Origin of the sequence: Pseudaquidulcibacter saccharophilus (assembly GCF_019455445.1) — a bacterium.
Taxonomy (GTDB): domain Bacteria; phylum Pseudomonadota; class Alphaproteobacteria; order Caulobacterales; family Aquidulcibacteraceae; genus Pseudaquidulcibacter; species Pseudaquidulcibacter saccharophilus.
In genome coordinates, this window is record NZ_JAHWUS010000002.1 from 346029 (window position 1) to 403699 (window position 57671).

The following is a 57671-nucleotide window of genomic DNA, read 5'->3' on the forward strand; positions in this document are numbered from 1 at the left end:
TGCGGCTGATTCCCGTTCCTCTGGGTTTACTGAGCTCAAGGCAAGTGTTGACAAAGGTACAAAGAATAACGGCATACCAAGGCCAAGGAATAGAATCGGGATTGATACGTTCCAATATGTCATGTTTGTTGCACCAAAAGAACGAACAATCGCAATAAAACCAAGCCAACAAACGCCAACAAATACTAATAAACGCGGGTCAAAACGTTTGCCATGTATCCCAACAAGTGGTGACATAACAACTGCAAGCACCCCACTCCAGGCGGTAGCCATGCCGGACCATGTGGATGTGTAGCCCATATATCCTTGAAGCCAGAGCGGATTTAATACGTTAATCCCAAAGAATGCTCCAAATGCAATCACCAGGGTTGTAACCGATGAAGTATATCCGGGATGTCTAAATACTTTTAAATCAACAATTGGATGCGGTTCAGTCATTTCCCATATCAAGAATGCAAAGAAGCCAACAATTGCAACAACAAATAAAATTCTAATTTCATCTGATGCAAACCAATCGTGCTGTTTGCCTTCATCGAGCATAATTTGAAGCGCACCAACCCAAAGTATCAGCAAGCCAAGCCCAATAAAATCAACCGACTTTTTAACCAGTGGCATTTCATAACGCTTAATTAAATTAAAAATGATTGGCGCACAAATCAACGCAATTGGTACGTTAATAAGAAACGCATAAGACCAATGGAAGTTATCGCACAACCATCCGCCAAGAATTGGACCTGCAACCGGTGCTGTAACGGTTGTCATTGCCCATAGTCCCATTGCTGCACCAACTTTTTCCCGAGGGAAGATACGCATAAGCAAAGTTTGCGCAAGCGGCATCATTGGCCCGCCGCTTAGACCTTGTAAAATACGCCCCAAAAGTAGCATTTCAAACGAAGTTGAAAGACCGCAAAACAAGCTGGTTAGACCAAATGCCAGCATCGCAAAGGTAAATACCCTTACTGAGCCAAAACGCATTGCAAGCCAACCTGTCAAAGGAACGGAAATCGCCTCTGCTACTGCATAGGATGTGATAATCCATGTACCTTGTGAGGTGGTTATACCAAGGCTGCCGGCAATTGTTGGAACGGCAACGTTGGTAATTGTCATATCAAGAACGGCTACAAAGTTTCCGATTGATAAAAGCACCGCTACTAGCCAAAGCATGCCGCCGCTTAGCTTTTTTTGTCCATTCTCTAAATATTCTGTGCCCATTATTTCTGCCTTAGATGCAGTTATTTGCTGGATTTGTCATTTGTTTTTGTATCGATTTTAACATCCATCGAAAGACCTATTTTCAACGGGTGCGCTTTTAGATCTTCTGGATTTATATCAATGCGAACTGGGAGGCGTTGCACAACTTTAATCCAGTTACCACTAGCGTTTTGTGGTGGGATAACTGAAAATGCTGCCCCGGTTCCACCTGCTATACCTGTTACTTTGCCATGGTATTTAACTTTATCGCCATAAAGATCCGATGTAACTTCAACGTTCTGGCCAATTTTAACGTTCTTAAGCTGGCTTTCTTTAAAGTTTGCGTCAATGTGAATTGTATCTACCGGTACAATTTCCATCAAAGCCATTCCTGCTTGTACTTTTTGACCGATTTGAACAGAACGTTTGGCAACAACACCTGAAATTGGTGCACGAATTTCTGTATCGTGCAAATCTTTTTCTGCTTGTTCAACCCTAGTTTTCGCAAGCATTACTTCAGGGTTATCATCAACACCGGCGTTGGCAAAGCTTGCGGCATTTGAAATTCTTGAACCTTCTGCGGCAACCTTATTTGCTTTTGCTTGTTCAATTTGTGCTTTGGCAAGGTTAAGGTTGGCAAGGGCGTTATCATATGCCGCTTTGGCATTTGTAAGCTCATCACCAGAAACCGCACCAGAACCAACAAGGTTTTGACGTCTTTGATATTCAATTTTTGCTTTTTCGAAGTCGTTATTGGCTTGTTCAAGACGTGCAGAGCTAGTTCTAATGTCTGCATCTCTTGCAAGAATTTGTGCGCCGAACTGTTTATCAGATGCCATTGCACCCGTGATTTTACGAACCGCCATGCCAAATTGTGCTTGTGCTTCACGAAGTGCAAGCATTTGGTCCGATGAACCAAGTGTAGCGATTAGGTCACCTTTATTTACATATTGGGTATCTTTTACCAACAATTGTTCAATGGTGCCGTTAATCACAGGCGTTATTTGTGCCGTTTCCGCAGCGGCATAAGCATTATCAGTCTCAACATAGCGAGAACCGAATAATTTTTCATAGCTAATAAAGCCGATTATGCCGGCGCCAACTATCAAGGCAAGAATCGCAAATCCTTTTGCCCTCGCCTTTGTGTTTGGTTTTTCTTCTTCTGCAATTTCTGCATTATTTGGATTTGGGTTGTTTTGTTGTTCGCTCATATTTTTATTCTCATTGTGAAGTATATTGATAACCGCCGCCCAAAGCTTTAATCAATGCGATTTCAAGATTTAGGTTAGCATCCATAAGATTGTTCAAATTAATGGTATTATTAATGATTTGGGTTTTAAGGTTCAGAACCTCTAATTTAGTGCCAATTCCGCCTTTATAGCGTTTTTGCGCAACTTCATAAGCCGTATTAAGGCTTGCGATTTGCGCTTTTGAATTGTTGATTTGGGTATCGAGTGCTGCAAAGTTTACGGCAACCCTGTCCACCTCACCCATGGCATCAAGAACTTTTTGATTATAATTTGCTACTGAAAGATTATAATCTGCTTGTGCACCATAATATTGTGAATCGAGTGCGGCCTGCGCAAATAGAGGTAAGCTTATTGCCGGGCCAACCTGTCCAATCAATGAACCATTATCAAATAACTTGCTTAGGCTAAATGATTGTAGGCCCACACTGCCACTAAGTGAAATGTTTGGATAATATTGCGCCTTTTGGGTTTTGATATTTTCGGCCTTTGCCTCAACATCAAGCCTTGCCGCAACGATATCTGCACGATGGCCAATAATGTCAAGCGTAAGGTTAGCAGGTATTTTATAACCGAACATTGGTGTTATTGATGGGCGTTTAATTTCACTTGCTACCTGCTGCCCTACCCCAACTAGTGCCGCAATCGCACTTTTTTCAAGAGCGATATTTTCATCTAATTTGTTTATTTGCAATTTAATAGCATGGATATTGGCATCGGCTTGCGCCGCAGTCCCTTTGTTATCCAAGCCATTTTTATATCTTAATTCCATCAATGATGAATATTCACTGGTGGTAGCCAATAATTGCTCAGCCAAATCTCTTTGATTGTATAGGTTTTGTAATTTTGCATATTCAGCCAAAATTGCACTTGCAAGGTTTACCTTTGCATATTCTTTTTCTGCGCCAGCCGCATCAAGTTGCAACACGGCAGAATTAAACATTGCCTTGTTTTTTCCCCACAAATCGAGATCTTTTTTAATACCAACGGTCATCTGCCCATAGTCTTTGAAACCACGTGGTGCAAAGTCGCCCATGATATAATTGTACGATTGTTTTTGAAAAAATGCTGTGCCGTCCGCAGAGCCATTTAATCCCGCAATTGCGTCAACCGCCTTGGCGTATTGTAATGCTTGTTCAATCCGCGCTTCAGCAACTTCCAAAGATGGTGATTTAGCAAGTGCGCGATAAATTAAACTCTGTAATTGTTGGTCGGGATATTTTGACCACCAATATTCCTTTGGCCACGATGCCGCAATCTGTGCATTTTTTGTATTAATCGCCATTTGGGAGGAATCAATTGGCGATCTTGTGATTTTTGTTTTTGGAACTGATGCGCAAGAAACCACCCCCAATGATATAATTGGAAGCAGAATATATTTTAATGCCATTCTCATGTTGTTGTCTTTATTGTAAAAATTTTGTGCCATTGACATATGGAGTATTTTTCTATATCTAAACTGTACCGTTTGGTTTATCTATATTTATATCAAACAAGTTTGTCAAGCATAACTAAACCAATTGGTACATTTTAATCAGGAGCTGCGAATTGCGCATTAAAAGTGAGGAAAGAAAACAAAAAATTCTTGAGGTTGCGGCAAAGATATTTGCCAAACATGGCTTCGATAATACTTCTATTTCCGATATCACGGCAAAAGTCGGTGGCTCTAAGGCAACTATATATAACTATTTCCGTTCAAAAGAAGAAATATTTGTATGTGCGACTGAAAAATTTGCGGATGAGCATAAGCTAAATATTTGTAATTCCCTCAAAGATTCCGATAAACCGATTGAAGAAAGTCTGTTTGATTTTTCTTCAACTTTGCTGCGCTTTTTGATAAGAAAAGAAATCATCGCCGCAAAACGCATGATCTATTCGCCGACGACACCAAAAGACGTTGCAAATTTCTTTTATAATGAAGGCCCGCGCAATACACGCCTATTGCTTACAGGCTATTTTGATAACCAAGTCAAAAAAGGCGTTCTAAAGCAGTGTGATACAGAAGTATTGGCAAGGCAGCTTACGGCACTTTTGGTTTATCCATTTCACGAAAAACTTATGCTGCAAGTTGATTTAAATCCAAGCGATAGTGAAATTGACAATCACATAAAAGATACAATCGATCTTTTATTATGCTTTTACAAAGCATAATTATTTCAAAGCACTGTTAAGAATTGCTGCAAGTCTAACGCCGGCTTTTTGTAGTTGTTGTTCGGCAACCGGGTCTGCTGCCTTGTCATAATCTTTGGCAAGTTCAATAGGCGTATTTTTATTTTCAGTGGCACAAGTTGGAAGTTTATCTACATTAAGTTTGTAGCCAACATCTTTTGCCAATTTGAAACTTTCTGCGGCCCAATCTCTGGTATAGCCTTTTACCCATTCAGCGTAATTTGTATGTTCTGTACGTTTTGCAAGAATATAGCCGTAATCTTCGGGGCGTAGAGTGTTTTCAAGGTTCCTGACCAATTGTCCGTCCCAATAAGAATGAAGTGTAGTTGGGAATGATGAATGGTCGGATTTAACCCATACACAATTACCGCCATGATCGTTGTCGTCAACAGCATGGAATGGTTGGTGCATATCGCCAACAAAATGGACTATAAATTTAAGCGCAAATACTTTTTCTTCTTTTGTTGTATCTGGATTTTTTAGTTCATTAGTGAATTGTTCAATTTTATTCACAACACAATCATTTGCTGGTGCGCCAACGCTTGCTACACCATCTAATTTAGGGGCGTATGGGCATATCTTTGCCTCGGCATCAAGAATGGCTTCATCCGTTTCTGTGGTGGCAAGTGGTGTATCAATAAAATGCCATTCACGTGTGCCTTTATATGCCGCGCCATCAGGACGACCAGCATCACGATACTTGTCCGCCCATGGTGCGATATCAACGAAATTATTATCTGTTAGAGTATCCTTGTTATTCTCAAGTATTGCTTTTGCCTGTGCCTTTGCCGCCGGCGTCATAAAGTTCCACGCTATAGTGGCAACGATTTTGTGACCGTCATCGCCCCATGCAAGTGCTTGAGAAGATTGAAATACTAGCGGAAGGATAAAAAGAGGCAGAATTTTTTTCATAACCCACTAATAGCGGGCATGTTATGATATTTCAAACCAAAATATGATTAAAAATATGCAAGAAACAGATGCTTATCTGTTTTATATAAATTGCAAATTATATGAGAGTGAAGTGGCAGTCCCTACGGGAGTCGAACCCGTCTTTCCTGATTGAAAATCAGATGTCCTAACCGATAGACGAAGGGACCGCATCAATTTTGCGAGGTGTCTCGCGTGTCGAGGTGCGCTCTATAAACAACAGATTTTAAAAGCGCAAGCACTTAATCTGCAACAAATCCACTTATTGCATCAATTATTTCAGTATCAACTGAATTTTGCCCCCTCCATTCGTCTTTTTTTACCTTTATGATTAGGCTGCAATTGCGTTGCTGTTCAATAATATCGCCCAATAATGTGCCATGCGCACCGAAACATACGGACTTTTGCACCTTACCTGCGCCATCTGTAAAAAATACACGCAAATGACCGCCATTCATCAACTGACTAGATGTAATTTTTGCATTTGGCACACAAAAAATGGGTTCTTCCCATCCCTGCCCAAAAGGTGCAAGGCGTTCAAGAGCATTTATGGTATCCATATTTATAGAATCGGTTGCGATTAACGCATCAATGCGATGGTTTTTATCCATTTCATCAATATTTGAAAAATCACTGATTCTATTCTCTAAATATTCTTGCAAGATTTGGATTTTGTGGCCTTCAATAGCAAGGCCAGCCGCCATTTTATGCCCACCACCTGAAATCAAGATGCCGTCATCAACCGCGGCCTTGATGATTCCACCAAGATTAATGCCAGAAACCGAGCGCCCAGAACCTTTTAATATTATATCGCCTTCATTAGCAGTGCCAAGAATTATCACAGGCTTATTAAAGCGTTCTTTTAATCTCCCCGCGACAATACCAATTATACCAGGGTGCCATCCTTCTTTGCCGACCACAATTATTGGGGCATTTTGCAGGCTGTTTGACTTTTCAACCATTTGTACGGCTTCATCAATAATTGCCTGTTCAATGGCTCTTCGCTCGGAGTTTAATAAATCAAGTTCTTGGGCGATTCTTTTGGCTTTGTTTTCATCGGTTGCATTGAGAAGTGAAACCGCAAGCGTAGAATCACCAATACGACCGCCGGCATTAAGGCGTGGCCCTAAGACCCAAGCAGCTGCATAGACATTTCCAGATTTTTTTAGTCCCGCAACATCTGATAAAATTTTTAGTCCAATTCGGCGCTTTTGCCCAAGGATTTTTTGACCCTGTGCAACAAATACACGATTCAAATCGGTTAAAGGTGCAACATCACAAATTGTTCCCAATGCCACCAAATCTAGTAGTTCTAATGCTGCAAAGTTGCTTTGTCCCCCATCCTCTTTCCACGCGCGATTAAGGGCAATAACCGCCATAAAGCAGACCCCCGCAGCAGTAAGATTGCCAAGCCCAGAATTATCACCCTCTTGGTTTGGGTTTACAATCGCGATTGCTGGTGGTGCTTCGCCAAGCATAAGGTGGTGGTCAAAAACCACAACATCAAGCCCAATTGCTTGTGCCTCTTTGAGTGCATCATGTGCCGCAGCACCACAATCGAGCGTCAATAATAATTCGGTTCCTGTTTCCTTAATGGAACGCATTAATTGTGGGCTTGGTCCATAGCCATCCTTGATGCGATCGGGAATGAATATATTGGTTGAATAGCTAATTGCATCGAACCACGCGCTGATAATTGCCGCCGATGTTGCACCATCAACATCGTAATCGGCGAAAATTGTAATTCGCTTCTTTGCTTTTATGGCGCTTGTGATTGCCATAACTGCAATATCCATATTCTTTAGAACTAAAGGATCCGGAAGTTGCGTTTTTACACGTGGTTCAAGCAAATTGGGAACTTGCGCAGGCGTAATACCGCGCTGTGCCACAATGCGTGCCTCAAGTGCGTTAAGACCAGTACGCATTAAATCACTAAATAGCGCCTCATCTGGCTCAGAGATAATCCATTTTCGATTCTTTGCGCTTAATGGAAATTCTTTTGCCAAATTTACCTCTTATTTTGGATAGCGCAGGCTTTTTACGATACGCGTGATTTTACGTTCTGAATTAAGACTAAGAGTTTTTGTTACAATAGCGCCACCAACGTGACGAATACCATTTAGCAAAAGCCCGTGTGTAACACCGCACGCGGCAAATACTACGTCATCCCTTACCAAATCTTCGGTATGATAAATTTTATCGATTTCTGCCAAATCAGAAGATTTTGCTTTTAAAATATCATCCTGATTACGTACAAGAAACTTACCCATAAACTGTCCGCCGACGCAATGTAGTGCCGCAGCAGCCAGAACGCCCTCTGGTGCACCGCCAACCCCCATATAAAGGTCAATATCGGTTTCAGGATCGGTCGTGAATAAGACGCCCGCCACATCGCCATCGGAAATAAGGAAAACTTTTGCACCGACTTCGCGTAGTGCAGAAATTAAATTTGCATGACGCGGGCGGTCAAGCACGCAAACGCCAACCTGATTGGGGTGAACACCTTTGTGTTCAGCTATTGCCAGAACATTTTCTTGGGGCGTTTTATCAAAGCCAACGATATTTTTTGGATAATTTGGACCAATAGCAATTTTATCCATATAAACATCTGGCGCTTTGAACAGACCGCCTTTGGGTGAAATAGCAATAACCGAAAGCGCATTATGTTGCGCCTTTGCGGCAAGTGCGGTTCCTTCTAGGGCATCAAGCGCAACATCATATTCTTTGCCACCATTTGCCCCAATATTCTCACCGTTATATAGCATTTCAGCTTCAAATTCATCGCCTTCGCCAACGACGATTTGCCCACGAAACGCCATGCCAGATAAAACTTCGTGCATTGCCGAAATGGCAACTTTATCTGCACTTAGTTCATCACCAGAACCGACATAATTTGATGCCGCAATCGCGGCATGTTCAACGGCGCCAATAATGCCAGATTCAACCTCAAAAGAAAATTTATATGGCATATTATTACTCAAAAATTGGCATAATTAATGGTTTTTCGACAAATTCACTAAAATTAGAGAGTTCATCGAGCGCGGCATGTAGTGTTGATTCATCACATTTTTGTGTAGTCAAAATGATTGCAACACTTGCATTTGGACGCGGCGGTTTTTGCAAGAAGCTTTCGATAGAGACTTGATGACGAGCCAATGTATCAGAAATTTTCGCAATAACGCCCGGCTTGTCTTCAACGCTGAAACGAACATAAAATTTAGAGCTTAGACCCAAATCCGTTGCAAATCTTACTTCTTCACCTGTTGCAGAAGAGCCGGTAAATACCGGACGCTTAGCTTCAAAATATAAATCAAGCAAATCAGATGCAACAGCAGATGCGGTTGGTCCCGCCCCTGCACCAGAACCAATAAAGGTCAAAGTTCCAACAGGGTCAGCCTCAATTAAAACGGCATTGGTTGCGCCGTCAACTTGTGCTATTGGGTTGGAATGCGCAACTAAGCTAGGACGAACTGATTGGCGAACAACGCCATTTTCATAAATTGAACTTGCAATCAATTTTACCGCATATCCAAGGAATTTTGCGCTTTCAAGATCTACTGGTTCAATTTCCTCAATGCCTTCGAGAGTAATATTTTTAAAATCGGGCGCACCACTATATGCTATGGCAGATAAAATCACCAATTTATGACCGGCATCACCGCCATTGATGTCAAGTGTGGGGTCTGCTTCTGCAAGGCCAAGCCGTTGCGCATCTTTTAAAACATCCGCAAATTGACGACCTGTTTTATCCATTTCAGTTAGGATATAATTAGAAGTGCCGTTCATAACACCCATGATTTTTTTGATTTTATTGGCCGCCAACCCTTCACGAAGTGCTTTTACAACTGGAATACCACCGGCAACCGCAGCCTCATAACGGATTTCCGCATTATTATCGGCAGCAAGTTTTGCCAGCGCTACACCATTTTCGGCAAGCATCGCTTTGTTTGCGGTTACCACATGCTTGCCAGCTTTTAATGCGGTTTCAACAGCAACTTTTGCGGGGCCATCTGCGCCCCCCATAAGTTCAACCAAAACATCCAAGTCACTTAGTTTAGCAAGCTCAACTGGGTCATCAAACCAAGGAATATTGGAAATATCAACTGGGCGCTTACGGCTTTTATTGCGCGCACTTACACCAACAATTTCAACAGCTTTTGACAAAGGGCCGTTTCCGAATGCTATCTCAAGCAAACCTGCACCAACGGTTCCCAAACCAACTACACCTATCTTCAACGGTTTCATGATTAACCTATTCACTAAATAATTTTTTTATAGAACGTGCGGCTTGTCTTATCCGCTGCTCATTTTCAACTAATGCAATACGCACATATTCATCGCCATATTCGCCGAAACCTGCGCCTGGGGCAACTGCAATCGCCGCTTTTTCCAACAATAATTTAGAAAATTCAACAGAACGCATAGCGCGGTATTTTTCTGGGATTTTTGTCCATGCAAACATTGATGCCTCTGGTTTTTCAATATCCCATCCTGCGTTAGCAAAAGATTCAATCAAAACATCACGGCGTTTTTTATAAATATTGCGCATTTCGGTAACGCACTCTTGTGGCCCATTAAGTGCCGCCGTTGCCGCCACCTGAATTGGCGTATATGCACCATAATCAAGGTATGATTTTACGCGTGCCAAAGCCGCCAAAATCTTTTCATTTCCCAAAGCAAAACCAACACGGAAGCCCGCCATTGAGTAAGTTTTAGAGAGCGTGGTGATTTCAACCGTATTATCCATCGCCCCTTCAACTTGAAGAATTGAAGGGGTTGGCTTGTTTTCGTCAAAATAAATTTCAGAATAAGCCATGTCAGAAATGATTATTAAATCATGTTTCTTGCCAATACGAAGCGCTTCTTTATAGAAATCCAAATCAACAACTTGTGCAGTTGGGTTTGATGGATAGCATAAAATCATGGCAATTGGCGGCGGTACGCTATGGCGTACAGCACGTTCAATGCCAGCAAGATATTGTTCTGGAGTATGTGCTTCGATATGGCGAATGACGCCACCAGCCATAATAAAGCCAAATGCATGAATTGGGTAAGATGGGTTTGGTGCAATTACAACATCACCGGGGGCACAAATTGCTTGTGCAAGGTTTGCGAAGCCCTCTTTTGAACCTAGTGTCGATACAACTTGTGTATCTGGATTCAATTTGACGCCAAAACGACGGTCATAATAACCAGCAATTGCTTTACGAAGCCCTGGAATACCTTTTGATGCCGAATAACGATTGGTTCTTGGCTTGTTTGCATTTTCACATAATTTATCAATGATATGTTGTGGAACCGGTAGATCCGGATTTCCCATACCAAAGTCAATAATATCAACCCCTTCATTACGAAGTTTAGCTTTAACTTTGTTTACTTCTTCAAAAACATAAGGTGGAAGACGTTTAATTTTATAAAATTCCTCACGCATTTTGCGTGTATCCTTTCGAATATGATTAATTTAAAGATTCATGATTATTTAGTAGGTGAATTTGTCATTGCCCGCAGACGGGCCGCCCATGCGTTAACATCTTCCTGTGGTGCAGGGCTTGTTTTCGGGTTGTTATTCATCTGATCAAGTTTTGACATACCCCAGCTTTCATCAGGCGTGTTAGGGTGTCCATCATCAGAATTAGGATTATTTGTAACAATCAACAATTTCTTATCCATTGTTGAAGATAGCTCAGACCATTGTTTTTCTGTTTTTAAATTTGTTGGTACTGGTGGAATTTTGGTAAGGTCAGGATAGCCTTTGTCTTTTGCATTTTGCACAGCCGCTTCAATGTTTTTATCAAGGTTTGAAACCGGCGAATTATCAACAATAGCACAAGAGCAAAGCACCATAAGTGCAGCCGGTAATATCACCATATTCAAAATAGGTTTCCGGAATTTATTTCTTGGCTTTTCCATTGCTTGCATATTCTTTTTATAGATAGTTTTGCAGAAAATTCCACAAAAATTAAATAGACAAAAATACTAAACAATGTCTATTGTTCTTATTGGCGTAATTATGCAAGATACTAAATGAAATAAAAAGCAAAAAATATTCATTTGTAACAAATTTGTAAGTTACTAATGAATTTGGGGAGCGGGAAAATGGTCATTAAAAATGACAAGGCTGGGCGAAAGTCATCTGCTGGTGCAAATAAAAAAGCAGACACTAATAGTCAGAATGAAACCGCATCAAAAGAAAATTTGCATACTTTAATTGCCAAACAGACACTTGAAGATATTGAAAAACTATCAGAAAACTTGCGCTTTGCCGCAGTTACTGGAAGCAAAATTGGTTCATCAATTGCCGGAATGACCAAGGATTATTTTGAAAAACATCCAAAAATGGATCCATTGGGTCTTGCGCCATATACCGCTGAGGTAACTAGTAAAATTGCATCAAAACCTGAACAAATTCTCGATGCCCAACAAAAATTATGGAACGGCTATGCCGAAATTTGGGCTGATATGGTCAAAAACGGCTTTAATGACAATCCAGTTGAGGATAAAAGGTTTAATAGTCCGGAATGGCAATCAAATATAATGTTTGATATGCTGCGCAGGACGTATTTACATACTTCAAATTGGCTGCTTGATCTTGTTAATAGCGTTGATGATGTTGACGATTTGACTAAACGTAAAGCCAGTTTCTTCACCCAGCAAATGGCAAATGCATTTTCGCCCGCAAACTTCCTTTTGACCAATCCGGTTGCATTAAAAGAAATGTATTTATCGCAAGGCGAAAGTGTGGTCCGCGGCATGACTAATATGCTTGCCGATTTTCAACGTGGTAACGGGCAATTATCGCTAAGCCAAACTGATTTGGATGCATTTCAACTTGGTAAAAATATTGCAATTACCCCCGGTAAAGTCGTTTATCGTGGTAAGGTTTTCGAATTAATTCAATATAGCCCAACCACAGAAAAAATTTTTGAAATCCCATTATTATTTTTTCCGCCCTGGATAAATAAATATTACGTTCTTGATTTGCGTGAAGATAATTCAATGATTAAGTGGCTGGTTGCGCAAGGATTTACTGTTTTTGTGGTTTCATGGGTTAATCCTACTGCTGAACTAGCTGAGTTTGGCTTTGAGGAATATGTTGATCACGGAGTTTTAGAGGCAATTAACGCTGTTCAGTCTGCAACAAAATCAAAGAAAATCAATTGCGTTGGCTATTGTATTGGTGGGACATTGTTGGCCACAGCCGCTGCTTATATGGCGCAAGTTGGCGATGATAGAATAAATAGTGTTACCTTTTTTGCCTCACAACAAGATTTCATTGAATCTGGCGATTTGAAAATATTTACCGATGATGCGGCGTATAAATTTATTGCCGATGAGATTGAATATGGCGGTGGCGTCCTTGATGCCAAGGTTATGACAGATACATTTAATTATTTGCGTTCGAACGATTTGATATGGTCCTTTGTAATAAATAATTATTTAATGGGCAAAACTCCAAAACCTTTTGACCTTTTGTATTGGAATTCTGATCAGACTAGAATGCCAAAAGCATTGCATCTTTTCTATCTTGATAAATTCTATCGCAATAATGATTTTGCCGAAGGTAGATTGTTAATTCACGGAAAAAAACTTGACCTAAAAGATGTTAATTTTCCAGTTTATATGCAGGCGTCAAAAGAAGATCATATCGCCCCCTATCGTTCAATATTCCGCGGGGCCAAATTATTTGGCGGCGAAGTTCGCATGATTTTGGCTGGTTCAGGTCATATTGCTGGTGTGGTAAATCATCCAGATGCCAATAAATACCAACATTGGCTTCCTAAAGACGGTGCGGTTATTCCAAATAATGTTGATGATTGGTTCAACTCTCTTACCGAACACAAAGGTTCGTGGTGGAATGATTGGAAAAGGTGGTTGGGTACGCATTCTGGCAAGAAGGTAAAGCCAAGAAAACCAGGCGATGGTGGACTTGAAATTATCTGTGATGCGCCGGGTACATATGTCCTTATGAAATAAATTTAATAACTTACTTATTCTCTTGCTTTTAAAGCATTATTGAGCAATAGCGCACAAATGGACGTTCAAAACCAATCTAAAGCAAAAATCGGCGGTTTTTTATTTGTTTTTCTAACAGTTGCCTTGGATATGTTGGCAATTGGGGTGATTATACCTGTATTGCCAAAAATTGTTAAAGAATTTGCCGGCGGCGATATTGAAAATGCTGCCCGTGTCACTGGTATTTATGCAACTGGTGCGGCAATTGGTATGTTTTTGTCTATGCCAGTTATTGGTGCATTATCAGACAGGTTCGGCCGCAAACCAATATTTCTCGCCTCCAATTTTGGACAGGCAATTGCATTGGTAATTGGTGCCTTATCGCCTAACCTTATTATATTATTTCTTTCACGACTTTTGGCTGGTGTAATGTCATCATCCGTTTCAACGGCTTACGCTTATATTGCTGATACAACTGAGCCTTCAAAAAGAAGTGTTAAGTTTGGTATTTTGGGTGTTGCCTTTGGGCTAGGTTTTATTATTGGCCCTGCAATGGGGGGCATATTGGGTGAGCATGATTTACGCCTACCATTTTGGATATCTGCGTTTATCGCGACCGTGAATGGTTTATTCTGCTTGCTATTTGTCAAAGAATCCCTTGCGCTTGATAAAAGACGTGATTTCCATTGGAAAAATGCAAACCCAATTGCAACCTTTGCATTCTTTAAAGAAAACAAAAAAATCGAAGGTTTTGTACTTGCAAAAATGTTCAATGATTTGGCGCAAGTCGTGTTCATGTCAACATTTGTGCTTTATGCTGATTATCGCTTTGGTTGGCATACGCAAAATACAGGTGCGTTTTTGGCAGCAACAGGCGTTGCAACCATGATTGTGCAAGGCGGGCTTATAAAAAGAATTATCAAGGCAATGGGCGAAAAAAAGGCAATGTTTCTTGGCTTAAGCGCTGGCGTGATTTCATTTTTTATTTATGGCATTGCCCCCTCACCTTTATGGCTTTATATTTCTATTCCGATTGGTGCTTTTTGGGGGCTTAATAATGCCGCATTACAGGCATTTGTAACCAGTAAGATTGATCCGCATGAACAAGGAAGGCTTCAAGGTTCTTTGTCTTCATTAACTGCATTGGTTGGTGTTTTTGGACCTTTTATCTTTAGCCAAATTTTCGCTTACTTCATTTCACCGAATGCGATTTTTATTCTTCCTGGTGCTGCATTCTTCTTTGCAGGATTTTTGGTTGCAATTTCATTATTCATAACGTTTAAAATTACTAAAAATGAGCCAGACAGGGTTCATTAAACCATAGGGGGCAATATGTCAGACGAAGAATTAGTAGTAAAAGATGCAAATGGAAACCAACTTAAAGACGGCGATAACGTAACACTTATCAAAGATCTTAAAGTAAAAGGTTCAGGTGGTGTAACTCTTAAACGCGGCACCGTGATTAAAAATATCCGTCTTACTTATAACGAAGACGAAATTGAATGTAATCACGAAAAAGTAAAAGGTTTGGTGCTGCGTACAGAATTCATCAAGAAAGCATAAGAGCTTTTTGTAAAACCTGAATATCAATATTTCCGCCTGAAGCAATGATGCATATATTGTTGTTTTTGGCTGGAATTTTATTTTCCATGACTAATGCAAGTGATGAAGCACCTGATGGCTCAAGCACCAGATGGAAGTTTTCAAAAGCAAATTTAACCGCACGTAATGCCTCATTATCTGAGATTGGGAATGCACGCGCACCAATCTCTTTTAAAATCTCGAACGTTATCTCGCCGGGAATTGGTGCTTGTAATGCATCAAGAAGTGATGGGTAGTTAATATCTTTTATTCGTTTTCGTTCACCCGCATCTAAAGACAATGCCATATCGTCATAACCTTCGGGTTCAGAAATTATTATTTTTGTATTAGGACTAAGTTCTTTTAGCGCAATCCCAATACCACTAGCTAAGCCACCACCCGATGCAGGTGTAACAACATAATCAAACTTTATGTCATTATTTGTAGCAAAGTTTGCTATTTCAAGCCCAATTGTCCCTTGCCCCGCTATAACATCAGGATGATCGTATGGCGGAACCAATATAGCGCCGGTTTGCTTTTGCAGATTTGCACCAATTTCTTCACGGCTTTCGGTTTTTCTGTCGTAGAAAATAATTTCCGCCCCGTCGTCTTGTGCTGGTTTTAACTTTGCCAAAGGCACATCTTTTGGGACGATTATTGTTGCTTTTGCACCGATATACTTACAAGCAAGTGCAACACCTTGGGCATGGTTCCCGCTTGAATAAGCAATAACACCATTTAGTAAGGCTTCGTTTTTGCGTTTGAATATTGCATTAGCCGCACCACGAATTTTGAAAGCACCACGTGGTTGCAAACTTTCTGCTTTGATAAAAATATTCGCGCCCATAATGTCATTTAAAACCGGCGAATATAGAAACGGCGTCTGGTTTATAATTTCATTTATACGTGTTTGTGCTTCTAAAATATCGTCAAAAGATGGTGCTTTCATCTTTCTTCGCCTTTCCAGTGTTTGATATGTTTTATCAGATATTTGGTTTTAACGCGGGTTTCATTTACGGTCTTCTCTTTAACGCTATAACCATTATCGTGCATTAAATCGTGATTTCCAGCTATAAGATAATGCCAATCAAACAATGGTTTGCCTTCGGCAATAAGGCGGTAAGCACAAGTTTGCGGTAGCCATGAAAGATTGAAAACATTTTCTTTATCAAGCTTCACACAATCTGGAACATATTTAACCCTATTATCGTAATCAGAGCAGCGGCAGCTTTTATTATCAAATAATTTGCAATGGACATCGGTATTATAAATGTCCCCATTATCCTCATCCTCGAGACGTATCAGGCAACACTTACCACAATTATCGCAAAGGCTTTCCCACTCCTCATCATTCCATTCTTGAATAGAAGTTTCGCGCCAGAAATTATTTCTTATCATCTTATGAATAGCCCCATAATCTCAACATGGGTGCTATAACGAAATTGATCAAAAGCTTTTAATTCCTTTAGTTTGAAGCCACCTTCAACCAATACTTTTAAATCTTCGGCAAATGATGCAGGTTCACAAGAGATATATATTATTTTATTGATTTTTGATTTAACTAATTGTTTTACTTGGTAATTAGCGCCTGCCCTAGCTGGGTCAAGCACAGCCAAATCAATATTCTTTAATTCAAGTGGTGAAACTGGAAGGCGGAATAAATCACGGGTAAATGCCTCCAATTTGTGGCCACCAGCCGCAGCCTTTGAGGCCTTGTTTAATGCGAAAACTGCGGGCGTATTAAGTTCATATGCCTTTACTTCACCAATTTGTTTTAGTGGCAAAGAAAATGTTCCCGCACCACTGAATAAATCAATAATTCGTTTTGCGCCTTTTGCCCAAATAAGTAATTGTTCTTTAATTGCGTCTTCACAAGTTTTTGTAGCTTGTAAGAAGCAATTTGGTGGAATTTCAACTGGAACATTGGCAAATTTTATAATTGGTGACATGGTTTGAAATGCAAGCTCACCATTAAGTGTAAGCCTCGTTAGGCCAGACTTTTGGGCAGCAATTGCAAGCGATTCCAATTCACCACGGCTTTTTTTGTTAAGTGGTTTAATGCCTGCTATATCGATATCTATTCCATTATCACAAGCCGTCAGGTTAGCAGTAACCTTCTCATCAGGTTTTAAAAGCGTTCGGCAAAGTTCGCGCAATTTAGGAATGAAATTTTGTAAATCGTTACAAAGTATCGGACAAGTTTCAACGTCGACAATGTCATGTGATTTTGCCGCCATAAAGCCAAGCGTGATTTCGTTTTTATTTTTTTCAATATTGAATTTTACACGCCTACGCCCACTTTCATAGGCATTTATAAATTCAGATGGAGAAATTGAAATTGCGTCTTCGATCAATTTTGTCTTAAAACTTGCAACTTTGTCATCACTCATATGTTGTAGCGTACAGCCACCACATTTCCCAAAATACTCACAAACTGGCTCAACGCGTTCAGATGATTTTTCAATTATTTCAACTGCTTGTCCACGGTTGTTGGCAATATCAACCTCAACAGTTTCGCCATCAATAGTATAAGGAACATAGATATTTTGCCCATCAAGATTTGCAATACCATCACCTTGAGAGCCTATTTGTTCAATTTTTACGATACTCATATTATGCCTGTCGTTTCATAACTTCATCGGATACAAACGGGTTGTTTGCCCGTTCATTGCCGAATGTTGACATAGGGCCATGACCTGGAACAAATTGTATCTCGTTGCCATATGGCCATAATTTGGTGGTGATTGATTTTAATAAATCGGCATGATTTCCTTTTGGGAAATCGGTGCGTCCAATAGACCCCGCAAACAATAAATCGCCAACAAATGCCAAACCTAATTCTTTATTGATAAAGGCAACATGACCAGGGGTATGGCCAGGGCAATGAACAACATCAAATTCAAATTGCCCGACACTTACCTTGTCACCGTCATTTAACCAAACATCTGGTGTGCAATCTTCGCCAATATTATAGCCATAGCGTGCCCATGATGAAACGATTTGGTCAAGCCAAAATTTATCGTCGATATGTGGACCAATAATTTTGATGCCAAGTGTGCGCGCAAGTTCCATAGCGCCGCCTGCATGGTCAAGGTGGCCATGGGTAATCCATATTTCTTTTGGATTTACGGAATTATCTTTTAGAACTTTTAGTATGTTTTCGACATCGCCACCCGGGTCAACTATTACGGCATCTTTGGTGTAATTATCCCAAATAATGCTACAATTTTGTTGGAATGGAGTTACTTGAACAACTGCAAGCTGAATTGGGGGGATTGCGTTCATCTATTACCTTTGAAAGTCAGATTTTTATTATGATTTTCTTTCTATCTAGCCAAAGTGCGAAAAGAAAGCAAATTAATGTAAAGCATAGCGCAAATAGCAAGCTTCCACCTGACCCCATCCAAATTTTTTGGAATACTTGTTCTCCAAGGAATTTATGAAGTGAAACAGTTGGTTCAAACCGCCAAACTAAAAGTATTTTCAAAAATAATAGCGAAAACACATAGATTGCAAGCGGATTCCGTCCAAAGATTTGAAAAAACTCTGAGGCAAATTTTATTTTTTTAACCTCATAAATATATGCGAGTGCTGCGAGCAGAAATAAATCAAGACCAATTGTTAGAACTACGTATGATGAAGTCCAAAGTTTTTTAGAAATCGGGTATTTAGCCGACCATAATGAAGCCAAAACCAATAAACCGAATCCCATAAATACAAACTTACGCAATGTTTCTATGGTAAAGCCGTTATTGCGAACAAATCTTGCACATATAAAGCCTGAAATCATGTTAACGCTTGCTGGAATTGTACCCAATAAACCTTCTGGTTCAAAGCCATTATCGCCACGATATAAATGTGATTTTGGTATCATAAAATTATCAATTACTGTTCCTAAATTACCATCACGCGTAAATGGTGCGCCAATTGGAACCAATACCAACATTGCCACCCAATATCCTAAAAGCATAAAAAGGGCGATGATAATTGAATTTTTGGGTGCTGCTTTTACTATTATTGCCGCCAGTAAATAACAAAGAGCAAGCCTTTGAAACACCCCCATGAAACGCAGGTTTTCAAAATATTTCCATTCAAATAAACCTTGTTTATTGTATAAAAAGAACGGAAACCAGTTTAAAAATATTCCGATTGCAAATAGTATTAGGGTTCTTTTCGCAATTTTGGAAAGGTATTCACCCCACTCGAGATCAGACGCCTTTGAGTATGCCAATGAGCATCCCATAATGAATAAAAAACTTGGGAACACAAAATCAGCCAAGGTGAAACCAAACCATTCCGCATGGTCAAGAATTGGGTATGGATCAGAACCTGCGCCTTGGGAATTTACAATTATCATCAAAAAAATGATAAGACCGCGAAAAATATCAAGCGAAATATTTCTCATTACCAATGTCCCAAATAATTATTTTTTTGGCGGTATTAAACCAATGTCTTCTGTTGTTGATGAAAGGTTTTTAAGCAGTATTTCCCACGCATCAACATTTTGATTAAGTGCAGAAGGATCGATTTTATCCAATGTATCATCGGGAGTATGATGTAAATCGAAGTAATGAGTTGCGTCTTGTTTTAAATCAAAAACAGCAACCCCACTTTCAACAAAATGTTCGATGTCTGCCCCGCCATGTGCATTATCTGTCTGATATATTATGCCGACCTCATTGAAATCTTTTACTAATTTATCGCCAATTGCTTTTGATTTTTCCGGCAATTTATATGAAAATGCCCATACTTTGTCTGCGCCAGAATCTGATTCCGCAACCGCGACTACTTTGTCATCTTTGTGTGCCTTATAATATGCATCAGAACCAAAACCACCAACTTCTTCAGAGCCCCACCAAACGACACGAATTGTGCGTTTCGTCTGCTTACCGTCCAAAATACGCTTTGCAGCGGCAGTGGTAATTGCGAGGCCTGAGGCATCATCAATTGCGACTGTGCCAAGATCCCATGAATCAAGGTGACCACCTATTAGAATCATTCCAGCATCTGCATCAGAACCCGGAACATCGGCAACAACGTTTCCAGATTGATGAACACCAGTTTGTTTTGGCGTAAGTGTCATATGGATTATGACAGGTGTTTTCGCACGCGCCAGCATTCTTTCAAGGTTCTCAGCATCGGGTACAGTTAAAGCAGCCGAAGGAATTGGCGAAACACCATCTTCAAAACGGGTTACACCAGTATGTGCGACACGGTGATTATTAGTTCCCAATGAACGCAATAAATATCCGACAGCACCTTTTTTTGCAGCAATATTTGGCCCAATGAAACGTGCAGGACCATATGCACCATAACCAGAGCCATCTTGTGTGGCAGTCATTTTATGTGAGACAAAAACAATTTTGCCCTTTACCATAGCATCTGGCGCGGCTTTTAATTCTTCAAGAGAATTAAATCCAATAACCGTGGCACTTAAGCCATCTTTCGTTGTTGCGGCACTATTGCCAAGGGCAGTAAGAATTAGTTTTTGTTTAAATGGTGAAACAACTTCGGCGGTTTCTTCCCCTCTTACCCATGCTGGCATGTCATAGGTTTCAATATGGACGTTTTTAAAACCAAGTGATTTTAGCTTTATTACCGCCCAGTCACGCGCCCTCGCCTCATCGTCTGAACCCGGAAGTCGTGGACCGACTTCAGTAGTTAAACCTTCAACAATGTCCCATGCCACAGAGTTTTTTGGTGCATCAAATGCCATTAATGGCAAAACTAATAAAAGGGGGATGATTTTTTTCATGAAGCAAGGCTAATTGATAAAACCAATCACGTCAATAAGTTATCAACCCTTTAGTTTTGCCTCTAAACCATTTGCCCAATTTGTGATATCGCCTGCACCAAGGCATACAAATAGATCACCTTCTTTTGCATTATCCAAAAAGAATTGTGGCAAGTCGTCTGGTGATGCAAGTTTTGATGCATTTTTATGCCCGTGGTCTTTAATGCCTTGCACAAAAGTATCGGCATTGATACCTTCAATTGGCTGTTCGCCTGCGCTATAAACATCGGCAATTGCAACAACATCCGCATCGTTTAAACAACGGCAGAAATCTTCAAACAAATCTCTTAGGCGCGTATATCTGTGTGGCTGCACAACAGCAATTACGCGGTTTTTTGCAACCTGCCTTGCGGCAGATAAAACCGCCTTGATTTCTACTGGGTGGTGTCCATAATCATCAATGATTTTAACGCCATTAAATTCACCAGCAAGGCTAAAACGGCGTTTAACCCCCATGAATTTTGACAAGCCATTTTGAATCTGCGCAGCGTCTGCTCCAAGCTCAGTTGCAACAGTAATTGCTGCAAGTGAGTTTAATACATTGTGCATTCCAGCCATTGGTAAGTGAAGGTTTTGAATTACCTTCTCTACTTTGCCATATTTTGCTTTGAAAATTACGTCAAAATGTGAACCATCCGCTTCGGCACTAATATTAATTGCTTGCACATCTGCTTGTGGGCTAAAGCCATAGGTGAATACTTTGCGATCAGTGACTTTTGCAACCAAGCCTTGAACCCCAGGGTGGTCGATGCAAAGCACTGAAAAACCATAAAAAGGTACTGATTCAACAAAAGCCTCAAAAGCCTTTTCCATATTTTCTTTTGTACCATAAAAATCCAAATGTTCTGGATCCATATTAGTTACAATCGCAACATTTGGACGGAGTTTTGTGAAGGTACCATCTGATTCATCAGCCTCAACGACCATCCAATCGCCGGTTCCAACGCGGGCATTTGTGCCATAGGCATTAATGATACCGCCATTAATAACGGTTGGATCTTTGCCTGCCGCATCGAGCAAAGTTGCAACCATTGACGTGGTTGTGGTTTTGCCATGCGTACCGCCGACTGCAATAGTCCAACCAAGGCGCATTAATTCAGCAAGCATTTCTGAGCGGCGCACAATAGGTATTCCTGCAGAACGTGCCGCCATAACCTCTAGATTATCTGCTTTAACGGCTGATGAGATAAGAACCATGCTTACCCCTTCAACGTTCTTACCATCATGTCCAACAAAGACTTTTATGCCATCTTTGCGAAGTCTAGTAAGGTTTGCGCCATCTTTTGCGTCAGACCCCTGCACTTGATAACCCCAATGTGCCAATACTTCTGCAATGCCCGACATACCAATGCCACCAATGCCAACAATGTGAATAATACCAACATCAAGAGGGATAACCGGTTTACGCATTTATTTCACCTATCACTACATCTGCCAATCTTTGTGCGGCATCAGGACGTGCAGCATTTTTAATTGCCGCACCGCGTTCTTTTAATTTTTCTTCGTTCATAAGACGCATTTCAAGCAATTGCGAAAGGCGTTTTACCGATAATTCGTTTTCTTTAATTAGGTCTGCACCACCACTTTTCACCATTGATTCTGCATTATATGTTTGGTGGTCATTGGTTGCACTTGGTAAAGGTATAAAAATTGCCGAGCGACCAACAACAGCAGTTTCTGAAACAGTTGACGCACCAGAGCGACCAATTACCAAATGGGCATCTTTTAATCGTGTTGCCATGTCTTTAAAGAATGGCCATACTTCTGCTTGAACACCTGCATCACCATATGTTTCACGTGCTGTGTCACATTGTTCTTCGCGAACTTGGTGCGAAACAAAAAGTCTTTGCCGAAGGTTTTCAGGTAATTCCGCGATTGCATCAGGAACTGCTTGCCCCAAAACTCTTGCGCCTTGCGAGCCACCGGTCACAAGAATACGCAAAGTGCCGTTTGGTTTAATTTCAGGGAATGGTGCCTTGCCAGCTTCAATTAATTCTTTGCGAACAGGGTTGCCGCATACAACATGCTTTTCTTTATACTCTAGGAAATTTAGCGTCTCAAAGCCCGAGCAAATTTTGACTGCCTTTTTTTGGAAAAAGCGATTAACGCGACCCAAAACAGCATTTTGTTCATGGATTATTACCGGGCATTTTGCATTATATAAAACTGGGAAAGTTGGATATCCGCCAAAGCCAACAACCGCCACAGGGCTATGTTTTTTCAAGAAAGGTTTGGTTTGCGAGATTGATTTCAAAAGGTTCAAACCGGCATTAATTTTACCTTTTAAGCCACCTTCATCAGCATTTGTCACCGATAATATTAGGTTATCTATTGATGGAAAACCTTCTGTATATCTTCTACCACGTGGATCGGTTACAAGGATTACATCAAAGCCACGGGCAACCATTTCATCAGCAAACGCCTTAGCGGGAAACATATGGCCACCTGTGCCACCTGCTGCAATCAATATTGTTTGTTTTATTTCACTCATGAAGATTAAATATAAGTATTTTTTTCAAAAGTCGAAAAGTTTTGCATAAAGAGGTGTGATTAAATTGAAATAAACGGATTATTTCCTTAATACTGCCTCATAAGGTCGTTTTCGGGTTATCGCGAGTGCTAATCCAAGCGTTATTGCAGAGCCAATTAAAGACGAACCACCATATGAAATGAAGGGTAATGTCATGCCTTTTGCGGGAATCAAATTCAAATTAACCGCAAGATTAATTGCCACTTGAAATCCAAATAAAAGATAAAGACCAATTCCCGATGTTTGTGCGAACGGGTCTGAAATCTTACTTGCAACGTGAATTCCACGAATAATTAAAATCGCAAAAAGTGACATTAAGAAAAATGCCCCAATCATTCCCCATTCTTCAACCGCCAAAGAGAATATAAAGTCGGTATGAACGTCTGGTAATATGTGTTTTATAATCCCCTCGCCTGCACCACGGCCAAAAATTTCGCCAGAAGCAATTGCATCAAGCCCTCTATCAACTTGGTAATTATCGTTATTTTCAGGATTTATAAATTTATCTATACGATCCACAAAGTGCGGTTTAAACAAAAATAGTAATATTACACCGACAATACTGGTTCCAAAAAGTCCCAATAACCATTTCCTGCTTATTCCGGCAACCCAAAATATTGCCAAATAAGATATTGATAATAAAAATGTTTGTCCAACATCAGGCTGCATCAAGAAAATCATAATTGGGAACGCAACAATTGCTAAACCAACAAATTCTGCATGAAAGCCTTTGTCATAAACGCGCCTAGTAAGGACCCATGAAACCAAAATAATAGCTGCAGGTTTGATGATTTCTGATGGCTGTAATGAAAAGCCACCAAAGCGCAGCCAACGCTGTGCACCTTTTGCGGTGTGCCCAATTCCAAGAATGGTAATCAATAGAACAATTGAAATTACGTAAAGTAATAATGAAAATCTTCTAACATTATCAATTGATAAGAACGAAATGCTTATTAATATTGAAAATGAGATGGCGACAAAAAATGCCTGCCTATAAACAAAAAAGAATGGATTATCATAATCAAGCCTTGCTGCGGCAGCCGGTGAAGAGCCAAATGATAAAATAAGGCCAATTGTCATTAGTGTTGCCACTAATCCTAGGGTCACTCTATCAATATTTTGCCACCAAACATTAAGCCAGCCAATTTTTTTGATATTATTTTGAAACGAATAAATAGCTTGCATATTAAATCCATATTTAATGAATTATATATGCCGTAACATGGTTACTGAATTATTATTATTTTTGGTTTTTGGCGATTATATCATTAACAACATTGATAAAATCATCCCCACGCGCTTCAAAATCTGAATATTGATCAAACGAAGCGCAAGCGGGTGAAAGAACTATAAGTTCTTCATCGCCAGTTTCTATTGCATCTTGATATGCTTTTTGTGTTGCCTGAGCCAAAGTTTCAAAAACTTCATGAGGAAAGTTTTTTAAATTATTTGAAAAACGTTCTGCCGCAGCCCCGAATAAATAGCTTTTTGCAATTTTTGGAAAAAAACGTGACAAAGGATCAATACCATCACTTTTTGCCTGCCCTCCTGCAATCCAACGTAAGCGCGGGAATGAATTTAAGGCTTGGGCGCTGGCATCGGCATTTGTTGCTTTGGAATCATTGTAAAACTGAATTTTGCCAATTGTACCAATTTTTTGAAGGCGGTGTTTAAGACCGCCAAAATTCATAATACCTTCAACAATTGTTTCATCACTTAAACCAATTGCACGACATGCAGCAAATGCAGCAGCAGCATTTTGACCATTATGATTACCAGGAAGCGCAAGCGCATTATGAAGGTCAGCAATTTTATTGGCACGCCCAGATGAATTATCCCATAGGAATTGATTAATCGAGCTTATGCCGCAAGTAACAAATTGACCCGATGAAATTGGAATAACTCTTCGGCTTCCTTTTGCCATAAGCAATGTTGCCAATTCTTCACCAAAGTCATCATCGACACCGATGATTGCATAATCTTCTGAATTTTGGTTGGCAAAAATATTACGTTTAGCAGCAACGTATCTTTCCATTGTGCCGTGGCGTTCAATATGATCTTCTGAAACATTTATTTGAATTGCCACATCAAGATGCAATGATTTAGTTAAATCAAGCTGATATGACGAAAGTTCAATTACATAAATCGCGCCTGCCTTTGGTGGTGCAAGGCTAAGGACACCTGTCCCAATATTCCCGCCCATTCTGACATCACGTCCTGCATTTTGTAGAATATGGGCGATAAGTGCAGTTGTTGTTGATTTTCCATTGGTACCAGTAATACCAATAGTTTTTGGCCTAATATTTTCCGGCGTTGAATTTATTTCGCGGGCAAATAATTCAATATCACCAATGATTGGAATGTCATTTTCATGCGCCCACGCGGCAGCCCAATTTATTTTTGGACCATAAATCGGAACACCAGGTGACATAACAAGTGCAGAAATATTGTTTGCGTCTAACTCATCAAATTTTTTAATGTCAAATCCTAGATTGATAGATTTATCACGAGCCTTTTCATTATCATCCCATAGATAAACCTTTGCACCACCTGCATGGAGTGCCTCTGCAGCGGTTAGGCCCGAACGACCAAGACCAAAAACAGCGACTTCTTTATTTTTATAGGTGGTTACCGAGAACATATTACCTCAACTTCAAGGTTGCTAAACCGATTAAAGCAAAGATTGTTGCCATAATCCAGAAGCGAATAACAATTGTCGGCTCTTTCCAGTGCAATTTTTCAAAATGGTGATGTAGTGGCGCCATTAACAGCACTCTTTTCCCAGTTAGTTTAAATGATGTAACCTGCGCAACAACACTTAGAAGCTCCATAACAAATACAAAGCCAACAATTGCCAATACAAATTCATGTTTTGAAGCAACCGCAACAACACCTAAAGTACCGCCCAATGATAGTGAACCGGTATCACCCATGAAAATTTGTGCAGGCGGTGCATTCCACCACAAGAAACCAAGCCCTGCACCAAGAACTGCACCCATTATAACGGTAACTTCACCTAAATGCTCAATATAATGTAATTGCAGATATTCTGAAAATTTATAATTTCCAACCATATAAATAATTAGACCGAATGTTGCTGATGCAATCATTACCGGCATAATTGCAAGGCCATCAAGACCATCAGTAAAGTTAACTGCGTTACCAAAACCAACGATAACAATCATTCCAAAAACTAATGTAAACCAACCAAGGTTGAACAAAACGTTTTTAAAGAATGGAACCGCAATTGAATTACCAATATCAGGTGGTGTGCCATGCCCAGCATTTTGATATTTTGCAATAAAATAACATGCAATTAAGGCAATTATGAATTCACCAATTAAGCGAGCTTTCGAAGACAAGCCATCTTCTTTTTGCTTTTTAACCTTGCGATAATCATCAATAAAGCCAATTAAACCAAAACCAATCATTACAAACATAACAATCCATACATATTGGTTTTTTAAATCGGCCCACAACAATGTCCCAATGGTTACAGCGGCAAGTATCATTGCGCCTCCCATTGTTGGCGTGCCTTGCTTTGCAAGATGGGTCTCAGGGCCAAGTTTTCTGATGGGTTGCCCACGACCTTGTTTTACACGCATCCAATCAATTACTGGCTGCCCAAATACAAGTAAGATAGTAACGGCGGTTGCCAACGCTAGGCCGGTTCTGAATGTAATATAATTTAATAAATTAAAATGTTGGTGAAATAATTCATATAACATTATTTTGCTTTATCTGACTTCGCAGCAGATTCCCCGATAATTATTAATTCTTAAGGCTGTCGTTCTTTAGATTGGCAAGCCCTGCAACAATGACATTCATATGCGAACCATTTGAACCTTTTACCATGATACAGTCACCGCTTTGAACAGATTCCAATACTCGTGGAAGTAATTCTTTAGAATTATATGCGAAATTACCCCTTTTATTTGCAGGTAATAAGTCCCATAAATATTTCATTCTACTTCCAGCAAGAAAAACCAAATCAACATTTGACTTTAATACCGCATCAATCAGCTCGGCATGGTATTCATTTTCCTTATCACCTAGCTCAAGCATATCGCCAAGAACAGCAATTTTCCTTCTGCCGTGCCTATTAGCAAGCGTTCTTAATGCCGCAGCAACAGATGTTGGATTGGCGTTATATGCCTCATCAACAAGGGAAAACTCTACGCCATCTTTTGTAGTGATTGTTTTTACCGCACCACGACCCTCTAATGCGCCAAAATTAGATAATACACTTGCCGCAGCTTCTAAATCACCACCGGCAAGGTGAACAAGCGTAATTGCGCATAAGCCGTTATGTATCCAATGGTCACCTGGTTCAGAAACCCGCCATTCAATATTTTTTCCCATAATGTCTGCATGAATAATACGATAATCGCCATTATCAATTAAACGAGTGATTTTTGCGTCGGCATTTTGCTTCATGCCAAAAGTAACAATATTCAAATTATCAATATCAGAGGCACGTTGTTTTAACCGCTTTGACATTGGGTTTTCGTTGGGAATAAGAGCATATCCACCGTTTTCAATGCCAAGGAATATTTCCGCTTTTGCGTCTGCAATGGCTTCAATTGTTCCAAAATGTTCAATATGAACTGGCGCAACTGTTGTAATTGCCGCGATGTGCGGTTTTACTTGCGGTGATAATAATGCAATCTCACCTGTATGGTTCATACCAATTTCAAAAACCCCGTATCTTGTATTTATTGGCATACGAGAAAGGGTTAATGGTACCCCCCAATGATTATTATAAGACTTAACTGATTTATGGGTTTTTCCACTTGCAGAAAGGGCGGCAGAAGTAAGCTCTTTTACGGTGGTTTTACCAACCGAGCCTGTAATCGCAATTCTTTTTGTGATTAATGCACGCCTTCTTGCGGCTGCGCCAAGGCTTTCAAGTGCGAGCATTGTATCGTCACATAACACATAGTTTTGTGATGACCCAATAACCTCATTATCTGAAATAAGAACGCCACCTGCGCCATGGTTTAAAGCACTTTTAGCAAAGTCATGTCCATCGCGTTCGGCTTTAATTGCAATGAATAAATCGCCTGGTTCAATAGCACGTGAATCGATTTGAACACCTGTAATGTTGAAATCTGCACCACATTGTCCTTTGACAGCGTTGGCAATTTCTTCAGATGTCCATAATATCGTGCTATCTTGATTAGACAATTTTGCCCCCATTTTCTAAAAGATAATCAATAATGGTTTCTTGATCAGAAAATGGCAAAACTTTATCACCAACTATCTGACCTGTTTCATGGCCTTTGCCAGCAACTATGACAGCATCACCATTTTTTGACATTTTTAGGGCAAAAATAATTGCTTCTTTTCTATCGCCTATTTCGTAAGCATCAGGTGTTGCAATCATGATTTCCTTGCGGATTTGATTAGCATCCTCAGTACGTGGATTATCATCAGTTACTATAACAACATCGCCATATTTTGCCGCAATTGCACCCATTTTAGGGCGTTTGGTTTTATCACGATCGCCACCACAACCAAATACAACAATAATACGACCCGGTGCATGTGGGCGAACCGCACGCAACAAAACATCAAGGCCATCTGGGGTATGGGCATAATCAACAAAAACATGCGCATTGTCTTTAGTTTCGCCAACATGCTCCATGCGACCCTTAACAGGTTTTAGCTTGCGCATAGCTGCAAAAACCGCTTCTGGCTCATCGCCAAGGGAAAGTGCCAATCCGGCTGCCATTGTGGCATTTAATGCCTGAAACTCCCCGATGAGTGGCAGCTCTACAACATAATTTTTACCAGCGTGGATATAATCAATACGTTGCGAAGAAGGTTTTGGCCAAAGTTCTTGAATTTTTAGATAAGTTCCACGCCAACCGACAAGTTTTAAATCAAGATTATGTTCTTTTGCAACATTCTCAAAATATGGCGCATATTCGGCGTCGGCATTAATTACCGCGGGTTGACCTTCTTTTAGGAAGTCCGTGAATAATATTGCTTTGGCAGCGGCATATTCATCCATTGTTTTATGGTAATCAAGGTGATCTTGGGTAAGGTTTGAAAAACCAGCCGCCTTTAAAGTAACCCCATGCATACGTTTTTGGTGAAGTGCATGCGATGATGCTTCCATGGCAAGATAATCAACACCATCTTCAGCCAAAACTTGTAAATTACGATGAAGTGAAATTGGGTCAGGGGTTGTGAAACCAAGATTAACCACGCCTTTTGGCGTTATGGCGCCTAATGTGCCAAGACTGGCAGAATTTTTGCCGCAATACGCCCAAATTTGGCGCAAGAAATCAACCGTTGAACTCTTGCCATTGGTTCCAGTAATTGCCACGATATTTTTTGGCATTTCAGGATAAAATGATTTTGCTGCATTGGATAATTCGCCACGCGCATCACCAACAATAATCACAGGTATTGAAAGCCCATCAATAGCTGTTTCTGATATAACAGCCAATGCCCCTTTTTCTTCTGCAGATTTGGCATAGTCTGCACCATTTGCAAGGCTTCCAGAAAGGGCAAAAAATAAATCCCCTTTTGTTACTTTCCTGCTATCTGCTTGTATGCCTGTGATAATAATATCAGAAAATTCCGTGCTAACGCCGGATATAAGTTCACCCAATTTGAACTTTATTTGTTCAGCCATAAACGCCTACCAGTTAAAATATATAAAATTAACGTGCGCCAATAGCAGCGCGAAGTTTTTCTGTCTTTAAAACTTTATTTTTGATTTGGACAGCCTGCGAACCATTTTGTCCGTTGTTTGTTGCAGTTGTATTTGCAACATTGGTATCATCGACTTTTTGTAACGGAGTAATATCAAGCATTGGGCCAACACGTGATACAATCTTTGCAACGGATGGTGCAGTTGCAAGGCCCGCAGTCATTGCGCCGCCTCCTTCAAATTTAGGCTCGTCTAAAAGGAAAAGAATCGCATAACGAGGCTGCGCAGCAGGAAATATGCCGGCAAATGATGAAACGTTTCTATTGTGGTCATAGCCGTTTTTACCAACTTTGATTGCGGTTCCTGTTTTTCCCGCAACATTATAATATTCAGAATCTGCTTGTCTGCCTGTGCCTTCTGAAACCACATCACGTAATAATTCAATAATTTGTTTTGAGGTTGCTTCACTAATTATACGTGTGCCCGGTATTTGACTGCCTTTTGGACGGGCAAGGAAAGTTGGTTTTATATAAATGCCGCCATTTGAGACCGCGCCATATGCCGCAAGTACCGCAAGTGGCGAAACCGCAATCCCGTGTCCATATGATGCAGTTATTGCGCGTGCATCTTCCCAAGTTTTTGGAACAATTGGTCTTGCCGCGCCTAATAACTCACCGCTAATTCGGTCTAATAAGCCAATTTGACCAAAGAATTCTTGCAAGCGACTTTTACCCACAAGGCGTGAAATCATCGCCGTGCCAATATTCGATGAATGGGCAAGAACTTCGCGCGCGCTAATTACGCGGTTTTCGCCATGGAAGTCATTAATTTGGAAGCGCCCAACTTGTAACGGGTGAGAAACGTCAAATTGGCTATCTGGTGTGATTTTACCATCATTTAAAGCAACCGCGAAAGTAAATGTTTTAAACGTTGAACCCATTTCATAAACTGATTGGATTAAACGATTTTGCCGACTATACGCATCATTAGCACCATAGTCATTTGGGTTCATGAATGGCCATGATGCAGACGCAATAATTTCACCGGTGTTAATATCCATAATTGCGGCAGTACCGCCGACCGCACGATATTTTACCGCTGCCTCGGCCAGCTCTTTTTCAACAACGTATTGAACACGGCTATCGATTGATAGTTTAACGGATGTAGTTTTATCTTTTGAGATAATTAGGCCTTCAAGCGATTTTTCTAGGCCTGTGATTCCTTTGCCATCGCTATTTGTTCCGCCAAGAATATGACCCGCCAAGCTACCCATTGGGTAAACACGCTGGCTTTCTGGTTCAAACTCAAGACCTGGTTGCGCCAATGCCCAAACTTTTTGTTTTTCCGCAGATGTTAGCTTTCGTTTTATCCAAACAAATCTTTTAGAGCTTGCAAGCTTGTCAACTAGTTCCTTTTCACTCATATCAGGGAAAATTGTTCGCAATGCGGTTGCGGTTTCAACTGGATCCCAAACTTTTGATGGATCTGCGAACAAGGAATAAGTTGTTACTGAGGTTGCAAGTAATACGCCATTCCTATCTGTTATGTCGCCACGTTCCAAGGTTTGTTGTGCCTCTGCGCGTGCACTGGTACGGGCAATATCGACATCACGCGTAAAAACAATGTAACCAAGTTTAAATGATAAGAACACAAATCCTGCAAGGAAGAAAATGCCAAGAAACTGACTGCGCACCATTGGGGCGGCATTAGCAGTTTCATATTTTAAATTTTGTTTGTTAAGCTTAGCATTTTCATGATTATCCTTGATAATCTTTGCATACTTTGTCTTTGAACGAATAAAGATTTGCTTAGGATTCGGGATATTCTTTATTTTATCAAGAATTTTTTGCCAGTTCGGTGCAATCATAATCCCGCCCCCTGCTGCTGTGGCTGTTGCTGTGGTTGCGGGTTATTTGTAATTGGTGGTGTTTGATTAGTTTTAAGCGGGGCAACTTTCTCTAATTGTGAGAGATTGGTTATCTGTGCGCCATTGATTGGCTGTAGGCCTAATTTGTTTGCGGCGGCCTCTAATCTATCAAAGCGGTTTAGATAGGCGTATTCGGCTTCCAATTCGGAAATTTTCTTCTGCTCGTCTGCTACTTCTTTGCTTAAGCTTTGCATATTTTCACGCATGGAATCAGCTTTTGTCTTTGCCCAATACAAAGGCACAATACAAATCAGCAAGACAAAGCCCATAATGACGTGCTTTTGAGAGAACAAAACATACCCCTGTGTAATTAATCAATAATTATTTATTATCGACTGTGGTTAATCTGTGGTTAATAGGGGGTGAAAGTTTAGTGTTTTGTACGTATACCATACCGAAGTTTTGCAGAGCGAGAACGCGGATTTATTGCGATTTCATCGTCATTTGCAAGGAGTGGTTTTTTTGATGGCAATATGAATTTTGGCTTAACTTCACTTGCCTGTGGTTGATACCTTGAGACTGATGGCGTGGTTGAGTGTTTTACAAAAAAGTTTTTAACGATTCTGTCTTCAAGAGAGTGAAAAGTAACAACAACAAGCCGCCCACCATCTTTTAAAATTGTTAGCGAAGCGTCAAGTGCTTTTTCAAGTTCTGACAACTCATCATTAACATAAATTCGAAGGGCCTGGAAAACCCGAGTTGCTGGGTGAATTTTCTCTTTTTTATGCCCATAAATACGCTCGCACAAATCTGCGAGCTGCTTTGTTGTTTTAAAGGGTGTTTCATCACGATCGTTAACAATTGCACGCGCGATGCGGCGTGAATTTTTTTCTTCTCCATAATCCCAGAATATTTTGGATAATTCTACTTCGCTATGGGTCATAAGTACTTCTTCTGCACTTACCCCTTCTCCCATGCGCATATCAAGAGGGCCGTCTTTTTGAAAACTGAACCCCCTTTCGGCGTTATCTATCTGAAATGAGGAAACCCCAATATCTAAAACAATGGCATCAATATCTTTGAAACCAAGATTTTCAAGTTCTGAAAACGCGGTATGAACTAATTCAAGGCGATTTGAATAATCCTTGAAACTTTCTCTGGCGCGCTCAATTGCGGTAATATCTCGATCAAGACCGATAATCTTACACTCTGCGGCATCAAGAAAGGCGCGCGAATAACCGCCGCCGCCAAAAGTGCAGTCAATTATAGTATCACCGTCTTTTGGCGCAACCGCAGACATTACTTCTGGAAGCATTACTGGGAAATGGCCGATTTCAGATGCTTTTATGGATTGGGATAAATCAAAAGGCGGTGATGGTTTCATCACCGCCCAATGCCATTAAAATATACAAAAATCAATTAGTTTCCGCTACGACATATATTAAATCTTTCCCGTTTTTCTCATGAATGGTTACATAATCGCCAACCCAAAGACGGTGTTCACCTAAGCGGTGTAAGTCTTCGTCTGGGCCTTCGCGTTCTTCGTCATATTCAATAAACCATTTATCACGTTTATGAACCAATAATCCGTCGGCGTCTTTTTCATCATCGGCACTATAACGAATAACTTTGCAATGTTCTTTGTGCGCTTTCCATAGATCAGCATTTAATTTACCATCAACACCTACTGGTGCATGTATGATATAACCTTGATGACGATCACCTTCTGGGTATCCTGCATCTGGGTTGCGACCTAAATGTATAACAACTCTTGTTAAAGCAGACATATTGTTTCCTTCTCTTTATATTATTACTGGATATTTGATTATTGCTGGTTTGCTTTGTATGAATATATGTATTTTGGGTTTTAAAATTAATTAATGGCTAATAATTAAATTAGGTCCATTATCAGATTTCAATAACGATCTCGAAGTGCCGCCGAAGACAAATTCGCGTGCCCTTGAGTGTCCATAAGCCCCTGAAACCAAAATATCAGCCGCAATTTTTTCACATAAATTAAGTAAAATTGCTCCGGTTGCTTTGCCATTTTGTGGCTGTGTTAAAATATCGGCTTTGATTTCATGTTTTGCCAAAACTTTTTGTAAAACTTCAGGTTCGTAGATAATTGAACCTGTAACTGCGGCATCACCGGTAATTTGCAAAATTGTTACGTATTTTGCACGTTTCAAGAATGGCAACGCTGCCTTAACGGCCCGTGCGGCTTGTGATGAGCCGTCCCAAGCAATTGCAATATTGTCGGCCGATTTTGATGCATTCTCTTTTATTACAAGTGCAGGTACTCTCGCTTCTAATAATGTTTCTTCAAAACCATTTGAAAGAATGCATTTACCCGATGCACATTTCCCACTTACCACCAATAAATCTGAGATTACAGCGCGCTCAGGAAGAATGATGTCTATGCTTCCTGTTGCTCTTTCAAGTGAGAATTTAGGAAAGTTTGAAGCGTTTTTTTTAATTCTTTCCCAAATTTCCTCGGTGGTTTTTTCAAGATTTTCAACAAGTGTTGCACCAACACCGGCGACAAATCCATCAGCAGAAATCATCAGCATGTCTTTGGGATCAGGAGCACAATAAAATAATGAGACGTTAACGGCCAAGTCCTTAGTAAAGTCGGCAACAAGATTTAAAACATCTGCTTCTTCTGGGCCGCCGGCAACCGGTACGAGTAACTCACCATATAACATAGCCGTATCCTTTGTTAAAATACCTGCATAAAAATTTAGATATACACACCTCTTTGAAGCAAATTGGATTGGTCAAAGAAGGTGTTTCATATATTCCAAATGTATAAGTTCTATGTATGATATTGTATCACAAATTCAAAGAAACGTTAAAGTCATAAGGTCGCACATTGCCAAAATCTATTAAAAAAGAAGCAAAAAATAAAACAATACAGCGTGCATGGCAAAGGATGTTGTCGGGAAGACGCCTTGATTTGCTTGACCCCTCACCTATGGATATTGAGATAGAAGATATCGCACATGGTCTTGCAAGGGTTGCAAGGTGGAATGGGCAAACAATTGGTGATTATGCGTTTTCTGTTGCACAACATTCAATCGTTGTCGAAGAAATTGCAACATTTCTAAAGCCAAACATCACACCCCAAGAACAGATGATGGCACTTTTGCATGATGCACCAGAGTTTGTAATTGGCGATATGATTAGCCCGTTTAAAAATGCGCTTGGCTATGATTACCGAGTTTTTGAGGACAGGTTGGAACGCGCAATTCACCTGCGTTTTGGTTTATTGCCTAAAACACCGCCTGCATTGAAAAAGCTTATAAAGAAAGCGGATAGAATTTGTGCCTGGTATGAGGCAGTTCACTTGGCTGGCTTTTCAAAAGACGAGGCAGATGAACTATTTATAATTCCACCTGATGGGCTTGATATAAGCGTCATCCCTATGACAACAACAGCTTCACAAATTGCATTCGTTGATAGGTTTAATGAACTTATAAAATCAATGTGATAGAATCATATTCAAATCGTCTGTCTTCTTAAGCAAAGTTTTCGAAGTGCCACCGAACAAAACTTCTTGCGCCCTTGAAGTGCTATAAAGCCCGACAACAAGAGTATCAGCTTGTGCTTTCCTCGCAAGATTTAGCAAATCAACTGCAACGTCATTTGTGCGCTGTTTGTCATAAATAACTTCGGCTTTTATATCATGTCGGTTTAGAGTGTTCAAAAGAGTTTCAGGGTTGAAAATTCCAGACTTATTGGTTTTACCATCGCGAATAAGCTGCAAGATGCTAACTTTTTCAGCTTTACGCATAAATGGCAAAGCTGCCTTGACCGCACGCGCTGCTTGTGGTGAACCGTTCCATGCAATCGCAATATTTTTAACTGATGAGTTATTATCTTTTCCAAGAATCATAACGGGTGCGCGCGATGATATAAAAGTGGTTTCTGCTTGTTTGTAAATTTCTGGATTTTGCACCATTTGCTTCCCATCAACCATTATTAAATCGGACAATGCAGACCGTGCAATCACGGTATCACTAAGCTTTCCAACCATTCTTTCGGCTTTGAAATTTGGATATTTAGTGCAAACTTCTTTGAGGAAATTCCAAATTTTATCGTCTTCGTTTTTTTGACGTTCGATAAACTCACCTTCCATACCACTTACAAATCCCATTGCCGATGTGTGCAAGATTTCCTCTGGTGCAATGGTGGAAAAATATAGCGTGATGATGGTATCAAGATTGGCTGTGACACGGCTTATTTTATCAAAATAACTCATATCATTTGATAACATTGTTACCGGAACAAGAATTTCACGAAACAACATAATAAATCTCCCAATAGTTACCTTTCAAACTTGATAATTCATCAGGTTTACTAATTTCAATTGTGGGCGTTTAATTTAGCGTTTGCAATATAAATTACTTATACATATTGCCGCGACCACGGTTACAGAAATAAATCAATTTGCCTTCAAATGGTCAAAACAGTTTGCAATATGGTGACGAATTCCCATATAAACATATTAACCAAGGAATACTATAAAATGAAATTTGAAGTATGCGAGCTTAATAAGCCTTCCAATCCTGTTGATAAAGATTTGTTGGTATTAGATGATAAAATTAGGGCTGAGACTGACAAATTATATGAAGGCGTGAAGCATATAATTCCATATGATGAATGGGTTGCATATGCCCCGTATGTTGCCGCTATTAATCGCCTTAAAAAAGAAAAAGATGCGGTAATTCTTGCGCATAATTATATGACGGCTGATATATTCCATTGTATTTCTGATTTTCGTGGTGATTCACTAGGCCTTGCACGGCAAGCACAAAAAGTTCCACAACAAGTTATAGTGCAATGTGGTGTGCACTTTATGGCAGAAACTTCTAAAATATTATGTCCTGAAAAAACTGTGCTTATTCCAGATTTGCAGGCTGGCTGTTCACTTGCGGCATCCATTAAGGGTGAAGATGTAAAACTCATAAAGCAAAAATATCCAAATTTGCCTGTTGTTACATATGTTAACACGACGGCAGATGTGAAAGCAGAATCAACGATTTGTTGTACTTCTTCAAATGCCGTTCAAGTTGTTGAGGAAATTGCCAAACAATGGGGTGTTGATAGTGTTATTATGGTTCCCGATGAATTTCTTGCACGCAATGTCGCTGCCCAAACTGATATTAAAATTATCGCATGGAAAGGCGCGTGCGAAGTGCATGAGCAATTTACCGGTGAAGATGTAAAAGAATTACGAGAGGCTTATCCAGGGGTTACGGTTCTTGCGCACCCTGAATGTCCAAATGATGTTGTTCAAGAAAGTGATTTCGCAGGATCAACCGGTGCAATGGCTGATTTTGTAAAAATGAATAAACCCAAAAAAGTTGTTCTGATTACTGAATGTTCGATGTCAGATAATGTTGCGATTGAAAATCCTGATGTTGAATTTATCCGCCCATGTAATTTGTGTCCTCACATGAAAACTATATCGCTTAAAAAAATATATGAATGTTTACGCGATATGAAATATGAAGTTAAATTAGAGCCTGAACTTATTGAAAAAGCAAGAAAATCTGTTGATGCAATGTTGGAATTGCCGCCGCGCAATGCAAATGTTTTTGATACTAAGGCAAAAGTTCCAGGCGACTTTACGGTTGTTTCAAATGGATAAAGATACAGCCGTAATTCCTATTTTGTTAAGCCATAATTTAGATGAAACAATAATCTTTTATCGTAATCTTGGTTTTGCATTTGAAGATTTACGGCCGCATAATCAATATTTAATTGCAACATTTGAAGACATAGAGATTCATTTTCAGTCAAATGAAAATCTTGATATTTTTACAAATAATTCAATGTGCTACATTCGTATGAAAAATGCAAAACTGCTTTTTAATAAATGGCAAGAAATTGGTTTACCGCGCAACGGTATTCCACGTATGGATAATATGTCATTGAAGCCGTGGGGAATGTATGAATTTGCGATAATTGACCCATCAGGAAATTTAATAAGAATTGGGAAACCGGCAAAATAGGAAATTGCATTAATGTCAAAGAATTGCGATGTTTTAATTATTGGTGCAGGTTTGGCAGGTTTATTTCTTGCTCTTAAGCTAGCACCACGTAAATGTGTGGTTTTATCACCTGCTCCAGTTGGTAATGCCGCTTCATCGGCATGGGCACAGGGCGGTATTGCTGCCGCATTATCAAAAGCCGACAGCCCAGAGCTTCATGCAAAAGATACTATTAATGCGGGTGCCGGATTGGTTGATGAAGTTGTGGCAAACCTTGTTGCACATGAGGGGCCACAAAGGGTTTATAACCTTTTAGAATATGGCGTACCATTCGATAAAAAAGAAAATGGTGAACTTGCGCTAAGTTTAGAAGCCGCGCACTCGTTGCCACGTGTTGCGCGTGTTGCCGGCGATCTAGCAGGGCGTGAAATCATGAAAAGTCTGATTGCGCTTGCAACAAAGGCAGAAAATATTGAGATTATTGAAAATCATACAGCCTTATCACTTCTGCAAAATTCAAATGGTCAGATTTGTGGTGCGATAATTAAAGGTGATGGCGATGTATTTCATATAAATGCAAGTCAAACTATATTAGCCACTGGTGGAATTGGTGGTTTATATGCCGTTACCACCAACCCTATGCAATCACGCGGTCAAGGTCTTGGCATGGCTGCACGATGTGGGGCAATGATTGCCGACCCAGAATTCGTTCAATTTCATCCTACCGCAATCAATATTGGCAAAGACCCTGCCCCACTTGCTTCAGAGGCGTTACGCGGCGAAGGTGCGGATTTGGTTGATCGATTTGGCGTGCCATTTATGAAAAAATATCATGAACTCGGTAATCTTGCCCCACGTGATATTGTTGCCCGTGCAGTTTTCACCGAAAATCATTCTGGAAAACGGGCATTTCTTGATGCAACCAAAGCAATTGGCGATGAATTTCCCAATCATTTTCCAACAGTTTTTGCATCATGTATGGATGCAAACATCGACCCCCGCATCCAACCAATTCCTGTTACTCCTGCGGTACACTATCACATGGGTGGGATTGTTGCAGATATGTGGGGAAAAACCACGTTACAAGGTTTATCTGCAATTGGTGAATGTTCATCGACTGGGCTTCATGGTGCAAATCGGCTTGCCTCAAATTCATTATTAGAGGCCATAGTTTTTGCCGGAAGGTGTGCAGAAAGGTTAAAAGGGCAAGAGACAGAAGACGTCAAATTTGATGCCCCTGAAATTATCCCAGAGGTAATGGATAAAACCAATCAAAAAGCGTTTAGAATGCTAATGAGTGCTGATTTAGGCGTCGTTAGAAATAAAAATGATATGACACGCCTAGAGCATTTATTGGCAGATTATGCGGAGACATTTGATAAATGGATTCCAAACGAACTTATAACCATGCAATTAATGGTTAAAGCTGCCATTGCACGAAAAGAAAGTCGCGGTAGCCATTTTAGAAGTGATTTCACACAATTAGATACAAATGCACGACATTCTTATTTGCTTGTTGAAGATGAAGGTAATATAAAAATCTTATGAGCAATAACCTTCCATACCAAATAGTTGAACCTATCATCAGTGCTGCTTTACGCGAAGATTTTGGCAGAAGTGGCGACATAACAACCATTTCTTGCGTGCCATCTGATGTAAATGCCAAATGGGTGATGCGTTCGCGCGAAGATGGGGTAATTGCCGGCGTTGATATTGCGGCTATTACATTAAAATTGGTTGATGCAAATGCCGTTTTTGATGCTGTTAAGCATAATGGGGATAGCGTAAAAAAAGGTGAAATTATTGCCAATATTTCGGGAAATGCGCGTTCGCTATTAATGGCTGAGAGGGTTATGCTAAATTTTGTTGGACGACTTTCAGGCATTGCAACATTAACCTCGAAATATGTTGAATTAGTAAAGCATACAAATGCAAAAATAACTGACACACGAAAGACAACGCCTAATTTACGCGCTTTTGAAAAATTTGCGGTAAAGATGGGTGGTGGGGTAAACCATCGTTTTGGTCTGGATGATGCGATTTTGATTAAAGACAATCATGTTGCAGCATGTGGCGGTGTCGAGAATGCATTATTGGCGGCAAAATCAAATGTTGGTCATTTGGTACCGATTGAAATTGAGGTTGATAGTATTGCGCAATTAAAAGCCGCACTACCCCATTATCCTGATGTCATAATGCTTGATAATTTCTCAAATGAAATGCTTTGTGACGCGGTAAAAATTACACGCGATTTTGCAGGTAAAAGAATTACTTTAGAGGCATCTGGCGGCGTTAATATAAATACTGTAAAGGCAATTGCCGAAACTGGCGTTGATGTGATTTCAGTTGGCGCCCTTACTCATTCGGCACCAAATTTTGATGTAGGCCTTGATAGTGAATAATAACTCTAGCCCAAAACGAAGCAGACCCAATAATAAATTTGCAAGGCCAAAACGAAGCCCGTTTCGTGGCCCAAAGCCACAAAGTACAAATGGGGTAAAAACAAATGTTGCTTCAACCGAAATCTCACCTGAAGATACTGCCTTTATTAAATCATTGGTTTTGGATGCAACGCTTCATTATGTTGTTTTAAATAAGCCATCAGGTCTAGCGGTTCAAAGTGGTAATGGTGTTGAAAAATGTGTTGATAACCTATTATCTGCATTGGTTATTAACCAACGTAAAAAGCCAAAACTTGTGCATCGTATCGACCGCGAAACATCTGGCATATTAATTGCCGCTAAAAACCGAACTACGGCCGCATTTTTATCAGAACAATTTGCCCAGAAAAAAGCGAGAAAAACATATTATGCAATAGTAATTGGGCAACCTTCACAAAGTGGCATTATTGATGTCCCGCTAAAACGTGGAAAAACTGGAAATATAGACATTTCAGTTATCGCAAACAAAGGCGATAAAGATGCACAAGCCGCAGAAACCATTTTTGAAACATTGAAAACAAATGGCAAAATTAGCCTTGTGAAATTATATCCAAAAACTGGAAGAATGCATCAATTGCGATCTCATCTTGCATATATTGGGCACCCAATTCTTGGCGACATGAAATATGGTGGACTTCTAAGTATAGATGGTAAAAAAGTTCCACGTTTAATGCTTCATGCGCAAACACTCGAAATTGACACTGGTGATGGAATTAAGCGCTTTGAATGCCCGCTTCCTGATGATATGAATGAGTGGCTTGGGGCATTTCAATGACACGTGAAATTCTGTATGTTTTTTTTGGTGCGGGTATTGGCGGTGTTATCCGCATGTTGCTTGGTCGTGCTGCACTTAACGCGTTTGGCGCAGGTTTTCCTTTTGGTACAATGGGAATAAATATTACCGGCAGTTTTTTTATCGGTATTGCCGCTACTTTGCTTACCAAAGATGGAACTCACCATAATTTTGTTCAATATTTTGTTATGGTTGGAATATTGGGCGGATATACAACATTTTCAAGCTTTTCCCTTGAGACATTAAGACTTATGGAACATGGTCAAGCGCCACAAGCTTTATTATATGTTGCATTATCGGTATTATTGGGATTTACGGCTGTGTTTATAGGCATGGCAATTTCCAAGCCTTTGTTGTAAGGGCTTTTTATGACATCACCAATTACACTACCTGTTAAGGCGGAAGACGGCGAAGTTCGTCTGGACCGTTTCTTACGTCGCAAATTTGAATCCCTACCTCAAGGGCGAATTGAGCAATTAATTCGCCGTGGCTTAATCCGCATTGATGGAGCTCGTGCAAAAAAGGCATCGGACCGCCTTTCAGCTGGTATGGATGTTACTGTCCCTGGCGATATTTACGATATTATGCGTGAAGCCAAAGAGAAAAAGCATTTAATTTCCAAAGAAGATGAGGAATTATTAAAATCAATCGTTCTCTATGAGGATGATGACGTCATTGCAATTAATAAGCCTCCTGGTCTTGCGGTTCAGGGTGGGTCAAAAACCAATCGACACCTTGATGAGCTAATGGCGGTTTTTTCGCATGAAGAATATGGCAAGCCAAAACTTGCACACCGTTTAGATAAAGAAACTTCGGGCGTTGTGTTATTCGGGCGTAATCCCAATGCCATAGCCAAACTTACCAAGGCGTTTGCGTCAAGACAAACAACCAAGGTTTATTGGGCTATTCTATTGGGAACCCCGCATCCAATGAGTGGTGAAATTCGTGGCTGGTTGAAAAAGCAAGGATCAAAACACAACCCTGAAATGGAGATGGTTCATTCGGCACGCCACGGTGAGCGTGATGCACAATTTGCAATTACTGATTATGAAGTTATTTCAAATGCCGGTACTCGTGCGTCATGGGTTGCGTTTAAACCGGTTACAGGGCGTACCCACCAATTACGTTTCCACTCACAAGGTATGGGAACGTCAATTGCGGGTGATAGAAAATATGTTTGCGATCGTCCTGATATCGGTGGTCTTTCGGAAACAAATTTACACCTTCATGCACGCGGTATTATTATTCCGCATCCAACAAGTGGCAAGCCATTAAGATTAATTGCGCCATTGCCAAAACACTTTGTCAAAGCTTTTGAGCTTTTAGGTTTTGATGAGCGTGAATGTAAAGATCCATTTGAGCCTTTCAAGAATTAGTTATGAGCCAAAATCGTTTTTATAAACAAGCAACTGTTGAGCAAATTGATGGTGGGTTCACCGTTTTGCTTGATGGTCGTAAATTAACGACACCATTACGCAAGGCACTATTGTTACCCAATGCCTCTTCCGCACAAATCATTGCTGATGAATGGAATGGGCAGCCAAAGCAACTTGACCCAAATCTAATGCCAATCACCCGTCTGATGAATGTCGTGATTGATAAGGCAAGTGATTCACGCGGTGCGATGATTGAAGAAATTCAAAAGTATGCGTCAACTGACTTGCTTTGTTATATGGTTTCATCCCCTGCCCCAATTGTGAAAAAGCAAGATGAATTATGGCAGCCTGTTTTGAATTGGGTAAAAAGCGAATATGGCCTTGAATTTGTAATCATGCTTGATTCACTTGAAACCGCGCAAACCACAGAAACTTTGGAAAAAGTTGGCGCAATTGCAAATGATATGGATGATTTATATCTAACTACATTTTCATTCATGACCCAGGTATTGGGGTCGGCTATTTTGGCATTGGCGCTAATTAAAAGCACCTTGGACGCCGAAACCGCATTCAAGGCAATTCGCATCGAAGAAGATCACAATGCCACTATCTGGGGCTATGATGAAGAAGATTTGCAAAAATCTTCTCTGAAGCGCAAAGATATTGAGGCGGTAGAAAAATTTCTCAAGACATTATAGCAAAAAAGCCCAAGCATCGCTTGGGCTTTTTAAATTGCATCGAAGAAAAATAAATTAATCTTCTTTTACAGTCAAAACTTGACGACCACGGTATTGACCAGTTTTTAGGTCAATGTGGTGTGGGCGGCGAAGTTCGCCAGAATTTTTATCTTCAACAAAAGAGTTTGAACCCAAAGCGTCATGTGCGCGGCGCATACCACGGCGTGATGGGCTTGTTTTACGTTTAGGCACAGCCATAGGAAATATCCTTCTTATTAAGGCAAATAATTCATTTGCAAAAAATTCGAGACGCGGTCTTTAGCAGAGGTTTCAGAAAAATCAATATCTAAACCATTCTTGACTGCACTAAAGCTGCGCGAACGAAGTCTTTAAACAGTGGATGAGGGTCAAAAGGACGTGATTTTAGCTCTGGATGGAATTGGACAGCAATAAACCAAGGATGATCTTCACGCTCTACAATTTCTGGCAATTGACCGTCAGGTGACAAGCCAGAGAATATAAGACCGCTATTTTCAAGTTGTTCTTTATAGTTGATATTAACTTCATAACGATGCCTATGGCGTTCGGAAATTGTATCAGAACCATATATCTGCGCAACTTTTGAGCCTGATTTTAATGATGCATTATAGGCGCCAAGGCGCATTGTTCCGCCCATATCGCCTTCTTTCGAACGAACTTCCTGTGTGTTGCCTTTTACCCATTCGGTCATTAGGCCAACAATAGGTTCGGCGCATTCACCAAACTCGCTAGAAGATGCGCCATTAATTTTGGCAATATTTCTTGCAGCTTCAACACAAGCCATTTGCATACCAAAACAAATGCCAAAGTATGGAATTTTATGTTCGCGTGCAAATTTAATTGCCTTAATTTTACCTTCGGCACCAGAATCACCAAATGCACCAGGGACAAGGATTGCATGAACGCCAGAAAGCTCATCAGAAATTTCAGCTTCATTATCTTTATCAAATTCACGGGCATCAATCCAATTGAGATTTACCTTTACATCATTGGCAAGGCCGCCATGATGAAGTGCCTCAATAAGTGATTTATACGAATCTTTCATCGCCGTATATTTACCAACAATTGCAATTGTAACCTCACCATCAGGGTTATTAAGACGGCGTGATACATCCTGCCATTTTGTTAAATTAGGCTCTGGAGCATCATTTATACCGAAACAGCGCAATACTTCTTTATCAAGTCCTCTTGCATGGTAATCAAGTGGAACTTCATAAATATGTTTTGAGTCCATTGCTTCGATAACGCCAGATGGGCGAACATTACAAAAAAGTGCAATTTTGCGACGTTCTTCTTCTGGAATTTCCCTATCGCAACGGCAAATAAGGATATTTGGTTGAATACCAATTGATCGTAACTCTTTTACCGAGTGTTGGGTCGGCTTGGTTTTCATTTCCCCAGCAGTAGATATATATGGCATCAAAGTAAGATGCACGTAAATCGCTTGTAGTGGGTCTAATTCTTGTCCCAATTGGCGGATGGCTTCAAAGAATGGAAGACCTTCAATGTCACCAACTGTTCCGCCGATTTCGCATAATACAAAATCAGCACCATCAGCATCGCCAAGAATAAATTCTTTGATTGCGTTTGTAACATGTGGAATTACTTGGATTGTTGCACCAAGATAACCACCACGACGCTCTTTTGATAGAATTTCTTGATAAATACGTCCTGCGGTAACATTGTCACCTTGGTGGGCACTTACGCCTGTGAAACGCTCATAATGACCTAAATCAAGGTCGGTTTCAGCACCATCATCGGTAACAAATACTTCACCATGTTGATATGGCGACATCGTTCCAGGGTCAACATTTAGATAGGGATCAAGTTTACGGAGGCGAACTTTATAGCCGCGCGCCTGTAAAAGCGCACCCAAAGCCGCAGAAGCAATACCTTTGCCAAGGGAGGACACCACGCCCCCAGTAATAAATACATAACGGGTCATGGGAGACCTTCTTACCTAAGATTCATGAAAATTACAAAACTTTATTTACTGTTTTTGTCAGTATTTTTGTTGTTTTGCGCAGCAGCCGGAAGAGTTGAAGTATTAAATTCAGAACCAACACTATTTTGTGGCGCAGTTGCAGGTGCTGCTTGAGACTGCGGAATATTTGTACCAGTTGTGTTGGCCACACTGTTAACAGCATTTGTTGTTGAGTTACCAAATTCAATTGATTTGGTAGGAAGACCGTTTGCATCCCTACCCTGACCCATAACTGATGTAGCAGTCTTTTTAGCGCCACCAGAAGCAACAACCAAAGAAATAGATGTCAAAAAGAAAATGGTCGCTAAAACAGCTGTTGTGCGTGTCATAAAGTTTGCCGCACTACGGCTAGACATAAGTCCAGACGGTCCGCCACCAATTCCCAAAGCGCCGCCACCTTCTGAACGTTGCAAAAGAATTGCGCCAACAAGTGCGATACAGATTATGATATGGACTGCCAATAGTGCTTCTAACATTATTTCCACGCTTTATATTAAATATTAAACAGGCTATTTGCACTTTGTTTAAAAAAATTCAAGGTTTGTAACTGTTTAAACTGTTGGTAATCAGGCAAAAATGGATAATTTAGCTTGAAAGATATTTCATAGCATCATCATCGTCATTGTTATTGCTGAAATTTAGATTTTCTGGGTTTACCACAAGGTTTTTGATTTTATCATCACGATCGCGTGCTTTGTTCAAGCGATTTCTAACTGATGATAGCGTTGCCTCAAGATCTTTTTTGAAAATTTCGCCGTCATCGGAAGCATAAGCAACAAATATTGCAAGTGCGAGTTGCCGAGTAAGATTGGCGTTTTCAACAGTATTTGTTCCGCTTGCAGTTTTGCTAGCAATATTTTCAAGGACAACGGCCATATCGTTAATTTCTTCATTATCCATTCGTTTTGCAGTGCGAACCAATTCATAGGTTGTTTCAAGCAAATCTAATACAAACCCATTGTTTTTATTGAAATCTTTGTAAGATTGCAGTGTTACTTCGGCCGCAATTGCAATACGACGCGCAAGTTTCGCAAGACGTTCTTTATTCACACGTTTTTTTGCGTTTTCTAATTCTTCTAATTGCTTAACAGGATCTGATGATCCGCCATAAACCACAATTTTCAATGGGTTGGGGACTTCAAATGCTTCAACACTATAACGGCCCGTTTTTGGTTTACCTCTATCGGGGCCTACATAATCAGATGTAACAACAAAACGCTTGCGGTTTTCGATAATTGCGCGAACTCTTTCTTGAGTTTTTGAAACGGAAAACGGACGTAATAGAACGTCGTCACAGCCCGCATTTAATAAATTGGCAACAATATCACTATTACCAACCCATAAGGTAGCAACAATTGGCAAGAACGGGTTACATTTTGTTGATCCCATACGAATTGATTGCAATAACTCGACTACTTGGTCAGTATTATCCGAGCCTTCAATAAAAAGTATTGCCGTATCATTATTTTTTAGTCGCCTGACAAGGTTTTCAAATGAGGTATAACCTTCGATATTACGAAACCCCATTCCATGAAGTATCGAGCGCGTAGTTAGCATATTGCCCCGCATCGGGTCATAAATAACTACTAATGCTTCACCTAAATCTAGTTGTTGCAATGCAAGCCCCTGAACAATGCCTCATAAGCATAATGATACTTCAAAAAAGACATTGTTGCAGGGATTTTTAAATATTGTGTTAAGCTGATATGCACTTATTTATAAGGTTGCAGCGGCTTTTATTATTTCCAAAAAGTCTGGCGCCTTCAAACTTGCACCACCTACCAATGCGCCATTGACATTTTCAATTGCAAGTATCTCTGATGCGTTTTTGGCGTTAACGCTGCCACCATATTGAATTGGAATATCTTTTCCAGAATCACCAAAAATTTCTATTAATTTATTTCGAATGCTTAGGTGCATTTCACGAATATCATCGTTACTTGCAACTTTGCCGGTTCCAATTGCCCAAACTGGTTCATATGCGATGATAAGTTTTGCGGCTTCAAGTTCAGGAAGTGCTGATTCTATAATTTGTTTAAGTACAACGGTTTCTGCGTTCCCTGCTTCACGTTCTTGAAGAGACTCACCAACGCAAACAATGGTTTTTAATCCAGATTGTTGTGCGAATATTGCTTTTTTAGCAACCAAATCAGACGTTTCAAAATGGTTTGTTCTTCTTTCTGAGTGTCCTAATATTACTGCGCCAACACCAATTTCTTTTAACATTATGGCAGATATATCGCCGGTATGTGCGCCACTTTCAGTAAAGTGGCAATCTTGCGCACCAACAACGATCGAATTGATTCCATCTTTAATGGTTTTAAGTAATGTAAAAGGCGGGCAAATGCCGACTTCAACATTTTGTGCTCCAATTTCTATGGTGCCGGCTTCAACAGCTTTGGCAAGTTCAACATGACCCAAAAGGCCATTCATTTTCCAATTGCCATAAATATATTTTGATTTTTCCATGATTTTCCCCAGTTTTACATTAATTTTGATACATATCATGTAATCAAATGCTTGCTTATAGCTTAAAGCATCACTATGGAAGGAATTTGTTACATTAATTTCAGGGGTAATTTGACGCACTTTTCTGTGCGCAGCATCTCCAGAATATTAGGGATTAAAATATGCTAGGAATGGTTCGTAAATTTGCACGTTCATGGGTTGCAAAAATTCTCATGGGCCTGTTGGTGGTTTCTTTTGCGGTTTGGGGCATAAATGATGTTTTCAAATCAAATAATAAAGATAATCTTGCAACTGTTAACGGCAAAGACATCACAATTGCTGAATATAAAACTGAATTTGACCGTTTCATTAAGCGTGCAAGCGAAGAGACAAAGCAAACTGTAACAACGCAGCAAGTTCGTGATGCAAAAGAAGATATCGCAATATTGGAGCAAATGGTTTCTGAAAAAGCATTTGGTGCATTAATGCAATTGATTGGCGTTTATGTTTCTGACACCAAACTTAAATCAGAAATCGCAAAAATTCCTGCTTTTATTGACCCTACAACTGGCAAATTTTCTGAAATCGCATACCAGCAGACATTAAGCCAAAACAAACTTACTGTTGCGCAGTTTGAAACTTCTGTCCGTAATGATATGGCGCGCCAACTTATGACCGTTGCTTCCGTTTCTGGTTTCCGTGCACCTAAATACTATTCATCTCAAACACTCGCATATTCAACAGAACGTCGTACTGTTTCTATGTTGCCTGTAACCCCTGCAATGGTTGGCGGTGCGCCTACCCCTACCGATCAGGATTTACAGAATTTCTATAATCAAAACAAAGAACGTTTAATGCGTCCTGAAACCCGCGATGTGACAGTGGTGGTTGCCCAATTAACTGATTTTCTTCCAAAAGTTAAAGTTGACGAAGCAGAAGTTCAAAAAATCTTTAATATCCAAAAAGATAAACTTGTAGTTCCTGCAAAACGTTCATTTGTTCAAATTGTCGCTCCTGATGAAGCTAAAGCAAATCAAGCGGCTGCAATGCTTAAGGCTGGTAAAAACCCAGTAGAAATTTCAAAAGCATTGGGCCTACAAAACCCGCTTACTTTCAATGATTCAACCTTGTCACAAATTCCTGATAAAGAGGTTGGTAAAGCAGTTTTTGCGGCGCAGGTTGGTGTTGCATCTGCTGTTAAGGGCGCGCTTTCTTATTCGGCATTTGTTGTTACAAGCGAACAAGCTGAAAAGGCAGCTGATTTTGCCGCCGCATCAGTTAAAATTCGTGAAGAATTGGCAAAAGAACAAGCTGGGCAAGAATTGACAAATGCCACTGAGACCTATGAACAAGCGGTTTCACAGGGGGATAGTGTTGAAGTTGCTGCTGGTAAGGCCGGATTTAAAATTACTAAACTTGTTGGCATCACACAACAAGGTCAAGAGCTTGCGACTGGCAAAGTTCCTGAGTTAATTTCAAATATTATGAGTGGTTTTGACGATGTCTTTAATATTGCCAAAGGCGATACTACTGATCTTTTAACGTCTAAAAATGATAGCTATGTCGCTTTCCGTGTTGATAATATCAAACCTAAGGCACCGGTTCCACTTGCTGAAGTTAAAACTGAACTTGCCCAAGCATGGGTTCGTGAAGAACTTGGAAAACGTGTAAAAGCTAAAGCCGAAGAAATTTTGAAGGTTGCGCAAGCATCATCTTTAGAAGCTGCGGCAAAAAAATATAATCTTACAATTGTAAAACCGCCGCAACCTTTGCTTCGTGGTCAAGGTTCAAAAGAATTATCTGCGGCAATATTTGACGCTAAAAAAGGAACAATTACTTTTGGTCCAGTTGCAGATGGTGTTCAGTATGCAGTCGTCAGGGTTGATAATATCCAACGTGATGATGAAAACAAGGCACCTGATAGACTTGCACAAGCCGAACAAAGTGTTCGTGGATCTGTTCAAGAAGATATTATGACTATTTGGGGCAATATCGCTCGTGAACGAACCAAAACTAAAACCTATCCTGAACGCCTAAATCGTGTGTTCGGAGACGATAACGCAAAATAATTATAAACGGGAAAAAAATGTCTAGTAATAAAAGTGCCAACCTGAATGAGATTACCGAAAAATATAATCAGGGAATCGGCACTTTATTATGGCAAAGACGTATAGACGACATTGAAACCCCGATTAGCGCATTTGCAAAACTTGGCGCGGAAAAGTTTGGTTCTTGTCTATTTGAAAGCGTCGAAGGTGGTGAAAATCGCGGACGTTATTCAATAGTTGCATCAAACCCTGATTTGTTATTTTCAGTAGAAGGTCGTGCCGCAAATCTAACTGAAATTGATGAAAGCGGTGTTTTTGGTAAAGCCACAAATATTGATGGCAATCCACTTGATGCGCTTAAAAAATTACTTGATGAAAACAAGTTAGATTTTCCAAGTTTTTTACCGTCTCCACTGGCTGGCCTTTATGGCTATGTTGGCTATGAGATGGTGCGTTTTTATGAAAAGTTACCGATTGCAGCTCGTGATCCATTAGAGCTTCCTTACTCAATGTTGATGCGCCCACGCCTTGTCATTGTTTTTGATGGCGTGAAGCAGGAAATGATACTTGCAACCCCAATTCGTCCCAAAGATGGCATTGATGCGGCAACCGCAATTGCGACAGGGCAAAAACTTATTGATGAAACGATTGCAAAACTATCGCAACCTAATCCATTAAAAGCCCCTGATACTTCTAAGCCTACATATTTTGCTGATATTTCTTCAAATCAAACACCTGCGCAATATATGGCAGGCGTTGAAAAGGCGCGTGCACATATACGTGCAGGTGATATTTTTCAGGTTGTACCGTCTCAAAGGTTTTCGATTGATTTTGATAAATCGCCGCTTGCACTTTACCGTGCGTTACGTCGTACTAACCCCTCGCCTTTTTTGTTCATTCTGCAAATGAATGGTTTTTCAATCATTGGCTCTAGTCCTGAAATTTTGGTGCGCTTGCGTGATGGTACAGTTACCGTAAGACCAATTGCCGGAACACGACCACGTGGAGAAACCCAGGCAAAGGATTTGGCATTAGAAGAAGAATTGCTTAATGACCCTAAAGAAGTTGCAGAACATTTAATGCTGCTGGACTTGGGGCGTAATGATGTTGGACGGGTTTCAATTAACAAGGCGCATAGCAATCAGGAACGAAATACTAACTTTGCTGGTGGTATTCGTGTTACACAAAAATTTGTTATTGAGCGTTATTCGCATGTGATGCATATCGTTTCCAACGTTGAAGGCACGTTAAAACCTGAATTAACTGCACTTGATGCACTATTAGCGGGTTTTCCAGCCGGAACAGTATCAGGCGCACCAAAAATTAGGGCAATGGAAATAATCTCCGAGCTTGAACCCCACGAGCGTGGTATTTATGCAGGGGGTGTAGGATATTTTAGCGCTAATGGAGATATGGATATCTGCATTGCGCTAAGAACCGGCGTCCTTAAAGACAATAAATTATACATACAGGCCGGTGCCGGCGTTGTTCTTGATTCGGATCCTGAAAAAGAACACCTTGAGTGCATTGCTAAATCACGTGCATTGGTTAGTGCGGCTTCTGAAGCCGTGATTTACGAGTAAAACAAATGAGCATTAAATTACTTCTTATCGATAATTATGACAGCTTTACCTATAACCTCGTTCATTATTTAGAGGAATTGGGTGCAGAAGTTACAGTAATGCGCAATGACGCAATGAGCGCAGAGGAGTTCCTTGCGCTCAGGTTTGATGCAATTGTTCTCTCACCTGGTCCAAAGTCACCTAAAGAAGCTGGCGTTTGTATTGATGTGGTTGCCAAAGCACCACCGAAATTACCAATCCTTGGGGTTTGTTTGGGACATCAAACGATTGGCGAAGTTATGGGGGGTGAGGTTTTATCAGCAAAAGCAATCATTCATGGTAAAACTTCAATGATTGAAAATAATGGCAAAGGACTTTTTGAAGGTTTGCCAAAGTGTTTCAATGTTACCCGTTATCATTCTCTCGCAATAGAACCTTCTACTCTACCTGATGTTCTTGAGGCTGACGCAAAAACTGCGGATGGTGAGATTATGGCAATTCATCATAAAAATAGACCGATTTATGGCGTTCAATTCCACCCTGAATCAATCGCGTCCGAATATGGTCATGAAATGCTTGATAACTTTTTGAAAATTGCGGAACATTTTAAAAATGCCGATTAATGTTAAACCAATACTTACTGAACTAGCGCTTGTAAGGCCGATTACCAAAGATGAAATGCGCGATGTATTTGAGGCAATTTTAGAAGCTGAAGTTACTCCTGCCCAAATTGGTGCGTTCCTAATGGGGCTTGAGGTTGCCAAGGTAAATGCAACAGATACATTGGTTGCCGGTGCATCTGCAATGCGTTCAAAAATGATTAAGCTTGATGTTCCTTTTGAAACAATTGATGTTTGTGGAACTGGTGGTGATGGTGCGCACTCATTAAATATTTCAACCGCGACTTCATTTGTTGTTGCGGCAACGGGTACAAAGGTTGCCAAGCACGGTAATCGTTCAATGTCCTCTATTTGCGGCGCAGCAGATGTATTAGAGGCATTAGGAGTAAAGCTTACCTCTGACCCTAAAATTCAATTAAAAGCTCTTGAGGATGCAAATCTGGCCTTTTTCTTCGCGCCAAATTATCACCCAAAACTTGCTTATGTCGGTCCATTGCGGCGCGAGCTAGGTTTTGGAACAGCGTTTAATATTATGGGGCCATTATGTAATCCTACGCTTGCATCAAAACAATTGATGGGGGTTTACCGACCTGAGTTGCTGGTTGCTGTTGCGGAAACTTTACGTGAGCTTGGTTCAAAAGCTGTTTGGATTATTCACGGACTTGGTGGTCTTGATGAGGCTGTTTTACATGGTCCAACGGATGTAGTTGAGCTAAAAAATGGCAAATTACGCGAATTTACAATAAACCCATCTGATTGTGGGTTGGCAAATTCACCACTTGAAACCTTGAAAGGTGGCGACGCCAATTTTAATGCGAATGCATTAATGAATTTATTGCGCGGTGAAAAATCTGAATATCGTGATGCGGTAATTTTGAATTCTGCTTGTGCTTTGGTGATGGCTGACGTTGCAAATGATTTAAAAACGGCTGCGGAGGTTGCGGCCAACGCAATTGATAGTGGCAAGGCAATGGAAGTCTTAAATACGTTAAAGGTAATTACTAATGAGTAATATTCCAGACATACTAGCCAAAATTGTTGATTACAAAAAGACCGAAGTGGCAGAATTATTATCAAATACAACAATCGCGGATCTTGAAAATAAGGCAAAAGAACAAAAACCGACACGTGGTTTTTTAAACGCGCTTGAAGTGGCTGCAAAAACCAAGCCTGCTTTGATTGCAGAAATCAAAAAAGCCAGCCCATCAAAAGGTTTGATCCGTGAAGATTTTAATCCGCCAGAGCTTGCAAAAGCATATGAATTGGGCGGTGCGGCCTGCCTTTCAATTCTTACTGATAAACCGTCATTTCAAGGGGACAATCAATATCTGATTGATGCACGCGCACAAGTATCTCTTCCTGTTATCCGCAAAGACTTCATGATAGATGTTGCACAAGTAGTTGAGGCACGCGCAATTGGGGCCGACGCGATTTTGATTATTATGGCCTGTACAGATGATGTATTGGCAAAGGAATTATTTGAAACCGCAACCGCATTGGGCATGGATAGTTTAATTGAAACCCATGACATGGAGGAAATGGAACGCGCATTAAAAATTGGTGGGCGTTTAATTGGGGTCAATAACCGCAATTTGCGGACTTTTGAAACCCGGCTTGAAACAACCGAAGAACTTTCCAAGATGGTTGATGAAAATGTCTTTTTGGTTGCTGAAAGCGGGATATTTACCCATAATGAACTTAAACGCCTTCAAAATTGTGGTGCAAAAGGATTTTTAGTCGGTGAAAGCCTTATGCGTAAAACCGACGTAACAAACGCCACAAAAGAATTATTGTTTGGATAGGAAATAACATGTCAAAAATTGATGAGCGCCTAAAAGAATTAGGTATCGAATTACCAAACCCACCTGCCCCTGTGGCTTCATATGTTCCATTCGTGCAAACTGGAACCCAAGTTTTGATTTCTGGGCAAATTTCAATTTCTGCAGATGGTGGCATCAAAGGTAAGTTGGGTGATCTTACTTTGGAAGAAGGTCAAGCGGCTGCAAAGCTTTGTGCATTAAACCTTTTGGCACAATTGAAAGCAGCTTGTGGTGGCGATTTGGACCGTGTGGTTCGCGTTGTTAAACTTGGTGGTTTTGTTAATGTGAAACCTGATTTTTCGGCAATTCCTGCGGTTATAAATGGTTGCTCTGACGTTATGGTCGAAGTTTTTGGTGAAAAAGGCAAACATGCGCGTTCTGCGGTTGGGGTTGCCAATCTTCCGCTTGACTTTGCGGTCGAAGTTGATGGGATTTTTGAAATCGCATAAATTGGTCTGACCAAAATTGTAATAATATTGAAATTGCAAAGTGATGGGAATAATATTTCAAAATGAAAATTATCCTCTCCTTTGCAATTTTGCTTTTATACCAATTAATTGGAAATTTCATCCAAGATTTGTTCCATCTTCCCATTCCTGGAACTGTTATAGGGATGGTTTTATTATTTTTTAGCCTTATTTTAACAAGGCGTCGTTTTCGCCATACGCATACCAATCCTTTTATTCACTTTTCACTAAAATTATTGCGAATAATGCCAATTTTATATGTACCTGCTGGCGTGGGTATAATGCAATATTTTGGTATTATTGGTTCTCAAAGTATTCCGATAATTGGCACATTGGTGCTTTCAGCATTACTTTCTATGGTTTTTACAGCCTATTTTATGACGTTTCTTTTGAAGAAATTAGAAAAAAGTGGGGCAAGCCATGACTAATGCATTGCATAATCTTTTTACTTCCCCGATATTTTTCCTTACTCTAACTATGCTTTTATATGCAGGCTTTGAAAAGCTATTTATAAAAGCGAACTTCAACCCTTTGGTAAATCCAGTAATGCTGACCATTGCTTTTGTAGTTGGGTTTTTGATGATTTTTAATATTGATTATCAAACCTATTTTCAAAATGTAGGTTTGTTAAACTTCCTGCTTGGCCCTGCAACCGTTGCCTTGGCAATACCGTTGTATCGATCTTATGAGGAAATTAAGAAAGCAAGCCATGTCATTGTTATTACGCTAATAATTGGTTCTTTATTTGCAATCATAAGCGCGGTTAGTTTTGCTTATTTTCTTGGTGGTTCAAAAGAGGTTGTTCTATCATTTGCACCACGTTCTGCTACATCGCCAATTGCAATTGGGATATCGCAGGAAATTGGCGGTATCCCGTCTCTAACTGCTGCATTAGTTATTATTACCGGTATTTTTTGTGCCATGAGTTCGACAATTATTTTTAATATCTTGGGCATCAAAGATAAGCGAGCGCGTGGTTTTGCCACTGGGCTTGTTGGGCATGGTATTGGAACAGCACATAAAATGCGCCAAAGCGAACAAGCGGGCGCTTTTGCAGGGCTTGCAATGGCACTTAATGGTGTTGCAACGGCAATATTGGTGCCGTTAGTAGTACCTATTATAATGAAATTAATGCATTAAAACTTATCACGGTATTTATTAGTAATTGGATATCGTCTATCGCGGCCAAAGTTCTTGTGCCCAATTTTTACACCTGGTGGTGCTTGTCGGCGTTTGTATTCGGCAAGATACAACAGATTTTGCACACGTTTTACTGTTTCGGGCGCATAGCCAAGCGCAAGAATATCCTCAACTTCATCTTCAAGCTCAATGAAATGGTAAAGCATATCGTCTAGCTCTTCATATGGTGGCAAGCTATCTTGATCTTTTTGGTTTTCACGTAATTCAGCAGATGGTGGCTTATCAATGATATTTTGAGGAATAACAATGCCTTTGGGACCGAGGCCTATTTTACATGTATTTTTATTACGCCAATCTGAAAGTTTGAAAACTTCGGTCTTATAAATATCTTTGAGGCAATTATAACCGCCGCACATGTCACCATAAAGCGTTGCGTAGCCAACCGCCATTTCTGATTTATTGCCAGTGGTTAAAACCATGTGTCCATATTTGTTTGATAGTGCCATCAAAATTACGGCCCGTGTGCGGCTTTGGATGTTTTCTTCTGTTATGTCAGGTTTATAACCAGTGAATTGAGGTGCAAGGGCATTATTAAATTCGCCAACCATACCTTCAATCGGGACAATCTCATAACGCACCCCTAATGCGTTTGCGCAATCTTCGGCATCGCCAAGGCTCTCGCCAGAAGTATATTTTGAAGGCATCATTACGCATATTACACGTTCGGCACCCAATGCATCGACCGCCATTGCAGCAGAAATCGCGCTATCAATACCACCTGAAAGCCCTAATAAAACACCTGGAAAGCGATTTTTATTAATATAATCACGCAATGAAAGCACTGTTGCACAATAATCTTGTTCAATATCAGTTATTGCAATCGCGTCAGACGCCGTTTTCAAATTCCAAATGCCGTTTTCAATTTCCCAATCACTTATGCCAACATTTTCTTCAAATTGAGCTATATGGAAACGCGCATTTTTGTTTTGATCAATTATAAAGCTGCCGCCATCGAAACATAATTCATCCTGACCACCTAATTGGTTTAGATAAAGCAATGGAATATTATTTTCTTTTACCCGTTCCTGTGCAACGGTCATACGGCGCGCTACTGCACCGCGGCGATAAGGTGACCCATTCGCCACCAAAAGCACCCCTGCCCCATTTTCTGTTAGTTTATTGCAAACCTTTGGGAACCATATATCTTCGCAAATCGGCAACCCAATTTTTAACCCCTTATAATCAACAGGATAAAAATTGTTGCCGGAAACAAATACACGTTTTTCATCGAAAACATCATAATTTGGTAATTCGTGTTTAAATCGGTATTCAACACGCCCCTCATTGATAAATGCAACAGCATTATAAAGGTTATTACCTTCGCGCACTGGTGAGCCAATTATTACCGCAGGGCCATTAACAAATTCATTGGCAATAGTTTGAATTGCCGCCATACAATCAATTACCGCAGCCGGTTTCAATACCAAATCTTCTGGCGGGTAGCCAACAATGAATAATTCAGTAAACATAACAATATCTGCATTTGCGGAAATTGCTTGTTCAATATATTTTCGTGCTATTCCAACGTTGCCTTCAATATCGCCGACAATCGGGTTGGCTTGAACGCTATAAATACGGCATGTTTGTTTTTGTATTTTCATAATTCCATTTAGCCAAAATTTAGAAAAAGTCGAACCTTCTATTACATTAGATGTTAATTAGGTGAAAAGAAATTCCATTTCCATAATAAAATAAGTTATAATCGAAACTTGAGGAGAAAATATGAGCCGCATATTCGATAATTATATTATGGTTGATTGGTCAGCAGCATCGAAACCCAATACGGGTAATGATTCTATTTGGATTGGGGTTTTTAAACGTGACGTACGCCTACAGTTGCGCTTTGAATATTTTAATCCTCCAACAAGAATTGCAGCTTATGAAAAATTGCTTGAGCTATTGCAGGCCTTCGCAAAGCGTGATGATAAAACTCTTTTGGGGTTTGATTTTGGACTTGGGTATCCACAAGGAACAGCAAAGGCTTTAAAACTTGAAGGAACGCCACAAAAAGCAATTTATGATTTTTTATCGCGCGAAATAAAGGACAAGCCAGATAATTCAAATAATCGCTTTTCTGTTGCGGCAATGATGAACCGCATTATATCTGGAACGGCATTTCCATTTTGGGGTTGTCCGCCACGTGATGTATTGAAAACTTTACAGCCTAAAAAGACAGTTCCACACACCAATGATACTTTGGCAGAAATGAGAATTTGTGATTTGGCGGCAAAAGCAACAAGTCCAGTTTGGAAATTATATTCTCCTGGTTCGGTT

55 protein-coding genes, 1 tRNA gene and 1 pseudogene (2 of these 57 cut by a window edge) are annotated in these 57671 nt (G+C 40.2%); 22 read left to right on the forward strand and 35 right to left on the reverse strand.

Annotated features, from left to right (window positions below; all coding sequences use genetic code 11):
- The 3 genes in view from KXV15_RS07385 to KXV15_RS07395 are tightly spaced (at most 20 nt apart) and all read right to left on the reverse strand, a layout consistent with a single transcriptional unit that may run on beyond the window.
- On the reverse strand, positions 1–1212 hold the 5' portion of the coding sequence (locus tag KXV15_RS07385) for a DHA2 family efflux MFS transporter permease subunit (RefSeq protein ID WP_240007532.1). 321 nt of this gene lie to the left of the window's left edge; 1212 of the gene's 1533 nt are visible here — the first part of the coding sequence; it begins with the start codon at positions 1210–1212; its stop codon lies beyond the left edge, outside the window.
- Positions 1213–1232: 20 nt separating this feature from the next.
- Entirely contained in the window at positions 1233–2402 is a 1170-nt protein-coding gene (locus KXV15_RS07390; RefSeq protein WP_240007533.1) for an HlyD family secretion protein, read from the reverse strand.
- A 10-nt stretch (positions 2403–2412) separates the two neighbouring features.
- The gene (locus KXV15_RS07395) at positions 2413–3828 is read right to left on the reverse strand and encodes an efflux transporter outer membrane subunit (protein ID WP_240007534.1); all 1416 of its coding nucleotides are present in this window, start codon (positions 3826–3828) and stop codon (positions 2413–2415) included.
- 158 nt (positions 3829–3986) lie between these two features.
- Here KXV15_RS07395 and KXV15_RS07400 point away from each other — a divergent pair, with 158 nt between their 5' ends.
- Entirely contained in the window at positions 3987–4589 is a 603-nt protein-coding gene (locus tag KXV15_RS07400) for a TetR/AcrR family transcriptional regulator (RefSeq protein ID WP_240007535.1), read from the forward strand.
- On the opposite strand, the gene KXV15_RS07405 is transcribed toward KXV15_RS07400, so the two are convergent.
- The 7 genes and pseudogenes from KXV15_RS07405 to KXV15_RS07435 form a co-directional block, all read right to left on the reverse strand.
- Positions 4590–5519 (reverse strand): S1/P1 nuclease, encoded by a 930-nt coding sequence (locus KXV15_RS07405; protein WP_240007536.1) that lies wholly within the window; start codon positions 5517–5519, stop codon positions 4590–4592. It abuts the gene before it with no gap.
- A gap of 113 nt (positions 5520–5632) precedes the next feature.
- Positions 5633–5707, reverse strand: a tRNA-Glu gene (locus KXV15_RS07410).
- Positions 5708–5779: 72 nt separating this feature from the next.
- A pseudogene (recJ, locus tag KXV15_RS07415) lies at positions 5780–7435 on the reverse strand (single-stranded-DNA-specific exonuclease RecJ); the annotation flags it as partial.
- A gap of 117 nt (positions 7436–7552) precedes the next feature.
- Positions 7553–8506, reverse strand: a complete 954-nt coding sequence (locus tag KXV15_RS07420; protein ID WP_240007538.1) for a fructose-bisphosphatase class II family protein — start codon at positions 8504–8506, stop codon at positions 7553–7555.
- A gap of 4 nt (positions 8507–8510) precedes the next feature.
- Positions 8511–9782 (reverse strand): homoserine dehydrogenase, encoded by a 1272-nt coding sequence (locus KXV15_RS07425; RefSeq protein ID WP_240007539.1) that lies wholly within the window; start codon positions 9780–9782, stop codon positions 8511–8513.
- A 7-nt stretch (positions 9783–9789) separates the two neighbouring features.
- Positions 9790–10968 (reverse strand): LL-diaminopimelate aminotransferase, encoded by a 1179-nt coding sequence (locus KXV15_RS07430; RefSeq protein ID WP_240007540.1) that lies wholly within the window; start codon positions 10966–10968, stop codon positions 9790–9792.
- Positions 10969–11012: 44 nt separating this feature from the next.
- Positions 11013–11405 (reverse strand): hypothetical protein, encoded by a 393-nt coding sequence (locus KXV15_RS07435; protein ID WP_240007541.1) that lies wholly within the window; start codon positions 11403–11405, stop codon positions 11013–11015.
- Between the two features lie 228 nt (positions 11406–11633).
- Between KXV15_RS07435 and phaC the strand changes: the two genes are divergently transcribed.
- The 3 genes from phaC to KXV15_RS07450 are packed head-to-tail and all read left to right on the forward strand — an operon-like array spanning position 11634 to position 15053.
- Positions 11634–13511, forward strand: coding sequence for a class I poly(R)-hydroxyalkanoic acid synthase (phaC, locus tag KXV15_RS07440; protein ID WP_240007542.1), 1878 nt, complete (start codon positions 11634–11636; stop codon positions 13509–13511).
- Between the two features lie 57 nt (positions 13512–13568).
- Positions 13569–14807, forward strand: coding sequence for an MFS transporter (locus KXV15_RS07445; protein WP_240007543.1), 1239 nt, complete (start codon positions 13569–13571; stop codon positions 14805–14807).
- A gap of 15 nt (positions 14808–14822) precedes the next feature.
- Positions 14823–15053, forward strand: coding sequence for an alkylphosphonate utilization protein (locus KXV15_RS07450; RefSeq protein ID WP_240007544.1), 231 nt, complete (start codon positions 14823–14825; stop codon positions 15051–15053).
- Here the strand turns inward: KXV15_RS07450 and KXV15_RS07455 are convergent.
- From KXV15_RS07455 to KXV15_RS07540, 18 genes are all read right to left on the reverse strand, one after another.
- Positions 15040–16020: a threonine ammonia-lyase gene (locus KXV15_RS07455; protein WP_240007545.1), complete on the reverse strand. Its 981-nt coding sequence runs from the start codon at positions 16018–16020 to the stop codon at positions 15040–15042. The genes KXV15_RS07450 and KXV15_RS07455 overlap by 14 nt on opposite strands.
- Positions 16017–16469, reverse strand: coding sequence for a YcgN family cysteine cluster protein (locus tag KXV15_RS07460; protein WP_240007546.1), 453 nt, complete (start codon positions 16467–16469; stop codon positions 16017–16019). The genes KXV15_RS07455 and KXV15_RS07460 overlap by 4 nt, the downstream gene beginning before the upstream one ends.
- Entirely contained in the window at positions 16466–17683 is a 1218-nt protein-coding gene (locus tag KXV15_RS07465) for a class I SAM-dependent RNA methyltransferase (protein ID WP_240007547.1), read from the reverse strand. Before KXV15_RS07465 ends, KXV15_RS07460 begins: the two co-directional genes overlap by 4 nt.
- 1 nt (position 17684) lies before the next feature.
- Positions 17685–18356 (reverse strand): MBL fold metallo-hydrolase, encoded by a 672-nt coding sequence (locus KXV15_RS07470; RefSeq protein WP_240007548.1) that lies wholly within the window; start codon positions 18354–18356, stop codon positions 17685–17687.
- A 16-nt stretch (positions 18357–18372) separates the two neighbouring features.
- Complete coding sequence (locus KXV15_RS07475; protein WP_240007549.1) at positions 18373–19476, reverse strand: acyltransferase family protein; 1104 nt, start codon at positions 19474–19476, stop codon at positions 18373–18375.
- Between the two features lie 18 nt (positions 19477–19494).
- Positions 19495–20826, reverse strand: coding sequence for a M28 family peptidase (locus KXV15_RS07480; protein ID WP_240007550.1), 1332 nt, complete (start codon positions 20824–20826; stop codon positions 19495–19497).
- Positions 20827–20868: 42 nt separating this feature from the next.
- A complete protein-coding gene (murC, locus tag KXV15_RS07485) occupies positions 20869–22275 on the reverse strand; it encodes a UDP-N-acetylmuramate--L-alanine ligase (RefSeq protein ID WP_240007551.1) in 1407 nt (468 codons plus the stop codon).
- A complete protein-coding gene (gene murG, locus KXV15_RS07490) occupies positions 22268–23356 on the reverse strand; it encodes an undecaprenyldiphospho-muramoylpentapeptide beta-N-acetylglucosaminyltransferase (RefSeq protein WP_240007552.1) in 1089 nt (362 codons plus the stop codon). The genes murC and murG overlap by 8 nt, the downstream gene beginning before the upstream one ends.
- A gap of 78 nt (positions 23357–23434) precedes the next feature.
- Positions 23435–24580 carry an FtsW/RodA/SpoVE family cell cycle protein gene (locus KXV15_RS07495; protein ID WP_240007553.1) on the reverse strand — a complete coding sequence of 382 codons (1146 nt, stop codon included), beginning with the start codon at positions 24578–24580 and terminating at the stop codon, positions 23435–23437.
- Positions 24581–24635: 55 nt separating this feature from the next.
- Positions 24636–26036, reverse strand: coding sequence for a UDP-N-acetylmuramoyl-L-alanine--D-glutamate ligase (gene murD, locus KXV15_RS07500; protein WP_240007554.1), 1401 nt, complete (start codon positions 26034–26036; stop codon positions 24636–24638).
- A gap of 1 nt (position 26037) precedes the next feature.
- Positions 26038–27123: a phospho-N-acetylmuramoyl-pentapeptide-transferase gene (gene mraY / locus KXV15_RS07505; protein ID WP_240007555.1), complete on the reverse strand. Its 1086-nt coding sequence runs from the start codon at positions 27121–27123 to the stop codon at positions 26038–26040.
- Between the two features lie 43 nt (positions 27124–27166).
- Positions 27167–28582, reverse strand: coding sequence for a UDP-N-acetylmuramoyl-tripeptide--D-alanyl-D-alanine ligase (locus KXV15_RS07510; protein WP_240007556.1), 1416 nt, complete (start codon positions 28580–28582; stop codon positions 27167–27169).
- Positions 28575–30041, reverse strand: a complete 1467-nt coding sequence (locus KXV15_RS07515) for a UDP-N-acetylmuramoyl-L-alanyl-D-glutamate--2,6-diaminopimelate ligase (RefSeq protein ID WP_240007557.1) — start codon at positions 30039–30041, stop codon at positions 28575–28577. Before KXV15_RS07515 ends, KXV15_RS07510 begins: the two co-directional genes overlap by 8 nt.
- Positions 30042–30069: 28 nt before the next feature.
- Positions 30070–31926: a peptidoglycan D,D-transpeptidase FtsI family protein gene (locus KXV15_RS07520; protein WP_240007558.1), complete on the reverse strand. Its 1857-nt coding sequence runs from the start codon at positions 31924–31926 to the stop codon at positions 30070–30072.
- The gene (gene ftsL / locus KXV15_RS07525) at positions 31923–32255 is read right to left on the reverse strand and encodes a cell division protein FtsL (RefSeq protein WP_420830575.1); all 333 of its coding nucleotides are present in this window, start codon (positions 32253–32255) and stop codon (positions 31923–31925) included. The genes KXV15_RS07520 and ftsL overlap by 4 nt, the downstream gene beginning before the upstream one ends.
- Positions 32256–32356: 101 nt before the next feature.
- Positions 32357–33310: a 16S rRNA (cytosine(1402)-N(4))-methyltransferase RsmH gene (gene rsmH / locus KXV15_RS07530; protein WP_275671583.1), complete on the reverse strand. Its 954-nt coding sequence runs from the start codon at positions 33308–33310 to the stop codon at positions 32357–32359.
- A 31-nt stretch (positions 33311–33341) separates the two neighbouring features.
- Entirely contained in the window at positions 33342–33713 is a 372-nt protein-coding gene (locus KXV15_RS07535) for a hypothetical protein (RefSeq protein ID WP_240007560.1), read from the reverse strand.
- A 90-nt stretch (positions 33714–33803) separates the two neighbouring features.
- Positions 33804–34631 carry a universal stress protein gene (locus KXV15_RS07540; RefSeq protein ID WP_240007561.1) on the reverse strand — a complete coding sequence of 276 codons (828 nt, stop codon included), beginning with the start codon at positions 34629–34631 and terminating at the stop codon, positions 33804–33806.
- Between the two features lie 227 nt (positions 34632–34858).
- Here KXV15_RS07540 and KXV15_RS07545 point away from each other — a divergent pair, with 227 nt between their 5' ends.
- On the forward strand, positions 34859–35416 hold the full coding sequence (locus tag KXV15_RS07545) for an HD domain-containing protein (RefSeq protein WP_240007766.1): 558 nt from the start codon (positions 34859–34861) through the stop codon (positions 35414–35416).
- On the opposite strand, the gene KXV15_RS07550 is transcribed toward KXV15_RS07545, so the two are convergent.
- The gene (locus tag KXV15_RS07550) at positions 35408–36235 is read right to left on the reverse strand and encodes a universal stress protein (protein ID WP_240007562.1); all 828 of its coding nucleotides are present in this window, start codon (positions 36233–36235) and stop codon (positions 35408–35410) included. The genes KXV15_RS07545 and KXV15_RS07550 overlap by 9 nt on opposite strands.
- A 219-nt stretch (positions 36236–36454) precedes the next feature.
- On the opposite strand from KXV15_RS07550, the gene nadA reads away from it, so the two are divergent.
- From nadA to KXV15_RS07590, 8 genes are read left to right on the forward strand one after another with little or no spacing between them, the layout of a single operon-like run.
- Positions 36455–37579: a quinolinate synthase NadA gene (gene nadA, locus KXV15_RS07555; protein ID WP_338050429.1), complete on the forward strand. Its 1125-nt coding sequence runs from the start codon at positions 36455–36457 to the stop codon at positions 37577–37579.
- Positions 37572–37943 carry a bleomycin resistance protein gene (locus KXV15_RS07560; RefSeq protein ID WP_240007563.1) on the forward strand — a complete coding sequence of 124 codons (372 nt, stop codon included), beginning with the start codon at positions 37572–37574 and terminating at the stop codon, positions 37941–37943. Before nadA ends, KXV15_RS07560 begins: the two co-directional genes overlap by 8 nt.
- Before the next feature lie 12 nt (positions 37944–37955).
- Entirely contained in the window at positions 37956–39470 is a 1515-nt protein-coding gene (locus KXV15_RS07565) for an L-aspartate oxidase (RefSeq protein WP_240007564.1), read from the forward strand.
- Positions 39467–40324, forward strand: coding sequence for a carboxylating nicotinate-nucleotide diphosphorylase (gene nadC / locus KXV15_RS07570; protein ID WP_240007565.1), 858 nt, complete (start codon positions 39467–39469; stop codon positions 40322–40324). The genes KXV15_RS07565 and nadC overlap by 4 nt, the downstream gene beginning before the upstream one ends.
- Positions 40317–41138, forward strand: coding sequence for an RluA family pseudouridine synthase (locus tag KXV15_RS07575; RefSeq protein WP_240007566.1), 822 nt, complete (start codon positions 40317–40319; stop codon positions 41136–41138). The genes nadC and KXV15_RS07575 overlap by 8 nt, the downstream gene beginning before the upstream one ends.
- Entirely contained in the window at positions 41135–41515 is a 381-nt protein-coding gene (crcB, locus tag KXV15_RS07580) for a fluoride efflux transporter CrcB (RefSeq protein WP_240007567.1), read from the forward strand. Before KXV15_RS07575 ends, crcB begins: the two co-directional genes overlap by 4 nt.
- Before the next feature lie 9 nt (positions 41516–41524).
- Entirely contained in the window at positions 41525–42532 is a 1008-nt protein-coding gene (locus KXV15_RS07585) for an RluA family pseudouridine synthase (RefSeq protein ID WP_240007568.1), read from the forward strand.
- A gap of 2 nt (positions 42533–42534) precedes the next feature.
- Positions 42535–43230: an ATP12 family chaperone protein gene (locus KXV15_RS07590; RefSeq protein ID WP_240007569.1), complete on the forward strand. Its 696-nt coding sequence runs from the start codon at positions 42535–42537 to the stop codon at positions 43228–43230.
- Between the two features lie 54 nt (positions 43231–43284).
- Here KXV15_RS07590 and rpmF read toward each other — a convergent pair whose 3' ends face one another.
- From rpmF to tpiA, 5 genes are all read right to left on the reverse strand, one after another.
- Positions 43285–43467: a 50S ribosomal protein L32 gene (gene rpmF / locus KXV15_RS07595; protein ID WP_240007570.1), complete on the reverse strand. Its 183-nt coding sequence runs from the start codon at positions 43465–43467 to the stop codon at positions 43285–43287.
- A gap of 88 nt (positions 43468–43555) precedes the next feature.
- Positions 43556–45193, reverse strand: coding sequence for a CTP synthase (locus KXV15_RS07600; protein WP_240007571.1), 1638 nt, complete (start codon positions 45191–45193; stop codon positions 43556–43558).
- A 41-nt stretch (positions 45194–45234) separates the two neighbouring features.
- Positions 45235–45708: a preprotein translocase subunit SecG gene (gene secG, locus KXV15_RS07605; protein WP_240007767.1), complete on the reverse strand. Its 474-nt coding sequence runs from the start codon at positions 45706–45708 to the stop codon at positions 45235–45237.
- 109 nt (positions 45709–45817) lie between these two features.
- A complete protein-coding gene (locus KXV15_RS07610; protein ID WP_240007572.1) occupies positions 45818–46849 on the reverse strand; it encodes a response regulator in 1032 nt (343 codons plus the stop codon).
- Between the two features lie 99 nt (positions 46850–46948).
- Positions 46949–47701, reverse strand: a complete 753-nt coding sequence (gene tpiA, locus KXV15_RS07615; RefSeq protein WP_240007573.1) for a triose-phosphate isomerase — start codon at positions 47699–47701, stop codon at positions 46949–46951.
- A gap of 161 nt (positions 47702–47862) precedes the next feature.
- Between tpiA and KXV15_RS07620 the strand changes: the two genes are divergently transcribed.
- From KXV15_RS07620 to KXV15_RS07655, 8 genes are all read left to right on the forward strand, one after another.
- Positions 47863–49749, forward strand: a complete 1887-nt coding sequence (locus KXV15_RS07620; RefSeq protein WP_240007574.1) for a peptidylprolyl isomerase — start codon at positions 47863–47865, stop codon at positions 49747–49749.
- Between the two features lie 17 nt (positions 49750–49766).
- Positions 49767–51311, forward strand: a complete 1545-nt coding sequence (trpE, locus tag KXV15_RS07625) for an anthranilate synthase component I (protein WP_240007575.1) — start codon at positions 49767–49769, stop codon at positions 51309–51311.
- A gap of 5 nt (positions 51312–51316) precedes the next feature.
- On the forward strand, positions 51317–51913 hold the full coding sequence (locus KXV15_RS07630; protein WP_240007576.1) for an anthranilate synthase component II: 597 nt from the start codon (positions 51317–51319) through the stop codon (positions 51911–51913).
- Positions 51903–52922 carry an anthranilate phosphoribosyltransferase gene (trpD, locus tag KXV15_RS07635; RefSeq protein ID WP_240007577.1) on the forward strand — a complete coding sequence of 340 codons (1020 nt, stop codon included), beginning with the start codon at positions 51903–51905 and terminating at the stop codon, positions 52920–52922. Before KXV15_RS07630 ends, trpD begins: the two co-directional genes overlap by 11 nt.
- Before the next feature lies 1 nt (position 52923).
- A complete protein-coding gene (trpC, locus tag KXV15_RS07640; protein ID WP_240007768.1) occupies positions 52924–53712 on the forward strand; it encodes an indole-3-glycerol phosphate synthase TrpC in 789 nt (262 codons plus the stop codon).
- A gap of 8 nt (positions 53713–53720) precedes the next feature.
- Complete coding sequence (locus tag KXV15_RS07645) at positions 53721–54179, forward strand: RidA family protein (RefSeq protein ID WP_240007578.1); 459 nt, start codon at positions 53721–53723, stop codon at positions 54177–54179.
- Between the two features lie 62 nt (positions 54180–54241).
- Complete coding sequence (locus KXV15_RS07650; protein ID WP_240007579.1) at positions 54242–54625, forward strand: CidA/LrgA family protein; 384 nt, start codon at positions 54242–54244, stop codon at positions 54623–54625.
- A complete protein-coding gene (locus KXV15_RS07655) occupies positions 54618–55337 on the forward strand; it encodes an LrgB family protein (RefSeq protein WP_240007580.1) in 720 nt (239 codons plus the stop codon). Before KXV15_RS07650 ends, KXV15_RS07655 begins: the two co-directional genes overlap by 8 nt.
- Here KXV15_RS07655 and KXV15_RS07660 read toward each other — a convergent pair.
- On the reverse strand, positions 55334–56998 hold the full coding sequence (locus KXV15_RS07660) for an NAD+ synthase (protein WP_240007581.1): 1665 nt from the start codon (positions 56996–56998) through the stop codon (positions 55334–55336). The genes KXV15_RS07655 and KXV15_RS07660 overlap by 4 nt on opposite strands.
- Before the next feature lie 121 nt (positions 56999–57119).
- On the opposite strand from KXV15_RS07660, the gene KXV15_RS07665 reads away from it, so the two are divergent.
- A protein-coding gene (locus KXV15_RS07665; RefSeq protein ID WP_240007582.1) for a cobalamin biosynthesis protein CbiG crosses the window boundary here: on the forward strand, positions 57120–57671 show its 5' portion. It continues 339 nt past the right edge of the window; the window shows 552 of its 891 coding nt (coding positions 1–552); the start codon lies at positions 57120–57122; its stop codon lies beyond the right edge, outside the window.

Excerpts from the sequence above, each read along its gene's own strand:
- KXV15_RS07390 (WP_240007533.1), bottom strand. The coding sequence starts at position 2,402 with ATGAGCGAACAACAAAACAACCCAAATCCAAATAATGCAGAAATTGCA.
- ftsL (WP_420830575.1), bottom strand. The coding sequence starts at position 32,255 with ATGGGCTTTGTCTTGCTGATTTGTATTGTGCCTTTGTATTGGGCAAAG.
- KXV15_RS07495 (WP_240007553.1), bottom strand. The coding sequence starts at position 24,580 with ATGCAAGCTATTTATTCGTTTCAAAATAATATCAAAAAAATTGGCTGG.
- KXV15_RS07435 (WP_240007541.1), bottom strand. The coding sequence starts at position 11,405 with ATGGTGATATTACCGGCTGCACTTATGGTGCTTTGCTCTTGTGCTATT.
- KXV15_RS07630 (WP_240007576.1), top strand. The coding sequence starts at position 51,317 with ATGAGCATTAAATTACTTCTTATCGATAATTATGACAGCTTTACCTAT.
- KXV15_RS07600 (WP_240007571.1), bottom strand. The coding sequence starts at position 45,193 with ATGACCCGTTATGTATTTATTACTGGGGGCGTGGTGTCCTCCCTTGGC.
- rsmH (WP_275671583.1), bottom strand. The coding sequence starts at position 33,310 with ATGAAACCATCACCGCCTTTTGATTTATCCCAATCCATAAAAGCATCT.
- KXV15_RS07450 (WP_240007544.1), top strand. The coding sequence starts at position 14,823 with ATGTCAGACGAAGAATTAGTAGTAAAAGATGCAAATGGAAACCAACTT.
- phaC (WP_240007542.1), top strand. The coding sequence starts at position 11,634 with ATGGTCATTAAAAATGACAAGGCTGGGCGAAAGTCATCTGCTGGTGCA.
- KXV15_RS07565 (WP_240007564.1), top strand. The coding sequence starts at position 37,956 with ATGTCAAAGAATTGCGATGTTTTAATTATTGGTGCAGGTTTGGCAGGT.
- KXV15_RS07660 (WP_240007581.1), bottom strand. The coding sequence starts at position 56,998 with ATGAAAATACAAAAACAAACATGCCGTATTTATAGCGTTCAAGCCAAC.
- KXV15_RS07475 (WP_240007549.1), bottom strand. The coding sequence starts at position 19,476 with ATGAGAAATATTTCGCTTGATATTTTTCGCGGTCTTATCATTTTTTTG.
- nadC (WP_240007565.1), top strand. The coding sequence starts at position 39,467 with ATGAGCAATAACCTTCCATACCAAATAGTTGAACCTATCATCAGTGCT.
- mraY (WP_240007555.1), bottom strand. The coding sequence starts at position 27,123 with ATGTTATATGAATTATTTCACCAACATTTTAATTTATTAAATTATATT.
- KXV15_RS07560 (WP_240007563.1), top strand. The coding sequence starts at position 37,572 with ATGGATAAAGATACAGCCGTAATTCCTATTTTGTTAAGCCATAATTTA.
- KXV15_RS07645 (WP_240007578.1), top strand. The coding sequence starts at position 53,721 with ATGTCAAAAATTGATGAGCGCCTAAAAGAATTAGGTATCGAATTACCA.
- trpD (WP_240007577.1), top strand. The coding sequence starts at position 51,903 with ATGCCGATTAATGTTAAACCAATACTTACTGAACTAGCGCTTGTAAGG.
- KXV15_RS07445 (WP_240007543.1), top strand. The coding sequence starts at position 13,569 with ATGGACGTTCAAAACCAATCTAAAGCAAAAATCGGCGGTTTTTTATTT.
- KXV15_RS07395 (WP_240007534.1), bottom strand. The coding sequence starts at position 3,828 with ATGGCATTAAAATATATTCTGCTTCCAATTATATCATTGGGGGTGGTT.
- secG (WP_240007767.1), bottom strand. The coding sequence starts at position 45,708 with ATGTTAGAAGCACTATTGGCAGTCCATATCATAATCTGTATCGCACTT.
- rpmF (WP_240007570.1), bottom strand. The coding sequence starts at position 43,467 with ATGGCTGTGCCTAAACGTAAAACAAGCCCATCACGCCGTGGTATGCGC.
- crcB (WP_240007567.1), top strand. The coding sequence starts at position 41,135 with ATGACACGTGAAATTCTGTATGTTTTTTTTGGTGCGGGTATTGGCGGT.
- KXV15_RS07590 (WP_240007569.1), top strand. The coding sequence starts at position 42,535 with ATGAGCCAAAATCGTTTTTATAAACAAGCAACTGTTGAGCAAATTGAT.
- murD (WP_240007554.1), bottom strand. The coding sequence starts at position 26,036 with ATGTTCTCGGTAACCACCTATAAAAATAAAGAAGTCGCTGTTTTTGGT.
- KXV15_RS07480 (WP_240007550.1), bottom strand. The coding sequence starts at position 20,826 with ATGAAAAAAATCATCCCCCTTTTATTAGTTTTGCCATTAATGGCATTT.
- KXV15_RS07535 (WP_240007560.1), bottom strand. The coding sequence starts at position 33,713 with ATGTCTGCTTTAACAAGAGTTGTTATACATTTAGGTCGCAACCCAGAT.
- tpiA (WP_240007573.1), bottom strand. The coding sequence starts at position 47,701 with ATGGAAAAATCAAAATATATTTATGGCAATTGGAAAATGAATGGCCTT.
- KXV15_RS07465 (WP_240007547.1), bottom strand. The coding sequence starts at position 17,683 with ATGAGTATCGTAAAAATTGAACAAATAGGCTCTCAAGGTGATGGTATT.
- KXV15_RS07540 (WP_240007561.1), bottom strand. The coding sequence starts at position 34,631 with ATGTTATATGGTGAGTTACTCGTACCGGTTGCCGGCGGCCCAGAAGAA.
- KXV15_RS07460 (WP_240007546.1), bottom strand. The coding sequence starts at position 16,469 with ATGATAAGAAATAATTTCTGGCGCGAAACTTCTATTCAAGAATGGAAT.
- nadA (WP_338050429.1), top strand. The coding sequence starts at position 36,455 with ATGAAATTTGAAGTATGCGAGCTTAATAAGCCTTCCAATCCTGTTGAT.
- KXV15_RS07470 (WP_240007548.1), bottom strand. The coding sequence starts at position 18,356 with ATGAACGCAATCCCCCCAATTCAGCTTGCAGTTGTTCAAGTAACTCCA.
- KXV15_RS07655 (WP_240007580.1), top strand. The coding sequence starts at position 54,618 with ATGACTAATGCATTGCATAATCTTTTTACTTCCCCGATATTTTTCCTT.
- KXV15_RS07585 (WP_240007568.1), top strand. The coding sequence starts at position 41,525 with ATGACATCACCAATTACACTACCTGTTAAGGCGGAAGACGGCGAAGTT.
- murC (WP_240007551.1), bottom strand. The coding sequence starts at position 22,275 with ATGCGTAAACCGGTTATCCCTCTTGATGTTGGTATTATTCACATTGTT.
- KXV15_RS07650 (WP_240007579.1), top strand. The coding sequence starts at position 54,242 with ATGAAAATTATCCTCTCCTTTGCAATTTTGCTTTTATACCAATTAATT.
- KXV15_RS07420 (WP_240007538.1), bottom strand. The coding sequence starts at position 8,506 with ATGCCATATAAATTTTCTTTTGAGGTTGAATCTGGCATTATTGGCGCC.
- KXV15_RS07405 (WP_240007536.1), bottom strand. The coding sequence starts at position 5,519 with ATGAAAAAAATTCTGCCTCTTTTTATCCTTCCGCTAGTATTTCAATCT.
- KXV15_RS07455 (WP_240007545.1), bottom strand. The coding sequence starts at position 16,020 with ATGAAAGCACCATCTTTTGACGATATTTTAGAAGCACAAACACGTATA.
- murG (WP_240007552.1), bottom strand. The coding sequence starts at position 23,356 with ATGAGTGAAATAAAACAAACAATATTGATTGCAGCAGGTGGCACAGGT.
- KXV15_RS07515 (WP_240007557.1), bottom strand. The coding sequence starts at position 30,041 with ATGGCTGAACAAATAAAGTTCAAATTGGGTGAACTTATATCCGGCGTT.
- KXV15_RS07520 (WP_240007558.1), bottom strand. The coding sequence starts at position 31,926 with ATGATTGCACCGAACTGGCAAAAAATTCTTGATAAAATAAAGAATATC.
- KXV15_RS07425 (WP_240007539.1), bottom strand. The coding sequence starts at position 9,782 with ATGAAACCGTTGAAGATAGGTGTAGTTGGTTTGGGAACCGTTGGTGCA.
- trpE (WP_240007575.1), top strand. The coding sequence starts at position 49,767 with ATGTCTAGTAATAAAAGTGCCAACCTGAATGAGATTACCGAAAAATAT.
- KXV15_RS07430 (WP_240007540.1), bottom strand. The coding sequence starts at position 10,968 with ATGCGTGAGGAATTTTATAAAATTAAACGTCTTCCACCTTATGTTTTT.
- KXV15_RS07545 (WP_240007766.1), top strand. The coding sequence starts at position 34,859 with ATGTTGTCGGGAAGACGCCTTGATTTGCTTGACCCCTCACCTATGGAT.
- KXV15_RS07550 (WP_240007562.1), bottom strand. The coding sequence starts at position 36,235 with ATGTTGTTTCGTGAAATTCTTGTTCCGGTAACAATGTTATCAAATGAT.
- KXV15_RS07620 (WP_240007574.1), top strand. The coding sequence starts at position 47,863 with ATGCTAGGAATGGTTCGTAAATTTGCACGTTCATGGGTTGCAAAAATT.